General features: G+C 68.2%; 52 protein-coding genes (1 of these 52 cut by a window edge). 42 read left to right on the top strand and 10 right to left on the bottom strand.

Features of this window, described 5'->3' with window-relative positions; genetic code table 11:
- The first annotated feature begins 201 nt into the window (after window positions 1–201).
- From rpmB to ACVOKU_RS06940, 8 genes are all read left to right on the top strand, one after another.
- Window positions 202–438: a 50S ribosomal protein L28 gene (gene rpmB / locus ACVOKU_RS06975; RefSeq protein ID WP_005411638.1), complete on the top strand. Its 237-nt coding sequence runs from the start codon at window positions 202–204 to the stop codon at window positions 436–438.
- 10 nt (window positions 439–448) lie between these two features.
- Window positions 449–616, top strand: coding sequence for a 50S ribosomal protein L33 (gene rpmG / locus ACVOKU_RS06970; protein ID WP_169411268.1), 168 nt, complete (start codon window positions 449–451; stop codon window positions 614–616).
- Between the two features lie 478 nt (window positions 617–1,094).
- Window positions 1,095–1,343: a hypothetical protein gene (locus ACVOKU_RS06965; RefSeq protein WP_481559481.1), complete on the top strand. Its 249-nt coding sequence runs from the start codon at window positions 1,095–1,097 to the stop codon at window positions 1,341–1,343.
- 118 nt (window positions 1,344–1,461) lie between these two features.
- Window positions 1,462–2,880 carry a cardiolipin synthase gene (gene cls / locus ACVOKU_RS06960; RefSeq protein ID WP_197600287.1) on the top strand — a complete coding sequence of 473 codons (1,419 nt, stop codon included), beginning with the start codon at window positions 1,462–1,464 and terminating at the stop codon, window positions 2,878–2,880.
- 69 nt (window positions 2,881–2,949) lie between these two features.
- Window positions 2,950–4,371, top strand: a complete 1,422-nt coding sequence (locus ACVOKU_RS06955) for an FAD/NAD(P)-binding protein (protein WP_481559480.1) — start codon at window positions 2,950–2,952, stop codon at window positions 4,369–4,371.
- Window positions 4,372–4,380: 9 nt separating this feature from the next.
- The gene (gene uvrD, locus ACVOKU_RS06950) at window positions 4,381–6,573 is read left to right on the top strand and encodes a DNA helicase II (RefSeq protein ID WP_053519932.1); all 2,193 of its coding nucleotides are present in this window, start codon (window positions 4,381–4,383) and stop codon (window positions 6,571–6,573) included.
- A 125-nt stretch (window positions 6,574–6,698) separates the two neighbouring features.
- Window positions 6,699–7,253 (top strand): hypothetical protein, encoded by a 555-nt coding sequence (locus ACVOKU_RS06945; protein WP_049433087.1) that lies wholly within the window; start codon window positions 6,699–6,701, stop codon window positions 7,251–7,253.
- 166 nt (window positions 7,254–7,419) lie between these two features.
- Entirely contained in the window at window positions 7,420–7,866 is a 447-nt protein-coding gene (locus tag ACVOKU_RS06940) for a universal stress protein (protein WP_049433086.1), read from the top strand.
- Between the two features lie 127 nt (window positions 7,867–7,993).
- Here ACVOKU_RS06940 and ACVOKU_RS06935 read toward each other — a convergent pair whose 3' ends face one another.
- On the bottom strand, window positions 7,994–8,278 hold the full coding sequence (locus ACVOKU_RS06935) for a DUF2782 domain-containing protein (RefSeq protein ID WP_053519930.1): 285 nt from the start codon (window positions 8,276–8,278) through the stop codon (window positions 7,994–7,996).
- A gap of 99 nt (window positions 8,279–8,377) precedes the next feature.
- Here ACVOKU_RS06935 and polA point away from each other — a divergent pair, with 99 nt between their 5' ends.
- Both polA and ACVOKU_RS06925 read left to right on the top strand, forming a co-directional pair.
- The gene (polA, locus tag ACVOKU_RS06930; RefSeq protein ID WP_481559479.1) at window positions 8,378–11,152 is read left to right on the top strand and encodes a DNA polymerase I; all 2,775 of its coding nucleotides are present in this window, start codon (window positions 8,378–8,380) and stop codon (window positions 11,150–11,152) included.
- A 326-nt stretch (window positions 11,153–11,478) separates the two neighbouring features.
- The gene (locus tag ACVOKU_RS06925) at window positions 11,479–11,961 is read left to right on the top strand and encodes a DUF421 domain-containing protein (RefSeq protein ID WP_053519928.1); all 483 of its coding nucleotides are present in this window, start codon (window positions 11,479–11,481) and stop codon (window positions 11,959–11,961) included.
- A gap of 48 nt (window positions 11,962–12,009) precedes the next feature.
- Here the strand turns inward: ACVOKU_RS06925 and hemF are convergent, their stop codons facing one another.
- The 4 genes from hemF to ACVOKU_RS06905 are packed head-to-tail and all read right to left on the bottom strand — an operon-like array spanning window position 12,010 to window position 16,326.
- On the bottom strand, window positions 12,010–12,906 hold the full coding sequence (gene hemF / locus ACVOKU_RS06920; protein WP_481559478.1) for an oxygen-dependent coproporphyrinogen oxidase: 897 nt from the start codon (window positions 12,904–12,906) through the stop codon (window positions 12,010–12,012).
- Between the two features lie 49 nt (window positions 12,907–12,955).
- The gene (locus ACVOKU_RS06915; protein ID WP_180876463.1) at window positions 12,956–13,516 is read right to left on the bottom strand and encodes a hypothetical protein; all 561 of its coding nucleotides are present in this window, start codon (window positions 13,514–13,516) and stop codon (window positions 12,956–12,958) included.
- A gap of 27 nt (window positions 13,517–13,543) precedes the next feature.
- The gene (locus tag ACVOKU_RS06910) at window positions 13,544–13,963 is read right to left on the bottom strand and encodes an NUDIX hydrolase (protein ID WP_481559477.1); all 420 of its coding nucleotides are present in this window, start codon (window positions 13,961–13,963) and stop codon (window positions 13,544–13,546) included.
- Entirely contained in the window at window positions 13,960–16,326 is a 2,367-nt protein-coding gene (locus ACVOKU_RS06905; RefSeq protein ID WP_481559476.1) for a S9 family peptidase, read from the bottom strand. Before ACVOKU_RS06905 ends, ACVOKU_RS06910 begins: the two co-directional genes overlap by 4 nt.
- Window positions 16,327–16,493: 167 nt before the next feature.
- On the opposite strand from ACVOKU_RS06905, the gene ACVOKU_RS06900 reads away from it, so the two are divergent.
- The 26 genes from ACVOKU_RS06900 (at window position 16,494) to ACVOKU_RS06775 (ending at window position 41,228) form a co-directional block, all read left to right on the top strand.
- A complete protein-coding gene (locus ACVOKU_RS06900) occupies window positions 16,494–16,823 on the top strand; it encodes a hypothetical protein (protein ID WP_053519923.1) in 330 nt (109 codons plus the stop codon).
- 37 nt (window positions 16,824–16,860) lie between these two features.
- A complete protein-coding gene (locus ACVOKU_RS06895) occupies window positions 16,861–17,502 on the top strand; it encodes an RNA polymerase sigma factor (RefSeq protein WP_312555639.1) in 642 nt (213 codons plus the stop codon).
- Window positions 17,499–17,714, top strand: a complete 216-nt coding sequence (locus tag ACVOKU_RS06890; RefSeq protein ID WP_481559475.1) for a hypothetical protein — start codon at window positions 17,499–17,501, stop codon at window positions 17,712–17,714. Before ACVOKU_RS06895 ends, ACVOKU_RS06890 begins: the two co-directional genes overlap by 4 nt.
- Before the next feature lie 256 nt (window positions 17,715–17,970).
- On the top strand, window positions 17,971–19,368 hold the full coding sequence (locus ACVOKU_RS06885; protein WP_053518068.1) for a cytochrome ubiquinol oxidase subunit I: 1,398 nt from the start codon (window positions 17,971–17,973) through the stop codon (window positions 19,366–19,368).
- 1 nt (window position 19,369) lies between these two features.
- Window positions 19,370–20,383, top strand: a complete 1,014-nt coding sequence (gene cydB, locus ACVOKU_RS06880) for a cytochrome d ubiquinol oxidase subunit II (protein WP_065174269.1) — start codon at window positions 19,370–19,372, stop codon at window positions 20,381–20,383.
- 214 nt (window positions 20,384–20,597) lie between these two features.
- Entirely contained in the window at window positions 20,598–21,341 is a 744-nt protein-coding gene (locus ACVOKU_RS06875; RefSeq protein WP_481559474.1) for a beta-ketoacyl synthase chain length factor, read from the top strand.
- On the top strand, window positions 21,334–22,131 hold the full coding sequence (locus ACVOKU_RS06870; protein WP_053518128.1) for a lysophospholipid acyltransferase family protein: 798 nt from the start codon (window positions 21,334–21,336) through the stop codon (window positions 22,129–22,131). The genes ACVOKU_RS06875 and ACVOKU_RS06870 overlap by 8 nt, the downstream gene beginning before the upstream one ends.
- On the top strand, window positions 22,118–22,375 hold the full coding sequence (locus ACVOKU_RS06865; RefSeq protein WP_053518072.1) for a phosphopantetheine-binding protein: 258 nt from the start codon (window positions 22,118–22,120) through the stop codon (window positions 22,373–22,375). Before ACVOKU_RS06870 ends, ACVOKU_RS06865 begins: the two co-directional genes overlap by 14 nt.
- A 17-nt stretch (window positions 22,376–22,392) precedes the next feature.
- Window positions 22,393–22,650, top strand: a complete 258-nt coding sequence (locus ACVOKU_RS06860; RefSeq protein WP_053518073.1) for an acyl carrier protein — start codon at window positions 22,393–22,395, stop codon at window positions 22,648–22,650.
- 22 nt (window positions 22,651–22,672) lie between these two features.
- Window positions 22,673–23,224, top strand: coding sequence for a COG4648 family protein (locus ACVOKU_RS06855; protein ID WP_053518075.1), 552 nt, complete (start codon window positions 22,673–22,675; stop codon window positions 23,222–23,224).
- Window positions 23,217–24,902, top strand: coding sequence for an ApeI family dehydratase (locus tag ACVOKU_RS06850; RefSeq protein ID WP_481559473.1), 1,686 nt, complete (start codon window positions 23,217–23,219; stop codon window positions 24,900–24,902). The genes ACVOKU_RS06855 and ACVOKU_RS06850 overlap by 8 nt, the downstream gene beginning before the upstream one ends.
- Window positions 24,892–25,662: a glycosyltransferase family 2 protein gene (locus ACVOKU_RS06845; RefSeq protein ID WP_481559472.1), complete on the top strand. Its 771-nt coding sequence runs from the start codon at window positions 24,892–24,894 to the stop codon at window positions 25,660–25,662. The genes ACVOKU_RS06850 and ACVOKU_RS06845 overlap by 11 nt, the downstream gene beginning before the upstream one ends.
- A gap of 1 nt (window position 25,663) precedes the next feature.
- Complete coding sequence (locus tag ACVOKU_RS06840) at window positions 25,664–26,605, top strand: LpxL/LpxP family acyltransferase (protein ID WP_053518078.1); 942 nt, start codon at window positions 25,664–25,666, stop codon at window positions 26,603–26,605.
- Window positions 26,595–28,145 carry an HAL/PAL/TAL family ammonia-lyase gene (locus ACVOKU_RS06835; protein ID WP_481559471.1) on the top strand — a complete coding sequence of 517 codons (1,551 nt, stop codon included), beginning with the start codon at window positions 26,595–26,597 and terminating at the stop codon, window positions 28,143–28,145. Before ACVOKU_RS06840 ends, ACVOKU_RS06835 begins: the two co-directional genes overlap by 11 nt.
- Window positions 28,138–28,554 carry an acyl-CoA thioesterase gene (locus ACVOKU_RS06830; protein ID WP_481559470.1) on the top strand — a complete coding sequence of 139 codons (417 nt, stop codon included), beginning with the start codon at window positions 28,138–28,140 and terminating at the stop codon, window positions 28,552–28,554. The genes ACVOKU_RS06835 and ACVOKU_RS06830 overlap by 8 nt, the downstream gene beginning before the upstream one ends.
- Window positions 28,551–29,180: an outer membrane lipoprotein carrier protein LolA gene (locus ACVOKU_RS06825; protein WP_481559469.1), complete on the top strand. Its 630-nt coding sequence runs from the start codon at window positions 28,551–28,553 to the stop codon at window positions 29,178–29,180. Before ACVOKU_RS06830 ends, ACVOKU_RS06825 begins: the two co-directional genes overlap by 4 nt.
- Window positions 29,173–31,527, top strand: a complete 2,355-nt coding sequence (locus ACVOKU_RS06820; protein ID WP_481559468.1) for an MMPL family transporter — start codon at window positions 29,173–29,175, stop codon at window positions 31,525–31,527. Before ACVOKU_RS06825 ends, ACVOKU_RS06820 begins: the two co-directional genes overlap by 8 nt.
- 52 nt (window positions 31,528–31,579) lie before the next feature.
- Entirely contained in the window at window positions 31,580–32,830 is a 1,251-nt protein-coding gene (locus ACVOKU_RS06815; protein WP_065181428.1) for an NAD(P)/FAD-dependent oxidoreductase, read from the top strand.
- Entirely contained in the window at window positions 32,830–33,375 is a 546-nt protein-coding gene (locus tag ACVOKU_RS06810; RefSeq protein ID WP_481559467.1) for a DUF3261 domain-containing protein, read from the top strand. Before ACVOKU_RS06815 ends, ACVOKU_RS06810 begins: the two co-directional genes overlap by 1 nt.
- The gene (locus tag ACVOKU_RS06805; protein ID WP_481559466.1) at window positions 33,372–34,556 is read left to right on the top strand and encodes a beta-ketoacyl-[acyl-carrier-protein] synthase family protein; all 1,185 of its coding nucleotides are present in this window, start codon (window positions 33,372–33,374) and stop codon (window positions 34,554–34,556) included. Before ACVOKU_RS06810 ends, ACVOKU_RS06805 begins: the two co-directional genes overlap by 4 nt.
- Window positions 34,553–35,008, top strand: coding sequence for a hotdog family protein (locus ACVOKU_RS06800; RefSeq protein ID WP_481559465.1), 456 nt, complete (start codon window positions 34,553–34,555; stop codon window positions 35,006–35,008). The genes ACVOKU_RS06805 and ACVOKU_RS06800 overlap by 4 nt, the downstream gene beginning before the upstream one ends.
- Complete coding sequence (locus ACVOKU_RS06795; protein WP_053518094.1) at window positions 35,005–35,736, top strand: 3-ketoacyl-ACP reductase FabG2; 732 nt, start codon at window positions 35,005–35,007, stop codon at window positions 35,734–35,736. Before ACVOKU_RS06800 ends, ACVOKU_RS06795 begins: the two co-directional genes overlap by 4 nt.
- Window positions 35,736–36,974: a beta-ketoacyl-ACP synthase gene (locus ACVOKU_RS06790; protein WP_312555855.1), complete on the top strand. Its 1,239-nt coding sequence runs from the start codon at window positions 35,736–35,738 to the stop codon at window positions 36,972–36,974. The genes ACVOKU_RS06795 and ACVOKU_RS06790 overlap by 1 nt, the downstream gene beginning before the upstream one ends.
- A gap of 55 nt (window positions 36,975–37,029) precedes the next feature.
- Window positions 37,030–37,470: a hypothetical protein gene (locus ACVOKU_RS06785; RefSeq protein WP_053518098.1), complete on the top strand. Its 441-nt coding sequence runs from the start codon at window positions 37,030–37,032 to the stop codon at window positions 37,468–37,470.
- A 160-nt stretch (window positions 37,471–37,630) separates the two neighbouring features.
- Entirely contained in the window at window positions 37,631–37,891 is a 261-nt protein-coding gene (locus tag ACVOKU_RS06780) for a YcgL domain-containing protein (protein WP_053518100.1), read from the top strand.
- A complete protein-coding gene (locus tag ACVOKU_RS06775; protein ID WP_065174279.1) occupies window positions 37,884–41,228 on the top strand; it encodes an ankyrin repeat domain-containing protein in 3,345 nt (1,114 codons plus the stop codon). The genes ACVOKU_RS06780 and ACVOKU_RS06775 overlap by 8 nt, the downstream gene beginning before the upstream one ends.
- A gap of 102 nt (window positions 41,229–41,330) precedes the next feature.
- On the opposite strand, the gene ACVOKU_RS06770 is transcribed toward ACVOKU_RS06775, so the two are convergent.
- Entirely contained in the window at window positions 41,331–43,118 is a 1,788-nt protein-coding gene (locus tag ACVOKU_RS06770; RefSeq protein ID WP_065181433.1) for a monovalent cation:proton antiporter-2 (CPA2) family protein, read from the bottom strand.
- A gap of 317 nt (window positions 43,119–43,435) precedes the next feature.
- On the opposite strand from ACVOKU_RS06770, the gene mgtE reads away from it, so the two are divergent.
- The 3 genes from mgtE to ACVOKU_RS06755 all read left to right on the top strand — a co-directional run bounded on the left by mgtE (window position 43,436) and on the right by ACVOKU_RS06755 (window position 48,502).
- The gene (mgtE, locus tag ACVOKU_RS06765) at window positions 43,436–44,806 is read left to right on the top strand and encodes a magnesium transporter (RefSeq protein ID WP_262219028.1); all 1,371 of its coding nucleotides are present in this window, start codon (window positions 43,436–43,438) and stop codon (window positions 44,804–44,806) included.
- 98 nt (window positions 44,807–44,904) lie between these two features.
- Window positions 44,905–47,631, top strand: coding sequence for a bifunctional acetate--CoA ligase family protein/GNAT family N-acetyltransferase (locus ACVOKU_RS06760; protein WP_481559464.1), 2,727 nt, complete (start codon window positions 44,905–44,907; stop codon window positions 47,629–47,631).
- Window positions 47,632–47,800: 169 nt separating this feature from the next.
- Window positions 47,801–48,502, top strand: a complete 702-nt coding sequence (locus ACVOKU_RS06755; protein WP_481559463.1) for an alpha/beta fold hydrolase — start codon at window positions 47,801–47,803, stop codon at window positions 48,500–48,502.
- A 116-nt stretch (window positions 48,503–48,618) separates the two neighbouring features.
- Here the strand turns inward: ACVOKU_RS06755 and dkgB are convergent, their stop codons facing one another.
- A complete protein-coding gene (gene dkgB / locus ACVOKU_RS06750) occupies window positions 48,619–49,428 on the bottom strand; it encodes a 2,5-didehydrogluconate reductase DkgB (protein WP_053518113.1) in 810 nt (269 codons plus the stop codon).
- A gap of 131 nt (window positions 49,429–49,559) precedes the next feature.
- Window positions 49,560–50,774: an MFS transporter gene (locus ACVOKU_RS06745; RefSeq protein ID WP_481559462.1), complete on the bottom strand. Its 1,215-nt coding sequence runs from the start codon at window positions 50,772–50,774 to the stop codon at window positions 49,560–49,562.
- Window positions 50,775–50,878: 104 nt separating this feature from the next.
- Here ACVOKU_RS06745 and ACVOKU_RS06740 point away from each other — a divergent pair, with 104 nt between their 5' ends.
- Window positions 50,879–51,781 carry a LysR substrate-binding domain-containing protein gene (locus ACVOKU_RS06740; RefSeq protein WP_481559461.1) on the top strand — a complete coding sequence of 301 codons (903 nt, stop codon included), beginning with the start codon at window positions 50,879–50,881 and terminating at the stop codon, window positions 51,779–51,781.
- A gap of 92 nt (window positions 51,782–51,873) precedes the next feature.
- Here ACVOKU_RS06740 and ACVOKU_RS06735 read toward each other — a convergent pair whose 3' ends face one another.
- Window positions 51,874–53,994, bottom strand: a complete 2,121-nt coding sequence (locus ACVOKU_RS06735) for a methyl-accepting chemotaxis protein (protein ID WP_481559460.1) — start codon at window positions 53,992–53,994, stop codon at window positions 51,874–51,876.
- A gap of 184 nt (window positions 53,995–54,178) precedes the next feature.
- Between ACVOKU_RS06735 and ACVOKU_RS06730 the strand changes: the two genes are divergently transcribed.
- A complete protein-coding gene (locus tag ACVOKU_RS06730; protein ID WP_481559459.1) occupies window positions 54,179–54,634 on the top strand; it encodes an Rrf2 family transcriptional regulator in 456 nt (151 codons plus the stop codon).
- The gene (locus ACVOKU_RS06725) at window positions 54,624–55,526 is read left to right on the top strand and encodes an NAD(P)/FAD-dependent oxidoreductase (protein ID WP_481559458.1); all 903 of its coding nucleotides are present in this window, start codon (window positions 54,624–54,626) and stop codon (window positions 55,524–55,526) included. The genes ACVOKU_RS06730 and ACVOKU_RS06725 overlap by 11 nt, the downstream gene beginning before the upstream one ends.
- A gap of 48 nt (window positions 55,527–55,574) precedes the next feature.
- Here the strand turns inward: ACVOKU_RS06725 and ACVOKU_RS06720 are convergent, their stop codons facing one another.
- Window positions 55,575–55,646 carry the final stretch of an RtcB family protein gene (locus ACVOKU_RS06720; protein ID WP_481559457.1) on the bottom strand. Its footprint extends 1,149 nt past the window's final position, so 72 of the gene's 1,221 nt are visible here — the last part of the coding sequence; its start codon lies off the right edge, out of view; the stop codon is at window positions 55,575–55,577.

Genomic DNA, 55,646 nt, shown 5'->3' with positions numbered 1-55,646 from the left:
GTAACTTGCGCAAGGCCTTGATTGCATGCATAATGCGCGGCTCGCTGTGTCCGGTTTCGTGCCGGGCGGCGCCCCCGGGAGCACGTCCCCGGCCGCCCAACGCCAGCGTAACCCTTTGATTCTCTTGACGTGTGGTGGGCAACCACCGAGGCCGCCGTCTCCCGGGCTACGGGCTGACAACAACTACTATCGAGGTGCGCAATGTCCCGCGTATGCCAGGTTTCCGGCAAGCGAGTGCAGACGGGTAACAACGTCTCGCACGCCAACAACAAGACCCGTCGTCGTTTCCTGCCGAATCTGCACGAGCGCCGTTTCTGGGTGGCCAGCGAGAACCGCTGGGTCAAGCTTCGTGTTTCCGCGCATGCACTGCGCACCATCGACAAGAACGGCATCGATTCCGTTCTGGCTGAGCTGCGTGCGCGCGGCGAAAAGGTCTGAGGAGTAAAGCATCATGGCAGGCAAGCGCGATAAGGTCCGTATGATTTCCTCGGCCGGTACCGGCCACTTCTACACCACGGACAAGAACAAGAAGAACACCCCGGGGAAGATGGAATTCCTGAAGTACGATCCGGTCGTGCGCAAGCACGTCCTGTACAAGGAAGGCAAGATCAAGTAATCCGCAAGGATTGCTGGTCCCCGCGAAGAAACCCGCCCTTGTGGCGGGTTTTTTCATGCCTGTCGTCTGGTCTGGTGGGTGCCGGCCCTTGGTCCGGCCCTGCCGTACTCCCTGCGCAGGCTGTCGCCTATGGCGCAGTGCGCGGAATCATGGGCCGAATGCGATAAGTGATTCTTCCTACCGGTTCCGGCACTTCGCGCGATCCAAATCAATTGGAATCACTGGCTTCGCTGTGTCCATGATGGCGAGCCGCTGCAGATGCAGCGGCCGGGCTTGCAATCCCGAGGAATCGAGTAACGGTAAATTCGCCAGCCGCTGCCTCTGCTTTTGCAGCGGCTGGCGACCCGCTCTGCCTTCTGGCGGGCGGTGCGTGGGGGCCGTGTGCCCGCCGGTTTGTTCCCGTTGCTTGTTCCCCGGTATTGCAACCACGCATCGTCCGCCACCTTCACCGGTGGCCAGATCCGTTGAAGGAGGCTGCATGAACACCCCATCACACCGGCAGGACCTGGGACTGGGCTGGCTGCGCCTGCAGCGCATGCTGGAAGGCATCGAGGGCATGGCGCTGCTGCTGTGCGACCACCACCTGGCACTGGCCAACGGCGCACCGCCGACGCTGCCGGAGGCGCAGCTGGAGCGGGCGGCGCAGGCCATTGCCTGCATGGCGCTCAACGGCCGCCGCCACGCCGAATCGGTGCGCCAGCTGTGCGAGGTGCCGGTGCGGCATTGAGGGCCGCCCTCCCTTGTAGAGCCGAGCCCGTGCCCGGCTGCGCTGAGGCAGTCGAGCAAGCTCGACTCTACACACCCCGCTGGGCAGAATGGCCCATCACCTGCCGACGGACGACGCGATGCTGGTTGAGTGGTTGCTGGGATCGTATCTGCTGCTGATCGACTGGCTGATCCGGCTGGTCGCGCTGTGCTGGATTCCGACCCGCACCACGCCGGGCGCGGCCCGCAGCTGGCTGCTGCTGGTCGGTTTCGTGCCGCTGCTGGGCCTGCCGTTGTATCTGCTGTTCGGCCACCCGTGGCTGTCGCGCGAGCGCATCCGCCGCCAGGCCGAGGCCTCGCAGGTCATCCGCGAAGAGCAGGCACTGCAGCGCCGCCTGCGCTGGAAGCCGGAACCGGATACGGCCAGTGCGGAAATCGTGCCGCTGGTGCAGCGCCAGGGCGATTTCATGCCGGTGCACGGCAACGCCGTCGATCTGCTCACCGATTACGACGAATCGCTGCACACGCTCATCGCCGACATCGACCAGGCCGAAGACCGCGTGCACCTGCTGTACTACCTGATGTTCGACGATTCGGTGGGCGAGGCCATCGTCGAGGCGCTGCAGCGTGCCGCCGCCCGTGGCGTGCAGTGCAGGGTGCTGCTGGACGCGGTGGGCGCCAAGCGTGGCCTGCGCGCCTACCGCAAGCGCCTGCAGGCGCGCGATATCGAAGTGCGGGCGATGCTGCCCGGCGGGCTGCGCTGGCGCCGCAGCGGCCGCATGGACCTGCGCAACCATCGCAAGATCGCGGTGATCGACAACGAAGTGGGCTACATCGGTTCGCAGAACCTGGCACGGCCGGAGTTCGTGCCAGGCCATCCCAACCGCGAGCTGGTGGCGCGTGTGCGCGGCCCGGCGGTGGCACACCTGGAAGCGGTGTTCGCCAGCGACTGGTACATCGAGACCGGCCAGCGCCTGGACGTCATTGCCGACGTACCCGAGTGCAGCGACGATGTTGCCACCCAGCTGCTGCCCAGCGGGCCGGCCTATCCGTACAGCAACGCGCGTGATGCCGTCGCCGCGCTGATCCATCTGGCCCGCCGGCGGCTGGTGATGGTCACCCCGTACTTCGTGCCGGACGAAGCAACCCTGAGCGCGCTGCGCATCGCCGCGCTGTCCGGGGTGCAGGTGCAGCTGATCCTGTCGGCCAGCAACAACCAGCGGCTGACCGCCTGGGCGCAGGAGGCCTACTACGACGAGCTGCTGCGCTGTGGCGTGCGCATTGCCCTGTACGAGCCGCAGTTCCTGCACGCCAAGCACATGAGCGTGGATGAAGACATCGCGGTGCTTGGCTCGATCAACATGGATATCCGCTCGTTCGCGCTGAATGCCGAGATCGGCCTGGTCTGCTACGACCGCGCGCTGGTGACGCAGCTGTGCGCCATTGAAGACGATTACCTGCGCCAGTCGCGCCAGCTCGATCTGCAGCAGTGGCGCAAGCGTCCTGCCTGGCGCCGCAGCCGCGAAGGCATCGCACGCCTGGCCGATGCGTTGATGTGAGCCGGTGCGCCGGAGCTCGAGCGGTCTCGATCATTGTGCACGCGGCGGCACTCCGGCCCGTCATGGCCGATGGCCTACAATCGGCACATGACTGATTCACCGTGTAATGGCGAACTGGACCTGGCGATCATCGGTGGTGGTGCGGCCGGGGTGCTGGTGGCGATCCAGGTGCTGCGCCAGGCCCGGTCGCCACTGGCGCTGGCCATCTTCGAACCCGCCTCGCAGCTGGCCCAGGGCATCGCCTATGCCACGCCGTGGCCGGAACACCTGCTGAATGTGCCGGCGGCGAAAATGAGTGCGTTCGCCGAGCAGCCCGGTGACTTCCTCGATTACCTGATGGCCGCCAACGCCTATCCGGGCGAGGCGCGCGAGGTGCTGGGCGAGCGTTATGTCGGCCGCCATCATTTCGCCGCGTACCTGCAGCAGCGTCTGCAGGAGGCGGTTGCGGCCAGCCCGGCGCAGCTGCAGGTGATCGCGCAGCCGGTGCGGGGCCTCACCCCGGATGACTCCGGTTATGGGCTGCAGCTGGGCGATGGCCACACATGGCACGCCGCGCAGGTGGTGCTTGCCACCGGCAACAGCATGCGTCCGCTGCCGGTGGCCGGTGCCGATGGACTGCCTGCCGACACCGTGGTCGAAGCCTGGGACTACGACGGCGTGCGCGCGTTGGCAGGCGCGCACGCGCTGGCCATCGTCGGTTCCGGTCTGAGCATGGCTGATACGGTGCTGGCGCTGGTCGCGGGCGGTCACACCGGCCCGCTGCATGTGATTTCCCGTCATGGCCTGCTGCCGCTGCCGCATGCGCACGCGGGCCTGCCGGATTTCGACCCCGCCCCCCTGCTGCCGATGACGCTGCGGCAGCGCCTGCGCACGCTGCGCCGGCAGGTGCGCCGGGCCGAGGCGGATGGCCTGCCCTGGCAGGGCGTGATGGACCGCCTCCGTCCGCATGGGCAGGCGCTGTGGTGCAGCCTCGACGAGGCCGACCAGCGGCGGTTCCTGCGCCATGGGGTGCGCTACTGGGATGTACATCGCCATCGCATCGCCGAAGAGGTCGATGCACAGTTGCGCGCATTGCAGGCCAGCGGTCAGCTGCGCGTGCATCGCGCACGCCTGGATCGGGTCTGGCGTGAGGGCGATGCGCTGCAGCTGTCGGGCCACGATGCGGCCGGACACCCGCAGCAGTGGACGATCGGTGGTGTGATCAACGCCACCGGTGTGGAGACCCGCGCCACCGCGTTGCGCAATCCGTTGCTGCAGCAGCTTCAGGCCGATGGCCTGGCCCGTCCCGGGCCGCACGGGCTGGGCCTGGACAGCACGGTGCCGGGCGACCGCCTGCGCAGTGCCAGTGGCCAGCCGCAGGCACGGCTGGGCGTGCTCGGCAGCCTGCGCATCGGCAGCCTGTGGGAAAGCCTGGCGGTGCCTGAACTGCGCCAGCAGGCGCAGGCACTGGCCACCCAGGTGGTCGCAGGAGCCGCGACGGCGATGCCGTAAAATGGGGGCATGGATGTCTCCCACCTGCTTGATGGCCTGAACCCGGCCCAGCGCGAAGCCGTCTCCGCTCCCCCCGGCCACCACCTGGTGCTGGCCGGTGCCGGTTCCGGCAAGACCCGCGTACTTACCCACCGCATCGCCTGGCTGCATGAGGTCGAAGGCGTGCCCACCCATGGCATCTTCGCGGTGACCTTCACCAACAAGGCTGCCGGCGAGATGCGCCACCGCATCGACGCACAGCTGCCGCATGGCAGCCGTGGCATGTGGATCGGTACCTTCCACGGCCTGGCCAACCGCCTGCTGCGCCTGCACTGGCAGGACGCAAAGCTGCCCGAAGGCTTCCAGGTGATGGATTCGGACGACCAGCTGCGGCTGGTCAAGCGTGTGGTGCAGGCGCTGGAGATCGACGACGGCAAGCATCCGCCCAAGCAGATCGCGTGGTGGATCAACGAACAGAAGGATGAAGGCCGCCGCCCGCAGCACATCCAGCCCGAGCCGCACGATGCGTGGCTGGAAACCATGCGCCAGGCCTACATCGAGTACCAGGCGCGCTGCGACCGTGCCGGCCTGGTCGACTTCGCCGAACTGCTGCTGCGCGCGCATGAGCTGCTGCGTGACAATCCCGGCCTGCTGGCGCACTACCGCGCCCGCTTCCGCGAGATCCTGGTGGACGAGTTCCAGGACACCAATGCCATCCAGTACGCCTTCGTGCGCGTGCTGGCCGGGGAGTCCGGCCATGTGTTCGTGGTCGGCGACGACGACCAGGCCATCTACGGCTGGCGCGGTGCCAAGGTGGAGAACGTGCAGGGCTTCCTGCGTGATTTCCCGGGCGCGCAGACCATCCGCCTGGAACAGAACTACCGCTCCACGGCCAACATCCTAGGTGCTGCCAACGCGGTGATCGCGCACAACCCCGATCGCATCGGCAAGCAGCTGTGGACCGACAGCGGTGATGGCGAGCCGATCGACCTGTACGCGGCGTACAACGAGATGGACGAGGCCCGCTACATCGTCGAACGTGCCCGCCAGTGGGTGCGCGATGGTGGCAGCTACACCGAAGTGGCCGTGCTCTACCGCAGCAATGCCCAGTCGCGCGCGCTGGAAGAAGCTCTGCTGAGCGAGCAGGTGCCGTACCGCGTGTACGGCGGCATGCGCTTCTTCGAACGTGCCGAGATCAAGGACGCGCTGGCCTACCTGCGCCTGCTCTCCAACCGCAACGACGATGCCGCCTTCGAGCGCGCGGTGAACACGCCGACCCGCGGCATCGGTGAACGCACTCTCGACGAAGTGCGGCGCGAAGCACGAGCGCAGGGCATTTCGCTGTGGGAAGCCACCATGCTGGTCACCCAGGGCAATGCGCTGGCCGCGCGTGCGCGCAACGCACTGGCGGGCTTCCTGGTGCTGGTCAACGAACTGCAGGCGCAGACCCGGGACATGACCCTGGCCGAGCGCGTGGACCACGTGCTCTCGCGCTCGCAGCTGCGTGAGCACTGGAGCAAGGAAAGCCGCAATTCGCTCGACTCCGAATCGCGCACCGACAACCTCGACGAACTGGTCTCGGTCGCCTCGCGCTTCGTGCGGCGTGCCGATGACATCGAGGAAGTGGGCGAGGACATGGACGAGCTGGTGGCGTTCCTGGCCTACGCTGCGCTGGAGGCCGGCGAGGGCCAGGCGCAGGCCGGCGAGGACGGCGTGCAGCTGATGACCCTGCATTCGGCGAAGGGCCTGGAATTCCCCCTGGTGTTCCTGGCCGGCATGGAGGATGGCCTGTTCCCGAGCGCGCGTTCGCTGGAAGAAAGCGGCCGGCTGGAGGAAGAGCGGCGCCTGGCGTATGTGGGCATCACCCGGGCGCGGCAGAAGCTGGTGCTGTGTTACGCCGAATCACGCCGCATCCATGGCCAGGACAACTACAGCCTGCCTTCGCGCTTCCTGCGTGAGATTCCACGCGGGCTGCTGCATGAAGTGCGGCCGAAGGTGCAGGTCTCGCGCCCCGCGTCGCTGGGCAGCAGCCGGGTGATGGGGCATGCCGCCATCGAGCTGCCGCCGATCAAGCTCGGCGCGCTGGTCAGCCATCCCAAGTTCGGCGAAGGCATGGTGACCGATTACGAAGGCAACGGCGCCCACGCCCGCGTGCAGGTCGAGTTCGCCGACGCCGGCAGCAAGTGGCTGGTGATGGCCTACGCCAACCTGACGGTGATCTGATCACCGTCGGGGGGGTGCTGGGATACCTGTAGAGCCGAGCCCATGCCCGGCTGCTTTTCACGGCACAAGCAGCCGAGCATGGGCTCGGCTCTACAATAGGCGGCATCTCTTCCAGGAATGCCCCCATGACCGAGCCCACGCTGCATGTCACCGTGACCTTGAACGCCAGGCTGCAGCCTGAGCATCGCCACGAGCTGTTCGAGGATCCGCTCGATGCGTTGCTGCAGGCCGCCGAAGTGGGCGAAATCACCGGCGGCGGGACCGCCCTCTCCGATGACGGCGAGGTCGAGTACGGCGACATCGAGGTGGCGCTTCATGACGCGGCGGGTGTGCCGAAGTTGATCGATCTGCTGGAGCAGCTGGGCGCGCCGAAGGGATCGAAGGTGCAGGGCGCCGGGGACGGCGACCGCGGTTTCGGCGTCACCGAAGGCCTGGGCATCTATCTGGATGGCCAGAACCTGCCGGACGAGGTCTACGAACAATGCGATTCCAACCATGTGTTCGAACAGCTGTCCGAACGCATCGATGGCCTGGGTGAGATCTGCAGCTGGTGGCAGGGCCCGACCGAGACCGCGCTGTACATGTACGGCCAGTCGTTCGAGGCGATGCGTGATGCGATCGCCGGGTTCGTGGCCAGCTACCCGCTGTGCCAGAACGCACGCGTGGTGCAGATCGCCTGAGAGGGCCACCTGTAGAGCCGAGCCCACGCTCGGCTCATCCGTCCGGAGCCGAGCATGGGCTCGGCTCTACAGGCGCCGGCCGGATTGATCCTGCTCAAAGCGCCACGTGCACATCGGGTGTGCAATGGTGGCGTTCCCATCCGGCGGATTGCCACGGAGCCCCACCATGTACACGCGCATCCTGATCGCCACCGACGGGTCCGAGCTGGCCGACAAGGGCCTGGCCAAGGGCCTGGAGCTGGCGAAGGACCTCAATGCAGAGGTCGACATCGTCACCGTTTCCGAGCCGTGGGCTGTCGGCATGTACGACGCCATGGGCTGGAGCGTGGGCTACATGAACAGCCCCGAGTACAAGGCCGATCGCGAGGAAGGCGCGCAGAAGGTACTGCAGCCTGCACTGGCCAAAGCCGCCGAGCAGGGCATCCAGGCCAACCCGGTGCATGTGCTGGACCGCTACGCGGCCGACGGCATCATCGAGACCGCTGCCGAGCGCAACAGCGACCTGATCGTGATGACCTCGCATGGCCGTCGTGGCGTGACCCGCGTACTGCTGGGCAGCCAGACCGCCGAAGTGCTGGCACGCAGCACGCTTCCGGTGCTGGTCATCCGCTGAGGCACGTGTTCCCGGGGAGGGGACACCGACGCCGGCCGCAGGATGCGCGCCGGCGTCATCTTTTGTGCAGCCGGGCTCGCCGGGGTCGGATCCCTTTTTTGCGGAAACGGATCCGACCCCTGTCACATCACCAGCTGTAGAGCTTCCAGTACACCGGCGAGACGCCGTCCTTGTCGGTGTCCATGCGGCCGTCGCCGTTCTTGTCGTACATGTAGAACGGGGCACCCCGCGACGGCGTCACCTTGACCATGCGCAGCTGCCCGGCCACGCGGTACTCCTCGATGGTGTCGCCGTTGCTCATGGTGCGGCTGGAGACCTCGGCGCCCTTGACGTCGACCGGGGGCGCCCCGGCGCCACCCATGCTGGCGCAGCCGGCAAGCAGGAGCAGGGAGGCCAGCATCAGAGTCTTCATGGGCGGTGGTCCTTTGCCTGGAAAGAGATTCGATTATGCCCCATCGTCGGGCATGCGCCGTGTCGCCGCTGTGCAGGGACAGGCGCGTAGAATCGCTGCATGAGCAGATTAGTCCTGATCGACGGGTCCAGTTACCTGTACCGCGCGTTCCACGCGCTGCCGCCCCTGTCCAATGCACAGGGCGAGCCCACCGGCGCGCTGTTCGGCGTGGTCAACATGCTGCGCTCGACGCTGAAGGAGCGGCCGGCCTACGTCGCGTTCGTCGTCGATGCGCCCGGCAAGACCTTCCGTGATGACCTGTACGACCAGTACAAGGCCAACCGTCCCCCGATGCCCGACGAGCTGCGCAGCCAGGTCGAGCCGATGTGCCGCATCGTCGAAGCGCTGGGCATCAGCATCCTGCGCGTTCCGGGCGTGGAAGCCGACGATGTGATCGGCACGCTGGCCCTGCAGGGCCAGGCGCAGGACCTGAAGGTGACGATTTCCACCGGCGACAAGGACTTCGCCCAGCTGGTGCGGCCGGGCATCGAACTGGTCAACACCATGACCGGCAGCCGCATGGATTCGGACGCGGCGGTGATGGAGAAGTTCGGTGTGCGCGCCGACCAGATCGTCGACCTGCTGGCGCTGATGGGCGACAGCGTCGACAACGTGCCGGGCGTGGAGAAATGCGGGCCGAAAACCGCCGCCAAGTGGCTGGCCGAGTACCAGCACCTGGACGGGGTGATGGCGGCCGCGCCGACCATGAAGGGCAAGATCGGCGAAAACCTGCGTGCGGCGCTGGAGCGCCTGCCGCTGAACCGCGAGCTGGTGACGATCCGCACCGACGTCGCGCTGGAGGCCACCCCGACCACGCTGGCGCTGCGCGAACAGGACGTGCCGGCGCTGACCGAGCTGTACGCGCGCTACGGTTTCACCCAGGCGCTGAAGGAACTGGGGGCGCCGCTGCCGGCACCGGCCGTGGCCAGCGAGGCGGCACCGAGCCTGCGTGGCACGGCGGCCGGCTTCGCCCGTGGCAGTGCGGAGGCACCGGCCGAGGGCACGCTGGATCCGGCACTGGCCGCGCCAGGTGAATACGAGACCGTGCTTGCCAGCGAACAGCTGCAGGCCTGGGTCGAGCGGCTGCAGCAGGCCGACCTGATCAGCTTCGATACCGAGACCGACGCGCTGGATGCGATGCGCGCGCGCCTGGTCGGTGTCAGCCTGGCGGTCGAGCCGGGCAGGGCGGCCTACATCCCGGTGGGCCATGACTACCCCGGCGCACCGGCGCAGCTGCCGCTGCAGCAGGTGCTGGACGCGTTGCGCCCGGTACTGCAGGACCCGGCAAGGAAGAAGCTGGGCCAGCACGGCAAGTACGACCTGCATGTGCTGCGGCGCCACGGTATCGAGGTGCAGGGTTACCACGACGACACCATGCTTGAGAGCTTCGTGCTCAATTCCACCGCCACCCGCCACGACATGGATTCGCTGGCCCTGCGTTACCTGGGCTACACCACCATCAAGTTCGAGGACGTGGCCGGCAAGGGCGCCAAGCAGATTCCGTTCTCGCAGGTGGGCATCGACGAGGCCAGCCGCTATGCGGCCGAGGACGCCGACATCACCCTGCGCCTGCACCGCGCGCTGCAACCGCAGCTGCTGGCCGAACCGGCCCTGGACAGCGTGTACCGCGACATCGAGATGCCCCTGGTGCCGGTACTGGCCAGCATCGAGGCCAACGGTGTACGCATCGATGCCGACGAGCTGCGCCGGCAGAGCCAGGACCTGTCTTCGCGCATGCTGGCCGCGCAGCAGAAGGCCACCGAGCTGGCCGGGCGCAGTTTCAACCTGGATTCGCCGAAGCAGCTGCAGGCCGTGCTGTTCGACGAGCTGAAGCTGCCGGCGGTGGTGAAGACCCCGAAGGGCCAGCCCAGCACCAATGAAGAGGCGCTGGAGGCGATCGCCGACCAGCATGAGCTGCCGCGGGTGATCCTCGATTACCGTGGCCTGGCCAAGCTGCGCAGCACCTATACCGACAAGCTGCCGGAGATGGTCAACCCGGATACCGGCAGGGTGCACACCAGCTACCACCAGTCCGGCGCTGCCACCGGCCGCCTGTCCTCCTCGGACCCGAACCTGCAGAACATCCCGATCCGCACCGAAGATGGCCGCCGCATCCGCCGCGCCTTCGTCGCACCGGAAGGCTGCCAGCTGCTGGCCGCCGACTATTCACAGATCGAACTGCGGATCATGGCCCACCTGTCCGAAGACCCGGGCCTGGTGCGCGCCTTCGAGCAGGGCGCCGACGTGCACCGCGCCACCGCCGCAGAAGTGTTCGGCCGCACCCTGGACGAGGTGACGCCGAACGAGCGCCGCGCGGCCAAGGCGATCAATTTCGGCCTGATGTACGGCATGAGCGCCTTCGGCCTGGCCCGCAACCTCGGCATCGACCGGGGCCAGGCGCAGGATTATGTGGCGTTGTACTTCAGCCGTTACCCGGGCGTGCGTGACTTCATGGAGCGGATGCGCCAACAGGCCCGTGACCAGGGCTATGTGGAGACGCTGTTCGGCCGCCGCCTGTATCTGAACGATATCCATGCACGCAACCAGGGCCTGCGTGCCGGTGCTGAACGCGCCGCGATCAACGCGCCGATGCAGGGCACCGCTGCCGACATCATCAAGCGCGCGATGGTGGATGTTGACCGCTGGCTGCGCGACAGCGGGGCCCCGGCGCGGATGATCCTGCAGGTGCACGATGAACTGGTGTTCGAAACCGAGACTGCGTTTGTCGAGGAGCTGCGGGAAAATGTGGTGCAGCGCATGTCGCAATCGGCACAGTTGCGCGTTCCTTTGGTGGTCGACACCGGCGTAGGTAAGAACTGGGACGAGGCACACTGAGTCGCTTTCGGTCGTGAAACGACGTGAATTTGTTCATCTGGCCACAGTTTCTGACTCAGCCATGAATACTCGCCCCATTGCGGTTCATTAAATTGGCTCCCTTCACGAACCGTTAGTGTTCGGAGTGGTTCTATAGCTCTCGACAGGCGCAATGCCTGTTGTGGATCTCTCCCATCCCCTGGAGCAGATCTCGGAACGGGGACTCCTCCCCAAGTGCCCGTTCCCCGGCCCCGTTGACCTCCCCCTGGTCAGCGGGGCTTTTTATTTGCGCCGCCGGCAGGCTGCCGGCTGCTAGGCTGGGCCACCGCCCAGCAGGGGAGCCCGCAATGCACGATCTGTTCGCACTGGCGATGCCGTGGTGGGAGTTCATCCTGCGCGCGGTGGTGGTCTACACCGTTGTGCTGGGCCTGGTGCGCCTCAGCGGCAAGCGCGCGCTGGGGCAGATCACCCCGTTCGACGTGCTGCTGATCGTGCTGCTGGGCAACGCGGTGCAGAACGCGCTGCTGGGCCAGGACACGTCCCTGGGCGGTGGCCTGCTGCTCGCCGCGACCCTGATCCTGCTCAACTACGGCGTGGGCTGGGTGACCACCCGCAACCGCCGCCTGGAGCGCCTGATCGAGGGGGAACCGGTGGTGATTGCCCGTGACGGCACCCTGTTGCGGGATGTTCTGCGCCGCGAGCTGATCAGCCGGGCCGACTTCGATGCCGCCATGCGCCAGCAGGGCTGCCTGCGCATCGATGATGTGCAGGTGGCGCTGCTGGAAACCACCGGCCACATCACGATCATCGCCCGGCACACGGACGCGTAGGGCCGGCGGCGTCCGTGCGGGGACGGCCACGCCGCCCCGCGAGATGCCCTAGAGCCAGTCGCGCGGGACCAGGTAATCGGCCAGCCGGGCTTCCGGACTGCCCGCCTCGGGGGTGAAGCCGTATTCCCAGCGCACCCGCGGCGGCAGGCTCATCAGGATGCTTTCGCTGCGGCCGCCGCTCTGCAGGCCGAACAGCGTGCCGCGGTCGTAGACCAGGTTGAATTCCACATAGCGGCCCCGCCGGTACAGCTGGAATTCGCGCTCGCGCTCGCCATGGGCGATGTCCTTGCGCTGCTGCAGGATCGGCAGATAGGCGTCGAGGAAGCCGTCACCGACCGCCCGCAGGTAGTCGAAGTCGCGTTCGAAATCGCCGTGCAGATCGTCGAAGAACAGGCCGCCGATGCCGCGCGTTTCGTTGCGGTGGCGCAGGAAGAAGTACTCGTCGCACCAGCGCTTGTGCGCGCTGTAGCGCTCTTCACCAAACGGCGCGCACAGGTCGTGGGCGACCTGGTGCCAATGGCGCACGTCCTCGTCGAAGGGATAGAAGGGGGTCAGATCGAAACCACCCCCGAACCAGCTGGCCACCACTTCGCCGTCGCGCTGCGCCTGGAAGAAGCGCACGTTGGCATGGGTGGTGGGCACATAGGGGTTGAGCGGGTGGAACACCAGCGATACGCCGGTGGCGCGCCAGGATGCACCGGCCAGCTCTGGGCGGTTGGCCGAGGCCGACGGCGGCAGGCGGCTGCCGGAGACATCCGAGAAGCCGATTCCGGCCTGTTCTAACACCGCGCCGTCGCGCAGCACGCGGGTACGGCCACCCCCGCCTTCAGCGCGCTGCCACAGGTCTTCCTGGAAGCGGGCCTGGCCGTCGGCCGCTTCGATCGCCGCACAGATGCGGTCCTGCAGGTCGGTCAGGTAGGCGCGCACGCGCTCGAATTCGTTCATGACGCGTACTTTACCGCAGGGCCTGCCGCACGCCGAGGGCGAGGGCAGGTCAGTGGAAGCAGGAGCGGATATCCGGCCGCAGCAGGCGCCAGGCCAGCCAGCCCTGCGCGACGAGCAGGGCGAAGGCGCCGCCGAACAAGGTCAGCGACATGAGGATGTGCTGGGTTCGCGCTTCGCGCAGTGTGTCTGGATCGACGATACGCCCGATGACGTCGGCGAGGATGCTGTCCAGCCACCCGGCGACGGCGAAGTTTGCCAGGGCCGAGAGCCACAGCAATGCCACGTAGCTCCAGAGGCCCCAGCGACGTCGCCGGGCGAATCCCCAGCTGGAAAGCACGGCGGGGATCGCTGACAGCATCAGCCACAGGGTAGCGTCCACTGGTTTGCGCAGTATCCACAGCAGGCTTGGCGGGAACTGCTGTTCAGTGGCCGACAGCAGCATCCACCGCCAGAACGGGCCGCCGGACAGCTGCCAGACCACCAGCGCCTGAATCGCCATGGCCACCACGAACGCTGCGCAGATCAGCAGCGACGCCAGGCCGAGCGGCCGCACGAAATCCTCCGGGTTGAGCGGCGTAGCAGGGCGGTGCCGGGGCGGTTGAAGCGACATCCGATGTCCTTGGCTGCAGTGGTGTCTTCAGCGGGTCGCCACCCGGGTGGCAACGGCCGGCAGGATATGGTGTTCGCTCAAGGGTGCCAAGCGCAGGCCATGGGGCGGGCGCAGCGGCACCCACGCCAGCTCGGCGATTTCCGCGCGTGCCTGCGGCGCGCCCTGTACCTGCACCCACCAGGCCTCGGCCTGTACGCGATGACCAGGCTCGTTCACCGCCCAGTCCTGGAAATGGCCCAGCGCCACGATCGGGTCGGCGAGCAGGCGCACACCCAGCTCCTCGTCCAGTTCGCGGGCGAGCGTCTGCAGTGGCGTTTCGCCCGGTTCGGGCTTGCCTCCGGGCTGGATGAAGCGGTCGGCGCCGTGCTTGCGTACCACCAGCGCCCGGCCGTGGTCGTCGACGATGACCGCGGCCACGATGTGGATCGTGGCCGCGGCACTGCTCACTTCAGGTTCTGCTCGAACAGCTTGAGGATGCGCTTGTACTGGTCCAGCCAGGAGTCGGCGCGGACGTAGCCGTGGCGTTCCAGCGGGTACGGGGCGATCGACCAGTTGTCCTTGTGCAGCTCGATCAGGCGCTGGGTCAGGTTCACCGAGTCCTGGAAGAACACGTTGTCATCCATCATGCCGTGCGCGATCAGCAGGTTGTCCTGCAGGTTCTGCGCGTACTCGATCGGCGAGGACACACGGTACGCCTCCGGATCGATGTCCGGCGTGTTGAGGATGTTGCTGGTATAGGCGTGGTTGTAGTTGTGCCAGTCCACCACCGGGCGCAGCGCGGCACCGGCCTTGAAGGTGCCCGGTGCGCGGAACAGCGCCATGAAGGTCATGAAGCCGCCGTAGGAGCCACCGTAGATGCCGGCGTGGTCACGGTCGCCCTGCTGGGTGTCCACCAGCCAGTCCAGGCCGTCCTTGTAGTCTTCCAGTTCCGGGTGGCCCATGTTGCGGTAGACGGCCGTGCGCCAGTCGCGGCCGTAGCCCTCGCTGCCGCGGTAGTCCATGTCCAGCACGATGTAGCCCTTCTGCACCAGCAGGTTGTGGAACATCTGCTCGCGGAAGTAGGCCGGGTAGCGCTGGTGCACGTTCTGCAGGTAGCCGGCACCGTGCACGAACATCACGATCGGGTACTTCCTGCCCGGTTCCTTGTGCTCGGGTTCGTAGTACTTGGCCCAGACCACGCCGGCGCCATGCCTGGACGGTACCGCCACCAGCTTCGGCTGGATCCACTGGCGCGCCTTGAAGTCGGCGCTGCGGGTATCGGTCAGCACGCGGGCCTGGCCGCCCGCGCTGGGCAGCACCGCCAGCTGCGGTGGCAGGTAGGCACCGGAGTAGCGCACCAGCAGCTGCTGGCCATCCGGCGACAGCGAGAAGTCTTCCACGCCGTTGAGGCTGGTCAGCTCGCGGACCTGACGGCTGCCGGTGTCGACCGCGCAGACTTCGTAATCGTGCGGGGCCTGCGGGTTGCACAGGAAGTAGAAGCCCTTGCCGTCGGCCGACAGCACGGGCGCGGAGGTCTCCCACTTGCCGCTGGTCAGCGCCTGCGGCCGGGCAGTGCCGGCCTGGGTGTACAGGTGCGAGAAGCCCGATTCCTCGGACAGCAGCCACAGCGTGCGGCCATCGGCCATCCAGCCGAAATCGTTGAAGCCCCAGTTGATCCACGCGTTGTCGGTCAGCCGGTGGCGGTTCTGCACGCGGCCGTCGCTGCCGATGCTGACGATCCAGCGGTCCTTGTTGTCGTTGGCGCGCAGCATCACCGCCGCCTGCTGGCCATCGGCGCTCCAGCGCATGCCGCCGCCCATGAAGTCGCTCATCACCTGCACGCTGCGTTCGCCCTTCAGCGCCTCCTTGCCGGCCTTGCGACGCAGGTCGGCCAGCGGGTCGGTGGCGATGCCCGGCAGGCCGGACAGCGACAGCTTCTGCGCCTTGCCGCTGCGCACGTCCACGTACCACAGGGTGTGCGGCTCGTTGCCGTTGCGACCGACGCGGGTGCGGGTGTCCTCGGTTTCCTCGTAACCGGATTCGGTCACGTACAGCGGCATCTTGCTGGTGCGGCCCTCGTCGAAGTCCTTCGGCGTGGTCACCACGATCAGGTGGCCCAGGTCCGGCGACAGCACGCTGTCGGCGATCTCCACGTCGGCGCCCAGGTATACCGGGCCCGGCGCGCGGGTCGGGTCGGCCTGGCGCCAGCGCTGGTCCTGGTCCTTCAATGCCTCGCGCTGCTCGCGGTCGCGACGCAGGGTTTCCAGGGTACGCAGCTGCTGGTCGCGCAGCAGGTCGTCCTTGGGCGCGCTGCTGGGGTCCTTGTCGGCCTTCAGGCTGGCAACCTGCTGCACGCCGCCGGCAGCGGTCCAGTGGAACCAGTTCTGGCCCACCCGCCAGATCACGCCGTTGTCGGCAGCGAAGTTGACCCCGCTGGCACGCTCGTTGCTGCGCGTGAGCTGGGTGAGCACGCCGCTGCGCAGGTCGCGCACGAACACGTCGCCGTTGCGGACGAAGGCGCTGCGGGTGCGGGTGCGGTCGTAGACCGGATCGGCCACGTCCAGGGTGCCGCGCTGGTCGTCAGCCACCTGGGCCGCAACACCACCGGCCACGGGCTGGCGGAAGGTGTCGCGCACCGGGCTGCCGTTGCGCTTGAGCTGGTACTCGACCTGCTGGCTGTTCCACGACCACCAGGCCTTCTCGACCGGCGGACCGATCCAGTCCGGATCCGCCATGGCCTGTTCGATGGTGATCGGCGTCGGCGCGGCATGGGCGGCCGGTGCGGCCAGCACGGCCGACAGCAGGAGGGACAGGGGCAGCACTCGGGACATGGGCGGACGGCACCAGAAAAGGAAACCGGGCAAGGGTAGCAGCCGTTCGCGCCGCAGGAGGGGGCCACAGGTCATGGCAGCGGGATCGGCAAAGCGGTGCAACCGGTGCCCCCCATCGCGCATCCATTCTCCTGAACCCGCATCATTCACCGCACAGGAGCACGACCATGCAGGAACTCATCCCGATCACCCTCTTCATCTGCATCGCCTACGCCATCCACGCCATCGCCGATGCGCGCGCGCGCAGCAAGCTGGTCGCACCGCACGTGCCCGAGGAGGTGATCCGCTCCCTGGCCGTGCTGGAGGAAGAGCGCCGCCGCCAGGGCGCGCTGCGCTGGGGCATCAGCCTGGTGTGCCTGGCTCTGGCCATGGGCCTGCTGGAAGTCCTGGGCGCCCGCGACCTCACCTTTGGCGCCGCCGCCGCTCTGGTGGGCAGTGCTGGTCTGGGCCAGCTGCTGGCCTGGCACTTCACCCGCCCCGCCGTGCGCAAGAGCTGAGCGCCGGCATGCCACACGCCCCGGGGGAGCGGTGCGCATGAGCCTGCTGGGCGAAGCCCTGTCCGCCCTGCGCGGCCGCCGCCGGCAGGACGCCGCGGCGGCCGCGGTCATCGACGATGATGCGGCGCTGGTGCGGGCCATCATCGATGGCTCGCAACCGGCGTTCGCGCAGCTGGTGCAGGCCCATCAGCGCACGTGCGCGCATGTGATCGGGCGCATGGTGGGTGACCGCGATCAGGTCGCTGACCTGCTGCAGGAGACCTTCCTGGCGGTGTTCCGGCAACTGCACCGGTTCCGCTTCGAATCCTCGCTGCGGACCTGGATCTCACGGGTGGCCTACACCACCGCATTGCAGCACCTGCGTCGCCGGCGCCTGGAAGCGCAGTGGATGGTGGCGGTGGAGGTACCGGAGGATCTGGGCATCGGTGACGAGGGACCGGGCCCGGCCGAACTCAGCCAGGCGCTGCAGGCCGGCCGCCAGCTGGGTGCGGCGCTGGAGCGGTTGAGCCCGCCGCAGCGCCTGATCGTCGGCCTGCACTACCTGGAGGATTTCGACCTGGCAGAGATCGAGCAGGTGACCGGTCTTGCGCGCGGTACCATCAAAAGCCACCTGCACCGCGCGCGTCTGCTCCTGAAGCAGGAACTGACGCGGCATGCCACCGCCGGAGAACTGCTGTGAACCCACCGACCGATCCCCGCGATGCCGACGAGCGCGTGCTGGCGCAGGCGTTGCGTGAACAGGCACGGCAGGAACAGACCCCGGACGTGAGCGAGGCGTTGCAGACCCGTATTGCCAGTGAGTCGCGCGACAGTGGCGTGGGCTATGTGGTGGTGCAGGTGCTGCTGGTGGGTGCGCTGCTGGCGGCCGGTGCCTGGTACTTCTGGCATTGAGGCTGTCGCCGGGCATGGCCCGGCGCTACCTGGGGATCAATGGATAGCGCCGGGCCATGCCCGTCGGATCGGCGGATCAATAGGTAGCGCCGGGCCATGCCCGGCGGATCGGCGCCCGCAGGTCATGGGGCGCGGCCATGCCCGGCGGCTTCCCCTGCGACAGAGTGAAGCAGCGCGTCACCCGGTCGCATCCCGTCTTAACGAAATCCTCCTAAAGTGGTCCGGTATCCCACCGGTCGCAGGCAGGAGGCGTCCCTTGGACGCGTTGTTGTTGTCCCGGATCCAGTTCGGATTCGTCATCAGTTTCCATGTGCTGTTCCCGGCCTTCACCATTGGCACGGCCAGTTGGCTGGCCTTCGTCGAATGGCGCTGGCTGCGTACCCGTCTCCCGGTCTGGCGGGAGCTGTATTTCTTCTGGCAGAAGATCTTCGCCGTATCGTTCGGCATGGGCGTGGTCAGCGGCATCGTCATGGCCTTCCAGTTCGGCACCCACTGGCCACGGCTGAGCGAGGTGGCCGGTACCGTCATCGGCCCGCTGCTGACCTACGAGGTACTGACCGCGTTCTTCCTGGAAGCCAGCTTCCTGGGCGTGATGATGTTCGGCTGGGGCCGGGTCTCGCCGCGCCTGCATTTCCTGTCCACCTGCATGGTGGCGCTGGGCACGCTGTTCTCCACGTTCTGGATCCTGTCGTCCAACAGCTGGCTGCACACCCCGGCCGGCTACGAGATGGTCAATGGCATCGTGCATCCGGTGGACTGGTGGCAGGTGGTGTTCAACCCGTCGTTCCCGTACCGGCTGGCGCACATGGCGCTGGGCTCGTTCATCACCACCTGCTTCGTGATCGGCGGTGTGGGTGCGTGGTACCTGCGCAGGGGAACGCATGTGGAGGCGGGCCGGCGCATGCTGATCGCGGCCGTGGCGTTCGCGGCGCTGACCGTGCCGGTGCAGATCTTCGTCGGCGACATGCATGGCCTGAACACCCTCAAGCACCAGCCGATGAAGATCGCGGCGGTGGAAGCGCACTGGCATGAATCCGGCGAAGGCGAGGGCGTGCCGCTGGTGGTATTCGCGCTGCCCAACGAAAAGGAAGAGCGCAACGACTTCGAAGTCGCCATTCCGAAGCTGGGCAGCGTGATCCTGACCCATTCGCTGGACGGCACCTTCGATCCGCTGACTTCGGTACCGGCCAGCGAACGGCCTCCGGTGACGCCGGTGTTCTTCGCCTTCCGCATCATGGTCGGACTGGGCACGCTGATGCTGCTGCTGGCATGGGTGTCGGCGTTCCAGCTGTGGCGGAGGAAGCTGCTGGATTCGCCGTGGCTGCTGCGCGGCTGGAACTGGATGCTGCCGAGCGGCTTCATCGCGCTGCTCTCCGGCTGGTTCGTCACCGAGATGGGGCGGCAGCCGTGGGTGGTCTACGGCGTGCTGCGCACTGCCGATGCGGTCGGCCCGCAGAGCGCATGGATGACCGCGCTGTCGCTGGGGGTCTATGTGGTCGGTTACGCCTTCGTCTTCGGCTGGGGCATCTGGTACCTGGTGAAGATCCTGCGGCATGGCCCGCAGCCCCACGATCAGGGGCCCTCGCTGGACCACGGCAGCCACACCCCGGCACGTCCGCTGTCCGCCGCCGACGAACCGCTGGAGGAGCGCTGACATGGACCTGGTGACCTGGCTGCCGGTGGCGTGGTTCGCGGTGATCGGCTTCGGCGTACTGATGTACGTGGTGCTGGACGGGTTCGTGCTGGGCATCGGCATCCTTGCGCCGTTCGCCGAGGACGAGGAGCAGCTCGACCTGATGATGAACACGGCTGCGCCCATCTGGGACGGCAACGAGACCTGGCTGGTGCTGGGCGGTGCTGGCCTGCTGGCGGCGTTCCCCAAGGCCTATGCGGTGCTGTTGTCGGCACTGTATCTGCCGGTGCTGCTGCTGGTGGTGGCACTGGTGTTCCGCGGCGTGGCCTTCGAATTCCGTTTCAAGGCGCATCGCTCGCGGCGGCTGTGGAGCGTGGCGTTCGCGCTTGGCTCGCTGCTGGCCACGTTCGCCCAGGGTGTGATCCTGGGCGCGCTGGTGCAGGGGCTGCCCCTGGTGGACGGGGTCTACCACGGCGGTGCGTTTGCCTGGTTCAGCCCGTTTGCGATGCTCACCGGCGCGGCGCTGGTCGCCGGTTACGCATTGCTGGGCAGCACCTGGCTGATCCTGAAGACCGAAGGGCGCGTGCAGGCGCTGGCGCGGCAGCTGACACGGCCGCTGGTGGTGGCGGTGATCGCAGCGATGGGCCTGGTCAGCAGCTGGCTGCCGTTCCTGGACTCGCGGCTGATGGCGCGGTGGTTCAGCGACGGCAACTTCTGGTGGCTGTCACCCGTGCCGTTGCTGACCCTGGCGGTGGCCGCTGCGTTGTGGCGAAGCGCCACGCATCCACGCCGCGACCTGCCGCCGTTCCTGCTCAGCCTGGCGCTGTTCATTCTCGGCTTCCTGGGCCTGGTGCTGGGCATGTGGCCGTACCTGCTGCCGCCCTCGATGACGTTGTGGCAGGCCGCCGCACCGGCGTCCTCGCTCGGCTTCACCCTGGTCGGGCTGGTCATTCTGCTGCCGGTCATCCTCGGCTATACGGCGTGGTCCTACCGGGTATTCCGCGGCAAAGTGCAGGCCGGAGCCGGTTACCACTGAGAAATGGTGTGCGGGGCCCTTGGTGCTGGCCCCGTGTTGTGCAATGTGAAACCTGCACACCCTGCGCAGGACGTGCTAGCGTGCGCTCCTTTCCGGCCGCCAGGGGGGCAGCCGGCGACGTCCTGGACGGACGCACGGCTGCAGGGACGGGGGGCCGCCGCGCGTCGCCGTAATGGCTCGTGCCATCGTTCTCCTGATGAAGCACCATCGCTAGATGATCGAATTCTCCATCGTCGACTGGGCTGCCTGGGCACCTGGCCTGAGCGAGCGCAGCCAGTGGCTGGGCTGGGCTGACGCGCCCTTCCTGCCACAGGGCGAGGGCGCGCCGGCGCTGTCCGAAGTGCCCGCGATGCAGCGCCGCCGCATCGAGCGGCTGGGGCGGATGGCGATCCAGACGGCCTGCTGGTGCGAGGATGGCCACGGGGCCGACAGCCAGGTACCGCTGGTGTTCGCCAGCCGTCATGGTGATGTGGCGCGCTCGATGGAGCTGCTCGGGGCGCTGGTGAACGAGCAGCCCCTGTCGCCCACCGGATTCGGCCTGTCGGTCCATAACGCGATCGCTGCGCTGTACTCGATCGCTCGTGGCCATCGTGGCAACTATCTGGCGCTGGCTGCCGGCCAGGCCACGGTGGAGGCCGCCTGCCTGGAGGCCGCCGGTCTGCTGGCCGATGGTGCCCGCGAAGTGCGGGTGGTGGTCTACGAGTCGCCGTTGCCCGAAGTTTACGCGGCGTTCGCCGACGAACCCGACCCGTTCTTCGCTTGGTGCTGGCGTGTAGTGGCGCCGACACAGGCGCTGCCGACGCTGTCGCTGCAGTGGGATGGCGCGCCGGCCCAGGCCACCGCCGTGCCCGGCCTGTTGCCGCACGCGTTGGACCTGCACCGTTTCCTGCTCGCGGGCGCGCCGGCGCTGGAACACGTTGCCAATGGCCAGCGCTGGCGCTGGAGCCGCCGTGGCTGAGGCGCTGCGCCGCCTCGATCTTGCCTGGCGGGTGGTGGGCACCGGCCTGAGTTTTGCTGCGTTCGGCATCGGCGGCCTGCTGCTGGGCGCCGTGGTGATGCCGGTCCTGCTGCTGATGCGTGATCCGGTGGCCCGCCGCCGTCGCGCCCGCCGCGTGGTGCAGGTGGCGTTCGCCAGCCACCTGCGGCTGATGCGCGGGCTCGGGGTGATGACCTATGAGATCGAAGGGCGCGAGCGCCTGCAGCGCGACGGCCTGCTGGTCCTGGCCAACCACCCCACCCTGATCGACGTGGTCTGCCTGGTCTCGCTGCTGCCCAATGCCGACTGCGTGGTCAAACGGGCGGTGGCCCGCAACCCGTTCATGCGGGGCCCGGTCCGGGCCGCCGGCTACATTTCCAATGACGACGGGGCCGGCCTGGTCGATGACTGCGTGGCCGCGGTACGGGCCGGCGGCAGCCTGGTCATCTTCCCGGAAGGGACCCGCAGCGTACCGGGCCAGTCGCCGAGGCTTCAGCGTGGGGCCGCCAATATCGCCGTCCGCGGCCGGCTGGACATCACGCCGGTGCGGATCACCTGTACCCCGCCAACCCTGAGCAAAGGGCAGAAATGGTATCGTGTGCCCTCACGTCGCTTTCACGTTCGGCTGCAGATCGGCGAAGATATCCCGATCGCGCCATTCCTGGCCGAAGACGACGCGCCAAGGGGGGATGCCTTGGCAGCACGCCGCGTCACCGAGCACCTTTCTCGTTATTTCGACCTGTCTGGAGATTCGACCCGTGCAAGCACTTGAGCACGAGATCAAGGAATTGATCATTTCCTCGCTTTCACTGGAGGACATCACGCCGGAGGACATCGATCCGACCGCGCCGCTGTTCGTCGAGGGCCTGGGCCTGGATTCGATCGACGCCCTGGAACTGGGCCTGGCGCTGCAGAAGAAGTACGGTGTGAGCCTGTCGTCCGACTCGGAAGAGACCCGGCGCCATTTCTCCAGCGTGCGCGCGCTCGGCGAGTTCGTCGCCGCCCGCCAGTCGTAACGGCGCCAGGAGCTGCCATGACCAAGAATGAACTGTTCGAACGCATCGTCAACATCCTGACCGACAGCTTCGAGATCGAACCGGCCCGGATCACCCCCGAGGCCCGTCTCTATGACGACCTGGACATCGACAGCATCGATGCGGTCGACCTGATCGTGCAGCTCAAGCCGCTGCTCGGCCGCAACCTGCAGCCGGAAGCGTTCAAGGCCGTGCGCACCGTGCAGGACATCGTGGATGTCGTGCACCGGCTGCTGCCGGACCAGGCAGCAGCCTGACCGCAGCGCGGGCGGCTCCGCCTTGGCACGCGCGCGTACGGTCGTGGTGGCGGCGATTTCGCTGGCCTACCCGCTGCTCGTCTACCTGGCGATGGGCCGCTTCGAGCCGCGCTGGCTGGCACTGCTGCTGTTCACCCTGGCGTTGCTGCGTGCCCTGAGCACGCGCCAGCCGCTGTGGTGGGCTGCCGCAGCCGGTACCGGACTGCTGGCGGTGCTGGCCACCGTGCTCAACCAGGCGCTGCCGCTGAAGCTGTACCCGGCGCTGGTGAACGTGGTGATGCTGTGCGTGTTCGCCATCAGCCTGCGGTTCGGGCCGCCCCTGGTGGAGCGCCTGGCGCGGCTGCAGGAGCCGGACCTGCCACCGTTCGCGGTGGCCTATACCCGCCGCGTCACCCAGGTGTGGTGCGGCTTCTTCGTTCTCAACGGCAGTCTGGCCCTGCTCACCGCGCTGTACGCATCGGATCGGGTCTGGATGCTCTACAACGGATTGTTGGCGTACGTGATGATGGGCGTATTGTTCGCAGGCGAATGGCTGGTGCGGCGACGGGTGAAGGCGGCGCACGCCCATGGCTGAGTGGATTGCCCTGGACCGGCTGCTGCGGGATGCGCGGCCGCAGCGTGCTGTCGGCATCCGCGATGGCGAAGTGGTCGACCATCAGCAATTCCGTCAGCGCGTACTGGCCTGGCGTACGGCATTTGCCGCCACTGGCGGCCGTGACTGGGCGCTGTACTTCGATGATGCCGTGTCGTTCGCCGAGGCGCTGTTCGGTGCCTGGCACGCCGGCAAGCGGGTGTTCCTGGCCGCCGACAACCTGCCCGCCACGCTGCAGGCCCTGCAGCCGCAGGTGAGCGGTTTTGCCGGTGACGTTTCCCGTGATTACCGGCCACTGATGATGGCGGCCGCCGGTGCGCAGGTCGAGCTGGATGCGTTGGACGAGCATGCCTGCGAGCTGTGCGTGTTCACGTCGGGCAGCACCGGCGAACCCACTGCGATCGACAAGCGCCTGGACCAGCTGGCGCGCGAGGTCGATGCGTTGCAGGCCGCGTTCGGCGCACAGCTGGAAGGCGCGCAGGTGCATGGCACGGTGTCGCACCAGCACATCTACGGCCTGCTGTTCCGCGTGCTGTGGCCGCTGGCCGCCGGTCGCCTGATCCATCCGCGGCGGTTCTTCCATGAGGATCTGGTCGCTGCGCTGGCGGGCACGCAGACAGTGCTGGTGGCGACCCCGGCGCACCTCAAGCGCCTGCCTGCGCAGCTGGATTGGGCCAGCCTGCAGGGCCACCTGCGCGCTGTGTTCTCCTCTGGCGGCCCGCTGCCGGAAGAGGCAGCGCGGCAGGTGCGGCAATGGATGGCCGTCGCACCGACCGAGGTCTACGGCAGCAGCGAGACCGGCGGCATCGCCTGGCGTCGCTGGGATACCGATCTTCCGCCCTGGCAGCCGCTTCCGGGGGTGCAGTGGAGAATCGAGGGAGGCTGCCTGGCGGTGGCTTCACCCCATCTGCAGAGCCGCGACTGGTGGTGCACGCAGGATCGGGTGGAAGCGCTGGCCGAGGGGTGCTTCCGCCTGCTCGGCCGCGCCGACCGCATCGTCAAGATCGAAGAGCGCCGCGTTTCGCTCGATGCGCTGGAACGTGCGTTGCGCGACGACGCGGACGTCGATGACGTGCGCGTGCTGGTGCTGCCTGGCCAGCGCGAGCAGCTGGCGGCCGTGGTGGTGCCGGCCGATGCGGCACTGCTCGATGCCGATGATGCCGCGCGCCGCGCGCTGGGCCAGCGGCTGGGCGCGCGCCTGGCACAGAGCCATGACGCCGTGACCCGTCCGCGCCGCTGGCGGCTGGTACCCACGCTGCCGGTGAACGCGCAGGGCAAGGTGACCCAGGCCGCGCTGGTGGCCTTGTTCCAGCCGTCGATGCCGGTGCCGGTATGGGATCGGCGCGAGGCGGCCAGCGCTACCCTGCGCATGACCCTGGACCCGGCGCTGCGCCCGTTCCAGGGACATTTCCCGCAGGCCGCGATCCTGCCCGGCGTGGCCCAGGTGGACTGGGCGGTGCGCTTTGCCCGGCAGGCCTTTGCGATGCCGGAGGGGTTCGTGCGCATGGATGCGGTGAAGTTCCAGCATGTGGCGCGTCCGGGCGACGAGCTGACGCTGCATCTGGACTGGGATACCGCGCGCAACGTGCTGGTCTTCCGCTATGCCTCCGTGCATGGCGTACACGCCAGTGGCAGGATGGTCTTCGCCGATGCGCAGTGATCCGGCCGATGCCGGTGCCGCGTTCGCGCCACTGGTGGTGATTCCCGTCTACGATCACGAACATGCTGTCGCCGCGGTGGTCGATGGCGTGCAGCGCGCTGGCCTGCCCTGCCTGCTTGTGGACGATGGCTCGCACGCATCATGTGCTTCGGTGCTGCAGGCGCTGGCACAGCGTGAAGGGGTCGATCTGCTGCGTCTGCAGGTCAACCAGGGCAAGGGTGGGGCGATGCTGGCGGGCTTCGCCGAGGCCGCAAGGCGGGGCTGCAGCCACGTGCTGCAGATCGATGCCGACGGCCAGCATGACACCGGCGACCTGCCGCGCTTCATCGCGGCCGCGCGTGCGCGGCAGGACGCGGTGATCTGCGGCATTCCCGCCTACGACGCCAGTGTGCCCAGGGCCCGCCTGTACGGTCGCTACGTAACGCATGTCTGGGTCTGGATCAACACGCTGTCGCTGCATCTGCGCGACACCATGTGTGGTTTCCGTGTCTATCCACTGCCTCCGGTGCTGAGCCTGATGGGCGAAGAGACCATCGGCCGGCGCATGGATTTCGATACCGAAGTGATGGTGCGGCTGTACTGGCGGCAGGTGCCGGTGGAACATCTGGCGACGCGGGTGACCTATCCGGCAGACGGTGTCTCGCATTTCGATGTGTGGCGCGACAACGTACGCATCAGCCGCATGCACGCGCGCCTGTTCTTCGGCATGCTCCGGCGCGCACCGCGCCTGCTCTGGCGCCGCCTGCAGGGGCAGCGCTGAGATGGCCGCCCCCCAAGGTGCGCCGCACTGGGCCGACATCGGTGAATCCACATCGGTGGCCGGCGTGTTGTTCCTGTGCTGGGTGCATCGGTGGTTCGGGCGCTGGCCGTTCCGCCTGTGCGTGTGGCCGGTGGTGCTCTGCCACTGGCTGGGCAACCGCGTGGCCCGGCAGGCATCGCTGCAGTATCTGCAGCGGTTGCAGGCACACAGTGGCGCGCTGGGCCGCGAGCCGACGCGGCGCGACAGCCTGCGCCATTTCTTCGCGTTCGCCGACACTCTGCTCGACAAGATCCTCGGCCTGGGCGGGCGGTATCCGCCCGAGCGCATCCAGCTGCGGCGCGATCTGGTGCTGGACAGGATCGCGCGCCGCGAAGGCGGGCTGATCCTGACCGCCCACATCGGCTGCCTGGAGTTGTGCCAGGTGCTGGCCGAACAGGTGCCGGGGTTCCGCATCACCGTGCTGGTGCACACCGCGCACGCGCAGCGCTTCAATCGCCTGCTGCAGCGGCTGGACCCGCTGGCAACGGTGGAGCTGGTGCAGGTCACCGCGATGGGGCCGGCCACGGCGATGATGCTGTCCGAGCGCGTGGCTGCCGGTGGCTTCGTGGCCATCGTCGGTGACCGCACGCCGGTGCAGGGTGGACGCAGCGTCACCGCGGATTTTCTCGGCCACCGTGCCCCGTTCCCCATCGGTGCCTACGTGCTGGCGGCGGCACTGGGCTGCCCGGTGTACACCATGGCCTGCCTGCATGAAGGCCAGGGGTACCGGGTCGCCTTCGAGCAGTTCGCCGATCGCATCGTGCTGCCGCGTGGCTCGCGGGATGCGGCACTGGCGGGGCAGGCACAGCGTTTCGCGCAGTGGCTCGAACTGCAGGTCATCCAGTCCCCGCTGGACTGGTTCAATTTTTTCCCCTTCTGGGATCAGGCTCCGCATGACGACTGACGCCGTACCCGTGTGCCGCTTTGGCGATGCACCGTTGACCATCGAAGACGTGGTGGCGCTGGCCCATCGCCAGTGCGAGGCCGCGCTGAGCGACGCCCCGGCCTTCCGTGCCCACATCCAGCATGGTGCCGATTTTCTCGACCGCCTGCTGCGCGAGGACGGGGTGATCTACGGCGTGACGACCGGCTACGGCGATTCGTGCACGGTGAACATCCCGCCGGCGCTGGTAGCCGAGTTGCCGCACCACCTGTACACCTACCATGGCTGCGGACTGGGCCGTTACCTGGACCCGGCCGAGACCCGCGCAGTGCTGGCTGCCCGTTTGGCCTCGCTGGTACGTGGCATGTCCGGTGTCAGCGTGGCCCTGCTGGAAGGCCTGGCCACGCTGTTGCGGCATGACGTGCTGCCGATGATCCCGGCGGAGGGATCGGTCGGCGCCAGCGGTGACCTGACGCCGCTGTCATACGTGGCGGCGGTGCTGTGCGGCGAGCGCGAGGTCCTGCACGATGGCCGCGTGCAACCGGCTGCCGGAGTACTGGCGAGCATCGGCATGGTCCCGCTGAAGCTGCGGCCGAAGGAAGGCCTGGCGATCATGAACGGCACTGCGGTGATGACCGGCCTGGCCTGCCTGGCCTGGCAGCGTGCCGACTACCTGGCGCGCCTGGCCACCCGCCTGACCGCATTCAACGTGCTGGCCAGCGACGGCAACGCGCACCATTTCGACGAAACCCTGTTCGCGGCCAAGCCGCATCCGGGCCAGGCCCGCATCGCCGCACGGCTGCGCCGCGACCTGCACAGCGAACGGCCGCCGCGCAACGAACAGCGCCTGCAGGATCGTTACTCGCTGCGCTGCGCCCCGCACGTGATCGGCGTGCTGGAAGACAGCCTGCCCTTCCTGCGGCAGCTGATCGAAACCGAGCTGAACAGCGCCAACGACAACCCGCTGATCGATGCCGACGGCGAGCGCATCCTGCACGGCGGCCACTTCTACGGCGGCCATATCGCACTGGCAATGGACACGCTGAAGAACACCGTGGCCAACCTTGCCGACCTGCTCGACCGGCAGCTGGCGCTGGTGGTGGATGCACGCTACAACCACGGCCTGCCCGCCAATCTGTCGGCGGCTACCGGCCCGCGGGCAGCAATCAACCACGGGCTGAAGGCGCTGCAGATCAGCGTCTCGGCGTGGACCGCCGAAGCGTTGAAGCAGACCCTTCCGGCCAGTGTGTTCTCGCGCTCGACCGAATGCCACAACCAGGACAAGGTCAGCATGGGCACCATCGCCGCGCGCGACTGCCTGCGTGTGATCGAACTGACTGAACAGGTGGTGGCCGCGATGCTGATTGCCGCCCGCCAGGGCCTGGCACTGCGCGAGCGCGTTGGCCTGAACGCGCAGCTGCATGGCAGTCTGGCTGACATGTATGTGGACCTGGGGCAGCGCATCGCGCTGGTCGAGGAAGACCGCGCGCTGGATCGCGAACTGCGGGAACTGCTGGTGGAGATCCGCGCGCAACGTTGGGAACTGTATTCCGGTGAATGACCTGGTCTGTGAAATCGAGCTGCGCCCCGCCTTCCACGACTGCGATCCGATGAACGTGGTCTGGCACGGCAACTACTTCAAGTATCTGGAGATTGCCCGGTGTGCGCTGCTGCAGCGCCACGACTACGACTACCCGCAGATGCTCGCATCGGGCTACCTGTGGCCGGTGGTCGACGCGCGCGTGAAATACGTGCGACCGCTGCTGTTCAACCAGCGGCTGCGGGTGCGTGCGCGCATTGTCGAATGGGAGAACCGGCTGAAGATCGACTACGAGATCCTGGATGCGGAAAGCGGCCAGGTGGCCACCCGGGCCATGACCATCCAGGTCGCGGTGGATGCCGCCAGCAAGGAGATGCTGTACCAATGCCCGCCGGTACTGTGGGAACGTCTGGGAGTGCCCGCGCCATGAACATGGTCGCCCGTCTTCCAGGCGTGCTGCTGTGCGCGCTGCTGCTGGTGGCCGCACCGCGTGTACAGGCGGCCGATCCTGCCGTCGACGCGATCACCCAGGCGGTGGCGCGTCCGGAGGTGCTGCGTGGCCAGTTCAGCCAGGAAAAGCAGGTCAGTGGCTTCAGGAATCCGCTGCGCTCGCACGGCCGGTTCGTGGTCGCGCGCCAGCACGGCGTGATCTGGACCACGCTCACGCCGTTCCCCTCCGAGGTGGTGGTCACCGCCGACCGCATCCTCAGCCGCCAGCGCGATGGCAGCGCCCGCGTCGAACTCGATGCACGGCAGCAGCCGGCGATGCGCTCGGTGAATGCGATCATGTTCGCGCTGATGAGTGGCGACGTGCAGGCACTCTCCGGCCAGTTCAACGTGGCGGCCAGCCGTGAAGGGCAGGGCTGGCGCCTGCGATTGACACCGAAGTCGGCGATGCTGGCCAAGGCCTTCGAGTCGCTGACGCTGCAGGGTGACCGCTACGTGCGCCAGGTCGAGATCGTCGAGGCGAACAAGGACCGCACGCAGATCCAGTTCAGCGCGTTGAGTGAAGCCCCCGCCACGCTGAACCCCGACGAGGCGCGCCGCTTTGAGTGACGCCGTGGCGTTGAACGCACCGGACCGGTTGCGGCGTTGGTGGCATTGGCTGGGCATCGCCTGGCTGGTGTTGCTGCTGGTACTGGGCGTGCAGCAGTGGCGCCTGTGGAGCCAGGAGTCGCGGATCGATACCGACATCCTCGCGCTGCTGCCGCAGGATGCGCATGACCGCCTGTTGAGCGATGTCACCCGGCGCATCGCCGATGGCAGTTCGCGGCAGGTGGTGGTGCTGCTCGGCAGCCAGGATGGCGCCGCCGCCAAGCGGGCGCAGGCCGCGTTCGCTGCGGCCATGGCTGAAGATGCCGAGAGCGCTTTGCTGGTGCCCAGTGGGTCCATTGAAGGCTGGTTCGACGAGGCGCGTGCGTTCTACGCGCCGTATCGCGACCGCCTGCTGACCCCGGCCCAGCGTGACCAGCTGCAGAGCACGGAAACCGGTGCGCTGGCCGAACAGGCACTCGCCGCGCTGTACGGGCCGATGGGTGCTCCGCGGCTCACCGAATGGCGGCAGGATCCGCTGTCGTTGTGGCCGCAGTGGTGGCAGCAGCAGGCGCAGGGTTCGGGCTTGCGGCTGGGTGATGATGGCCTGCTTGAAGCCGAGGGCAAGCATTGGGCGGCGCTGCAGTTCGATACGCCGGGTTCGGCGTTCCAGCTCGATGGCGAGCGCCATCTTGATGGCCTGCTGGAGCGGGCCGGGAAGGCGGCCAGGGCCGCAGCGCCTGAGCTGGAGATCCTGCATGCCGGCGTGCCACTGCACGCCGAAGCCGCTGCGGTGCAGGCCAACCGCGAGATCAACACCATCGGTTGGGGCTCACTGGCCGCGGTACTGCTGCTGGTGTGGCTGGCGTTCCGTTCGCTGCGGCCGATCCTGCTGGTGGCCGCGTCGCTGCTGATCGGTTGCGGCGTGGCGCTGGCGGTGACCGTGCTGGTGTTCGGCAAAGTGCATGTGCTGACCCTGGTGTTCGGTGCATCGCTGGTGGGTGTAGCGGAGGACTACGGCATCCACTGGTTTGCGTCGCGCCAGGCCGAACCGGCCGACCGTCGCTGGAAGCTGCTGCGGCATCTGCTGCCCGGCCTGTGGCTGGCGCTGTTGACCAGTGCGCTGGCCTACCTCGCGTTGGGCCTGGCCCCGTTCCCGGGCCTTCGCCAGATGGCGCTGTTCTCGGTGGTGGGCCTGGCAGCAGCGTTCCTCACGGTGATCTTCTGGTTCCCGTGGCTCGACGGTGGCGAGATCCGCCAGACCCGCTTCTCGCAGTGGCTGGGCAATACGCTGGAACGTTTCCCGCGCCTGCACGGCCGGCGCCCGGTGGCGATCTTCGTGATGGCCGCGCTGGCGCTGTCCGCGGTGGGCATCGCGCGCCTGCACAGCAACGACGACCTGCGCAGCCTGCAGTCGTCTCCACCGGCGCTGATGGCCCAGCAGATCCGCCTGAGCCAGCTGCTGGGCATGCCCAGCCCGGCACAGTTCTACCTGGTGCAGGGCAGCGATGCCGCCCAGCTGTTGCAGCGCGAAGAGGCGTTGACCGAACGCTTGCGTGTACTGGCCGATGACAAGCGCATTGGTGGCTACCGCGCGATCAGTGACTGGCTGCCATCACCGGCCCGGCAGCAGGCCGATGCTGCGCTGACCGCGAAGGTGGAGCCCGGCGTGCTGTCGGCTGTGTCCGAAGCCGTGGGCGAGCCGCTGCAGCGACCGCAGTTTGCCGCAGCGCCGCTCACCGCCGACGCCTTCCTGGCCTCGCCGGCCTCGCAGCCGTTCCGCCACCTGTGGGTGGGTAAGGTCGGTGGCCAGATGATCAGCGTGGTGATGGTCGATGACCTGTCGCGTGCCGATGCTCTGGCCACGCTGGAACGTGCCGCCGAAGGTCTGCCCGGCGTGCGCTGGGTAGACCGCACCTCCGATTTCTCCACGCTGCTGGGCCACTACCGCAAGCTGATGGGCGGGCTGCTGCTGGTCGGCATCGCACTGGTGTTCGGCGCGCTGTGGCTGCGCTATCGCCGCCAGGCCTGGCGCGTGTTCGCCCCGACCCTGATCGCCGGTGCGCTGACCCTGGGCCTGCTGGGCCTGTTCGGCCAGCCGCTGCAGCTGTTCAACGTGCTGGCGCTGATGCTGCTGCTGGGCATGGGCATCGATTACGGCATCTTCCTGATCGAGCATCGTGGCGACGCCAGTGCATGGCTGGCGGTGTGCGTGGGTGCGGCCAGTACCTGGCTGTCGTTCGGCCTGCTGGGGCTGTCGCAGACCCCGGCGCTGCGCGCGTTCGGCCTGACCCTGCTGTTCGGTATCGGGCTGGTCTGGCTGATCTCGCCGCTGTTCCGGCCGCCGCCGCATGATCTGCCGGCGGCCTGAGTCCACCTTCGGCTTTTCTTCTCTCCCTCTATCGAGCAACAAGGACGCCCCGATGAGTACTGCTGTGGATGCTGTGGAACGCACCGAAATCCTGATCATCGGCGCCGGCCCGGCCGGTTCCGTGGCTGCTGCGATGCTGCGCCGGCAGGGTCGCCAGGTGCTGATGATCGAACGCCAGCAGTTCCCGCGTTTCTCGATCGGTGAAAGCCTGCTGCCGCAGAGCATGGAGTACATCGAAGCGGCAGGGCTGTTGCAGGATGTGGTCGAAGCCGGCTTCCAGCACAAGAATGGCGCGGCCTTCGTGCATGGCCAGGCGCGTACCGCATTCGACTTCAGGAAGAAGTTCTCGCCCGGCTGGGGCACCACCTACCAGGTGCAGCGCGCCGACTTCGACAACGTGCTGGCGCGGGGCGCCGAGCGGATGGGTACCACGCTGCGTTTCGGCGACGAGGTGCTGTCGGTCGAGCCGGGCGAGCAGCCTGCCGTCAACGTGCGCCGTCCCGATGGCAGTGAGTACCGCATCGAGGCCGATTTCATCCTCGACGCCTCCGGCTTCGCGCGGTTGCTGCCGCGCCTGCTGGATCTGGAGTCACCCTCCAACTTCCCGGTGCGTGGCGCGATCTTCTGCCACGTGCGTGACAACATTCCGGCCGAAGCGGACTTCGACCGCAACAAGATCCTCATCACGACCCACCCCGAGCACATCGACGTCTGGTACTGGACGATCCCGTTCTCCAACGGCTGCTGCTCGCTGGGCGTGGTGGCCGAACCCTCGTTCTTCGATCGCTACGAAGGCGACGACCTGCAGAAGCTGCAGGCCATCGTCGGCGAGGATCCGAACCTGACCCGCCTGCTGGCCAATGCCGAATGGGCGGTGCTGCCGGTACGCCGCATCACGGGCTATTCGGCCAATGTCCGTTCGCTGTGGGGCCCGGGCTATGCGCTGCTTGGCAACGCTGGCGAGTTCCTCGACCCGGTGTTCTCCTCGGGCGTGACCATTGCCTTCAAATCGGCGCAGCTGGCCAGTGAGTGCCTGGCGCGCCGTTATGCCGGGCAGGCCGTGGACTGGGAGGCCGAGTTCTCCGTTCCGCTGCGTGCCGGCGTGAAAACCTTCCGCCGTTTCGTCGAAAGCTGGTACCAGGGCGGCTTCCAGAAGATCATCTACCACCCCGACCCGCAGCCGGACGTGCGCGACATGATCAGTTCCATCCTGGCCGGATACGCCTGGGACACCAACAACCCCTACGTGGCCGACCCCAGCGGCCGTCGCATGCGCGTGCTGGAGGAACTGTGCGGCGCCTGATGGCCCTTTCCGCTGCAGTGCTGCTGTGCCTGCTGCTGGTCGCCTGTGCCGGGCGCATGCCACGCCCGCAGGTGCAGCTGCCACCGCTGCGGCTGTCGCCGGCCAGCCTGCCAGCGCCGCTGGCACTGCAGCAGCAGCTGCATTTCCGGTTCGGCAGCCATGAGCGCGATCTCGATGCGCTGCTCGAAGCCGACGCACAGCAGGTGCGGCTGGCGGTGCAGGCCATGGGCCAGACCGGCGTGCGCCTGCAGTGGGATGGCCGGCAACTGACCCAGCAGCGTGCGCCGTGGCTGCCGCCGCAGGTGCGTGCCGAACGCGTACTGGATGACCTGCAGTTCGCGTTGTGGCCGACCGCAGCGATCGCTGCGGCATTGCCGGCGGGCTGGGAGGTCAGCGATGACGGTCGCCAGCGCAGCCTGTCCCGCAGCGGTACGGTCTGGCTGCAGCTGCGGCGCCTGGACGATGGCAGCGTCCAGCTGGAGAACCGTGCCGAGGGTTACGCCCTGCGCATCGAATCGATCGACATGGCCGGGCAGGAGCGATGAATACACCGATCTACCTGAACGACCTCGGCCTGGTCTGCGCGCTGGGCGAAGGCCGCGGCGCCGTGGCATCGGCGCTGTTCGCCGATGCTCCGGGCGGCCTGAGCGACAACGACCGCCTGCTGCCGGGGCGTACCCTGGCGCTGGGTGAAGTGCGCACGCCATTGCCGACGCTGGAAGACCTGCCGGTGTCCCTGCGCGGGCGCAACAATGCATTGCTGGAGGTCGCGCTGGCGCAGATCGCGCCTGCGGTCGGCGCGGCCATTGCACGCCATGGCGCCGATCGGGTGGCGGTGGTGCTGGGCACCAGCACCTCCGGCATCGGCGAATCGGAGCAGGCACTGCGGACCCATGCGGAGCAGGGCTGCTGGCCTGAAGGTTTCGATTACGCACAGCAGGAGATGGGCACCACCGCGCAGTTCGTGCGTCAGCGCAGCGGCGCGCAGGGCCCGGCGTGGACCCTGTCCACTGCCTGTTCGTCCAGTGCCAAGGCGCTGATGTCGGCCGCGCGAATGCTGCGTGCCGGCACCGTCGATGCGGTCATCGCCGGGGGTGCCGACTCGCTGTGCCGCTTCACCGTGGCAGGCTTCAATGCGCTCGAATCGGTCTCGGCCGTGCGCTGCAATCCCTTCTCGCAGCATCGTGCCGGCATCAACATCGGCGAGGGCGCTGCGCTGTTCCTGCTGACCCGCGAACCTGGCCCGGTATGCCTGGCCGGATGGGGCGAGTCCGCCGATGCGCATCACATGTCGGCGCCGGATCCGCAGGCCCTTGGCGCCATCGACGCCCTGCAGCAGGCGCTGCATCGTGCCGGCTGGTCGCCCGCCGATGTCGACTACGTGAACCTGCACGGCACTGCCACCGGCCACAACGATGCGATGGAAAGCCTGGCGGTGGCGCAGGTACTGGGCAATGACGTGCCCTGCAGTTCCACCAAGCCACTCACTGGCCACACCCTGGGTGCATCGGGGGCGATCGAGGCGGCGCTGTGCTGGATCGTGCTTGCCGAGAACGGCCGGCAGCAGCTGCCACCGCACTGGTGGGATGGCATCGCCGATCCGGCTCTGCCGCCGCTGCCGCTGGTGGCGCCGGCCACCTGCCTGGCGCAGCCGCCCCGGCGCGTGCTGAGCAACTCGTTCGCCTTCGGCGGCAGCAACGCCGTGCTGGCACTGGAGTGCGGATGAATACGGTGTATGCCATTGAAGACGTGGTGCCCCACCGGCAGGACATGTGCCTGCTGGAGCGCATCATGCACTGGGACGAGGACGGCATCGAGGCCGAGCTGGTCGTGCCGGCGAGCGGGCTGTTCGTCGAGGATGGGCAGGTGCCGGCCTGGATCGGCATCGAATACATGGCGCAGGCCATCGCGGCCTGGGCCGGCTGCCGTGCACGCGCTGCCGGCAACCGGCCGCAGCTCGGATTCCTGCTGGGCAGTCGTCGTTATGGCAGCCACCGCAGCGGTTTTCCGGTGGGCAGCCGCCTTCGCGTACAGGCGCGCTGCGAGCTGTTGGGCGACAATGGACTGGGGATGTTCGCCTGCCGGATCCTGGCAGGCGACGAAGAATGGGCGACCGCCAACGTGTCGGTGTACGAACCTGCCGACGCGATGGCCTATCTGGAGAGTGGACAGGCATGACAGGGAATCGGAGCGTGCTGGTCACCGGCGCCAGTCGGGGCATCGGCCGGGCCATCGCGCTGCGCGTCGCGCGCGATGGGTTCGACGTAGCCGTGCACTGCCGCAGCCGCGTGGACGAGGCGCAGGCAGTGGTGGACGAAATCCAGGCACTGGGCCGGCAGGCCCGCGTGCTGGCGTTCGATGTGGCCGACCGGGATGCCGCACGCGGCGCATTGGAGGCCGATGTCGAGGCGCACGGCGCGTACTACGGCGTGGTGTGCAATGCCGGTATCGCCCGCGACGGCGCATTTCCTGCGTTGTCGTCCGAAGACTGGGACCAGGTCATCCACACCAACCTGGACGGCTTCTACAACGTGCTGCATCCGCTCATCATGCCGATGGTGCGGCGGCGCCGGCCCGGTCGCATCGTCACCCTGTCGTCGGTGTCCGGGCTGGCCGGCAACCGCGGCCAGGTCAACTACAGCGCGGCCAAGGCCGGCATCATCGGTGCCACCAAGGCGCTGGCGCTGGAGCTGGCGAGCCGCCAGATCACCGTCAACTGCGTGGCCCCGGGCCTGATCGAGACCGAAATGCTCAACGATGAAGTGGTCGAACACGCCCTGAAGCTGATTCCGGCCGGCCGCGTCGGGCATCCCGATGAGGTGGCCGCAACGGTCGCGTTCCTGCTGTCCGAGCCGGCCGGCTACATCACCCGGCAGGTGATCTCGGTCAACGGGGGCATGCTCTGATGGCCGCTGATCGTCGCGTCGTGGTGACCGGTGCCGCTGCCATCAGCCCGCTTGGCCACGACTGGCCCACCATCCACGCGCACCTGCGCAGCTGCCGCAACGCAGTGCGCACCATGCCGGAATGGGATGTCTACGCGGGCCTGAACACCAAGCTGGCCGCGCCCGCGCAGGACTTCGCGCTGCCGCCGAACTACAACCGCAAGACCACCCGCTCGATGGGCAAGGTCGCGATCATGTCGGTGCGCGCCACCGAGATGGCCCTGCGCGAGGCCGGCCTGCATGAGCATCCGGTGCTGCGCAGCGGCCGCACCGGTGTGGCCTACGGTTCGTCCTCCGGCAGCCACGAAGCGACCGGCGAGTTCGGGCGCATGCTCAACGAGTTCACCACCGATGGCATCAGCGCCACCACGTACCTGAAAATGATGAGCCATACCGCGCCGGTCAACATCGGCGTGTTCTTCGGCCTGTCAGGGCGTGTCTACACCACCTCCAGCGCCTGCACGTCGGGCAGCCAGGGCGTCGGAGCGGCGTATGAAGCCATCCGCAGCGGCAAGCAGACGGTGATGGTGGCCGGCGGTGCCGAGCAGCTCGACGCCACCGCTGCAGCGGTGTTCGACACCCTGTTCGCCACCAGCGTGCGCAACGATGCGCCGCAGTCGACGCCGCGGCCCTTCGATGCAGGCCGCGACGGCCTGGTACTGGGCGAGGGCGCCTGCACGCTGATCCTGGAGGACATGGAGCACGCCCTCGCACGCGGTGCGTCCATCCTTGCCGAGGTGGTCGGCTACGGAACCAACAGCGACGGCCAGCACGTCACCCAGCCCAGCGCCGACACCATGGCCCAGGCCATGCGCCTGGCCCTGGAGGACGCCGGGCTCGACGCGGCGCGGATCGACTACGTCAACGCCCACGGCACCGCCACCGATCACGGCGACATCGCCGAGACACAGGCCACCGCGCAGGTGTTCGGCAGCCGCGTACCGATCAGCTCGCTGAAGAGCTACGTCGGGCACATGCTCGGCGCGTGCGGAGCGTTCGAAGCCTGGCTGAGCATCGAGATGATGCGTGCCGGCTGGTTCGCGCCGACCCTCAACCTGGCCGAGGTCGATCCGCGCTGCGGCCAGCTGGATTTCATCACCGGGCACGGCCGCGATCTGCAGGCCGAGTACGTGATGAGCAACAACTTCGCCTTCGGCGGCATCAATACCTCGCTGGTATTCCGCCGCTGGAGCGAATGACCCCCGCACCCCATCCGCACCACCCCCAACGCACCCCGGACAAGGAGATGTTTCGATGCGCCGCACCCTGATGATCGCCAGTGCCACCCTTCTGCTGGCTGTGACCGCCACGGCTTCCGCCCGTGACACCCGAGTCGAGCAGTCCCTGCAGGAACTTGTCAGCTCGCAGGCCGCCCGCGATGCCGGCATCGATGGCAGCGTGCGGTTCTATCTGGCCGGTCAGCCGGTCAGCGTGCAGCAGCGTCTGGGTGAAGACGTCACCAACCGGAAGACCAACGCCGCCAACAAGAGCGATGCCGAAGCCTGCCGCTGGGTGGCGCTGTCGGCGCTGCGCGCACTGCAGGACGGCGCCCGCTCGCGTGGCGCCAATGCGGTGGTCGACATCGTCAGCTACTACAAGAAGAACGAGTTCAGGAGCGCCAGCAACTATGAGTGCTGGGCGGGCACGTTCGTGGCCGGCGTCGCCCTGAAGGGCACCTACGCCAAGGTCAAGTAAGCATCCGTGTGGCGGCGGCCGAGGCTGAACGCCGCCGCCACATTGCTGAACCCCGCCGGGGAAACGCCGTCGATCCTGCCGGCATCGTCGGCCGACGGCTTTCCCCGGTGTCGGCTTTCCGACACAATCAGGGCTCTTCCCGGGTTATCGTCCCGTGGACATGCACGCCTACGTCTATAAAAGCCAACTCAAGCCGGACACCTTCGTCTACGTTCCCCGACGCGATGACTTCAGCGCGCTGCCTGCGCCGCTGGTGGCGTCGCTGGGCACGCTCACCTTCGTCCTGGACGTGGCCCTGGAGCCGCAGCGCCGCCTCGCCCAGGCCGATCCGGCCAAGGTGCGCAGCGAAATGAGCGAACGCGGGTTCTACCTGCAGGTGCCGCCGTCGGTGACCAGCATGATGCCGCGCCACAATGACTGAGCTTTCCCGTCCGCGCGCCCTGTCGATCGCCTTCGTCCTGGGTGCCCTGCTGGCGCTGGGTGCCGCCGTCGGCGGCCTGCCGGGGGCGGTGCTTGCTGCGCTGGCGCAGCCGGCGTATGCCCTGGGCATTTCGTGGTGGCGGCGCAGCCGTGCGGTACTGCCGCCGAAGTTGATCGCGCAGCAGGACCTGCCGGCCCTGCTGGCGCTGTGGACGGCCGCGCCGGTACTGCTGGCCCTGCTGCTGGCCTGGCCGCTGGCGGCACTGCGCGACAGCGGCAGCCTGGCGGCGGTGCTCGGGCTGAGCGTGCTGGTCAGTGCCGGTTTGCTGGCGGCCTGGCGTACGTGGCCGCTGTGGAATGATGTCGAGCGGCTGGATGGCAGCCTGGCGCAGCACTGGCAGGCGTTGGCCGGTCGTGACCTCACCGCCTGGCGTGGCCTTGTCGTGGCCGCGCTGGTGATCGCGCTGGCCGCACTGGTGGTGTTGCCGGCATGGCCAGGGCTGCTGCCGGAAAGCGCGCGCTGGCCCGCCACGTTGACCGTGCTGCTTGGGTCGCCGTTGCTGCATCTGCTGCTGCAGCGGGTCGCACCGGCGCCACTGGTGTCGCTGCGCGTGAACCCGGGCCCGCTGGCCGATGCCGGTGCGGCACACGCGCCGCTGTTCCCCGCTGCCAGCGAGACCACGCCGCTGGAGGCGATGGCCCCGCAGGAACTGACGCCTGCGCTGCATGAAGCGGCGCGCCACGGTCGCATCGACCGGGCGCTGCAGCTGCTGCAGGCCGGCGCGGACCCGCACGCGTTGCCGGACCCGAACTGGCGTGATCAGCGCAGCCTGGCGGTGCTGGCGGCGGTGTTGCCGGACCTGCGCCTGCTGCGTGAACTGATTGCCCGCGGGGTCGATGTGAACGCGCCGCACCGGGGCATGACGCCGCTGCTGGCGGCCACCCGCGACAGCTGGCATGGTCGCCCCGAAGCCGTGATGACCCTGCTGGCCAATGGCGCCGATTCTCGCGCTACCGACAGCGAGGGCAACACGCCGCTGCACCACGCGGCTCGAAGCTCCGACCCCGGCGTTGCCGCGCTGCTGCGCGATGCCGCGGCCGAAGTGGATGCACTCAACCACGAGGGCTGGTCCCCGCTGGCCGTAGCCTGCCAGGTAGGCAACTGGCGCCTGGCCCGCTTCCTGCTCGAACGCGGTGCCCGCACCGAGCCGGCGGACGGCACGCCGGTCCTGCTCGCCGCAGCCGCCACCGAAGACGATGATCCGGCCGGCGTGCAGCTGCTGCTCAAGCACAAGGCGCGTGCGGATGCGCGCGACCGCCAGCGTCGCAGCGCACTGCACGAAGCGGCCCTGGCCGGCCACGTTGAAATCATCGGCGTGCTGCTCGCTGCCGGTGCAAACCTGGAAGCACGCGACGCGCTCGGTCGCACGCCGTGGCTGGAGGCCGCGCGTGCCGGTCGCGCCGCCGTCATCGAACACCTCCTGCCGCACAAGCCTGACCTGGTGGCTGTCGATGGCGAGGGCCGCAACGCGGTGCAGCTGGCGGCCATGGCCGATACGGTTTCGCCCCTGCTGGTCAAGCGCCTGGTCGAACTGGGCATCACCGCCGATGCGGCCGATCCGGTCGGTCGGCGTGCGGTCGACTACGCGGCCGAAGCCGGTCGCTGGGCCATCGTCGCGCTGCTTGATCCGTCCTATCCGCTGCCTGCGGCGGTCAGCGATGGCCTGGCCGAGCGCGGTGAGGCCGCCAGCGCCAGTGGCCTGCTGCCTGATCGACCGCCGCTGACCCTGCTGCGCGAAGCACTGGGCTTCGGCAACACCGACGGCATGGCCGCCCTGGCCAGGCTGTGCCAGCCGCAGGAGCTGGGCAGCCTGCTGCTGGATCCGGAGCTGGCGCTGGAGCCGCGTGCCGTGGATTGGCTGCTGGCCCATGGTGCCGACCCCTATGTGCGTGATGCCTGTGCCGACACGCCGATGTTCGCGCTGCTGTCGCGCGGCGTCGATGCGGTGCCGGCGCTGCAGGTCATGCTGCAGCATGGCCTGTCGCCGGCCGGCCGCGGCGGCCTGGCCCGTTTCCTGGCCGCCTGCGCGCAGCACGATCAGGCGGCCCGCGGACTGGAACAGCTGGCGCTGGAACTGCTGGAGCGGGGTGCTGATCCGTTCGCCGCATCGCCGGCAGGCGATCCGCCGCTGTCGTTGGCGGTGCGCCTGGGCTGGCTGCGCCTGCAGCAGGCCCTGCTCAAGACCGGTGTCGACCGTGAGGCGCGCGACAGCCATGGCATGACCGCCCTGCACCTGGCGACCGCGCTGGCCCGGGAAGGTGCGCTGAAGCTGCTGGTACAGCACGGCGCCTCGCCGGAGGCACGCGCCGCCGATGGCCAGACTCCCCTGGGTGTGGCGCTGTCGAGTGGTCGTCGTGATCTGGCCGACTGGCTGGACTGGCGGGTGTGGCCACTGCCACGCCGTACCCTGCGCGATGCCGACCTGCCCTCTGCTGCGATGGCCGGCGATGTCGATGCGGTGCGTCGCCTGATCGATCTGGGGTTCGCCGTTGACGCCGTGGATGCGCAGGGCTGCACGGCGCTGCTGCGTGCCGCCGGCGGCGGCCACCTGGCGGTGACCGACCTGCTGCTGGCACGCGGCGCCGATCCGCAGCACGCAGCGGCCAGCGGCGCAACGCCGTTGTCGGCCGCGGTCAGCATGCGCCAGGTCGAGATCGTGTCGGCCCTGCTCGATGCCGGTGCCAAGCTCGAACACCGGCTGCCGGGGGGAGTGACCGTGCTGATGCTGGCCTCCGCGCTGGGCCTGCCGGACATCGTCGCGCGCCTGCTGACCGCGGGTGCCGACGTACACGCCGGAGACGCGCAGCAACTGGGCCCGCTGCACTGCGCGGCCCTGTACGGCTTCAGCGCACGCGACCGCCCGCGGTTGCTGGCGTTGCTGGACACGCTGCTGCTGGCCGGTGCCGAACCGGACCAGGCCGCCGCCGGTTCGGTCACACCGCTGCTGCTGCTGCTGGGAGCGCGCGCCGAGCCAGGGACGGCCTGCGACGAGCAGGTGGTGATGGCCGCGGTGGAGCGCCTGCTGGAAGAGGATGTCAGCCTGGACGTGCGCGATCCGCGTGGTTTCGGCCCGCTGCACCTGGCGGCGCTGCACGGCCTGCCGCTGCTGGTACAACGCCTGCTGCGTGCCGGCGCCGACCCAGACGTGCGGGACAGCCTGAACCGCAGTCCGCGCGAGATCGCCGTGATGCGTGGCTTCATCGACGTTGCCGGCGAGTTCGAGCCGCGCGTACCGGGCGTGTCCTCGATGGCCCGGTTCCTGCGCGACAACGGCTGAGAATCGGGGGTCAGAACCCTTTCTGTTGGAAAGGGCGCTGACCCCGATCCTGCGGCTCCTGCCGCTGGTGAATGCCGAGCGATGCTGGGCCCCCTTGCGCCGTCAGCGCTGCGTGTCGCCGTCGCTTTCCGCGTCGGCCTCGAACAGATGCATCAGGTCGTTGCGGGCATCGCGCGAGGTCTGGATCACGGCCGCCTCGTCGTCGTACACCAGGTACTGATCGCGCAGCAGCTGTTCGTCGTGTTCGCGGAAGCGCTGCACATGGCGTTGGGCAACATCGGGTGCCACCCCCAGCGCGGTCAGCACGCGACCGCTCATTTCCAGGCTGGTAGCGAACACTTCGCGGAACGGCTCGGCCGACATGTCCATCAGTCGCCATGCATGCTGGCGGTTGCGCGCACGTGCCAGCACCTTCGCCTCCGGATACAGGCGCCGCACCATCCGTACCGCACGCAGATTGGTCTCCGGGTCGTCCACGGTGATCACGAACACATCGATATGTTCACCACCGGCGGCGCGCAGCATCTCCGGGCGCGTCGGATCGCCATAGTAGAGCTGGTTGCCGAAGCGACGCAGGTCGGCCACCGTGTCCGGGTTCGCTTCCAGTGCCACGAACGGCACCTTCTGTGCGGTCAGCAGGCGCGCGATCACCTGGCCGACGCGGCCCATGCCGGCAATCAGGACTTTCGGCCGGTTGTCCGGCGCGACCTTGTCGGCGTCGGCCGCGGCGCGCGGGGCTACCTTCTCCTGCCCGAGCAGCCGCATCAGGGCGATCATCAGCAGCGGCGTGATCGCCATCGACAGGCCGACAATGGCCACCAGCCGGTCGTGGTTGGCGTTGCCCAGCAGATGCGCGCGCTGCGCCTCGTTGAACACCACGAAGGCGAACTCGCCGCCCAGCCACAGCACGCTGCCCAGCAGCAGCGATTGCCGCGAACCCAGCCGGGCGATGCGGCCGATGGCATACAGCAGACTGAACTTGACCACCAGCAGGATGGCCACGCCGGCGGCGATCAGCCACGGCTCGGCGGCGATGCGGTCGAGATCGATGCCCATGCCGACGGCGATGAAGAACAGGCCCAGCAGCAGCCCCTTGAACGGCTCAATCTGCGCTTCCAGCTCGTGCCGGAACTCGGAATCGGACAGCAGCACGCCGGCCAGGAACGCCCCCAGGCTGGGGCTCAGGCCGGCCTCCTGCATGAACCACGCCGTGCCCAGCACCACCAGCAGGGCGGTGGCGGTGAATACCTCCGGGCTGCGGGTACGGGCGATGACACCGAACAGCCGGCGCAGGACCGGCCGCCCGCACAGGATCACCACGGCCAGCGCGCCCAGCGCCACTGCGGCATCCTCCCAACGCAGCGTCTGGTTCTTGACGCCGCCCAGCAGCGGGATGGCCGCCAGCAGCGGGATCGCGATCAGGTCCTGGAACAGCAGGATGGCAAAGCCGAGCCGGCCGTGGTCGCTGTTGATCGCCTTGTGCTCGGACAGCAGCTGCAGGCCCACGGCGGTGGAGGACAGCGCCAGCGCCACGCCCACCACCAGCGCGCTCTTCCACTGGAAGTGATCGAGCAGCAGCAGGCCGCCCAGTACCAGGCCGGACAGCGCCACCTGCGCGGCACCGGCGCCGAACACCGAGCGCCGCATCACCTTCAGGCGGGCCGGCGACAGTTCCAGCCCGATCACGAACAGCAGCATCACCACGCCGATCTCGGCCGCACCGAGGATGCGGTCGGCGTCCTGCACGAAGCCCAGCCCATCCGGCCCCAGCACCACCCCCGCGGCCAGGTAGCCCAGTACCGCGCCGAAGCCGAAGCGCTTGAACACCGGCACCGCGATGACGGCCGCCAGCAGCAGGACCAGGGCCAGTTCCAGACCGCCGCTATGCATGGGAGTACCTGGTCATCGCAGAGGCCTGCCGTACGTGGGTCCGGGGAGGAAAGGGGCGGCGGACGCCGCTGCGACATTATGCGCGCCGCATCGTGCACGCGCGGCAATGGCCGCTGCGGGTTGACCTGCGCGGCCGGCAGGTCCAGACTGCCCGCCGCTGGCGGCCTGCCGCCGGCACACGCATCCCGGAGTTCCCAACCCATGTCCAGCGACAGTAGAAGTCGACCTCGTTCGACGCCAGCGATGGCCACCGCCTGACATCGGGACGGTTCGCCTGCGTTGGCGTTGCGCGAGGTCGCACCCCACAAGGCAAACCGATGAACCAGAAGCAATTGCTGCGTCCAGTGGCCGATGCCGCTGCATTGGCGGCACCGCTGGCGGACTACAACACCGCCGACGCGGTGGAGTTCCTCAACACGCTGGAGCTGCAGCGCGCTGCCGACACGCTGGCGGCGCTGCCGCTGCCGCGTGCTGTGAAGATGCTGGAAGCCCCCGAACTGCATCGCAGCGGCGAGCTGGTGGCCGCGCTGCCACCGGCGCGGGCCGCTGCGCTGCTCGGGCTGATGGCCGACGACCGCGCCACCGACATCGTTCACGAACTGGATGAGGACGAGCGCGCGCGGCTGATCCCGTTGCTGGGCGCCGATGCCCGCCAGGCCATCCAGACGCTGCTCGGCTACCCGCCAAACACGGCCGGTGCGCTGATGACCACCGAGTACGTCGCCGTGCCGGCCAGCTGGACGGTGGCGCAGACGCTGCAGCACATCCGCCAGGTCGAGCGCACGCGCGAGACGGTGTACGCGATCTACGTCCTGGACCCGGCCAGCCAGCGTCTGCAGCAGGTGGTGACCATGCGCCGCCTGATCACCGGCCTGCCCGAGGAGTCGATCCTCGAGGTGGCCCAGGTCAATCCGCCGGTAACTGTGGACGCGTTGATGGACCAGGAAGAGGTGGCGCGACTGATCCGTCGCCACGACCTGCTGGCCATTCCGGTGGTCGATGCCGGCCAGCGGATGCTGGGCATCGTCACCGTGGACGACGTGCTTGATGCGCTGATCGAGGAATCCACCGAAGACGCGCACAAGTTCGGCGGCATGGAAGCGCTGGACAAGCCGTACATGCAGATCGGCTTCCTGGAGATGCTGCGCAAGCGCGCCGGCTGGCTGAGCGTGCTGTTCCTGGGCGAGATGCTGACGGCCAGCGCCATGCAGCACTACGAGGACGAACTGGCACGCGCGGTGGTGCTGACGTTGTTCATCCCGTTGATCATGAGTTCCGGCGGCAATTCCGGCTCGCAGGCCACCTCGCTGCTGATCCGCAGCCTGGCGCTGCGCGAGCTGCGCCTGCGCGACTGGTGGAAGGTGGCCCTGCGCGAGATTCCGACCGGCATGGTGCTGGGTGCCATTCTCGGTGCCCTGGCGATCGTCCGCATCGTCATCTGGCAGCTGGGTGGCCTGCACGACTACGGCGAGCACTGGGTGCTGCTGGCGATCACGATCGGTGCGGCACTGGTGGGCATCGTCACCTTCGGGTCATTGTCGGGTTCGATGCTGCCGTTCGTGCTCAAGCGGCTGGGATTCGACCCGGCCAGCGCATCCGCCCCGTTCGTGGCCACGCTGGTCGACGTGACCGGGCTGGTGATCTATTTCAGCATCGCCGCGATGATCCTGCGCGGCACGCTGCTGTAGGGCCCTGTCGCCCCACATGCGGCGGGGCGCCGCATCCCCCGCCTGCTTTGTTGCGCTGGATCATGCGCCTGTTGCGCGGGTGCGTGTACCGTAGGCGCATGAGTACCTACCACCTGCAGTCAGTGTTCCGCCCGCAGTCGGTCGCCGTGATCGGCGGCAGTCCGCGCGAGCGCTCGGCCGGCCGCGCGGTGATGCGCAACCTGCGCGGTACGGGCTTCCCCGGCAAGGTGGCGTGGATCAACCCGCGCCACACCGAAATCGATGGCATCCGCACGGTGAAGCGGCTGAAGGATCTGGACTGGGTGCCGGATCTCGTGGTGATCACCGCGCCGGCCGCCATCGTGCCGCAGGTGGTGCGTACCGCGGCCGAGCGGGGTGTGCAGGCGGCGATCATCCTCACCGCGCATCTGGGGGACGGCCCGGGTTCACTGTCGGCGCAGGTGGAGGCCGTGGCCCGCCGGCACGGCCTGCGCATCCTGGGCCCGCATTGCCTGGGTGTGATCGCGCCGCATGCGCGGCTCAACGCCAGCATCGCCGCACACTTCCCGCAGGCTGGCGATCTTGCGTTGATCTCCGAATCCTCGGCGATCGCCGCGGCGCTGGTGGAATGGGGCGTGGCGCGTTCGGTGGGATTCTCCGCCGTGGTCTCGCTGGGCGACACGCTGGACGTCGACTTCGGCGATCTGCTGGATTATTTCGCCACCGATTACCGCACGCGCGCCATCCTGCTCTACGTCGAACAGATCAAGGACGCGCGCAAATTCATGTCGGCGGCGCGTGCGGCCGCGCGCGCCAAGCCCGTGGTGGTGGTGAAGTCCGGCCGCAGCGAGCGCGTGCAGCCTGGCAGCCGCGATACCCATGTGCAGGCGCTTGCACGAGCCGACGATGTCTACGGCGCCGCGTTCAACCGCGCCGGCCTGCTGCGCGTGGGTGCCCTGGACGAGCTGTTCACCGCCGCAGAGACCCTGGGCCGGCTGGGTACCTTCCCGGGCCGTCGGCTGGCCATCCTCAGCAATGGGGGCGGCGTCGGCCGGCTGGCCGTGGACCAGCTGGTCGCGCTGCGCGGAACCCTGGCGAACCTGTCCGACAGCACCGTCGAAAAGCTCGATGCGGTGCTGCCGCAGGGCTGGTCGCGCAGCAATCCGGTGGACATCGTGGTGGATGCCGATGGCGAGCGCTATGCCGCGGCCATCGAGGCCCTGCTGGCCGACAACGAGAACGATGCGGTGATGGTGGTCAACGTACCGACGGCGTTCACCTCGTCGGCCGACGCCGCGCAGGCGCTGACCCGCACGCTCGGCCTGCGCCCGCGCCACCATCGCGACAAGCCGGTGTTCGCCGTGTGGCTGGGCAACGATGACCAGGCCACCGCCACGCTCAATGCGGCGCGCGTGCCGACCTATCCCACCGAAGCCGAAGCGGTACGTGGCTTCCAGCATCTGGTGCGCTATCGGGAAGCGCAGAACGCACTGATGGAAACCCCGCCGAGCCTGCCGCAGGACTTCAGCGTGGATGCGGCCGCGGCGCGCATGCTGGTCGAGGCCGCGCTGGCCAACGGCCAGCAGTGGCTGGACCCGTTGGCCACGCACGAGCTGCTGAAGGCCTATGGCATTCCCTCCGCGCCGGTGATGCATGCGCGCGACGCGCATGAGGCCATGGATCTGGCGCAGCCGCTGCTGGAGCGGGGTGCGACCGTCGCCTTGAAGATCCTCTCACCGGACATCCCGCACAAGTCCGAAGTGGACGGCGTGCGCCTGAACCTGTCGACGCTGCCGGCGGTGCAGGCTGCGGCCAAGGCGATCCTGTCGCGTGCACGCCAGCTGCGCCCGGATGCACGCATCGACGGTCTGCTGGTGCAGCCGACCATCGTCCGCCCGAAAGCGCGCGAACTGATCGTGGGCATCGCCGATGACGCGACCTTCGGCCCGGTGATCGTGGTCGGTCGCGGCGGCACGGCGGTGGAGGTGATCAACGACAAGGCACTGGCGTTGCCGCCGCTGGATCTGCGCCTGGCCCACGAGCTGATCGGCCGTACCCGTGCGTCGCGGATTCTCAAGGCCTATGGCGATGTTCCCGCTGCCGATGAACGCGCGCTGGCCCTGGCGCTGGTGAAACTGGCGCAGCTGGCCGCCGACATTCCGGAAGTGCGCACGCTGGACATCAATCCGCTGCTGGTCGATGGCAAGGGCATCCTCGCTCTCGATGCACGGATCGCCATCGCGCCTTCGCGCATCCTGCACAAGGGGCGCGGCCATCCGCGCTTCTCGGTGTTCCCGTATCCGAAGGAGTGGGAGCGCACCATCGCGCTGTCCGATGGCGGTCACGCCTTCGTGCGCCCGGTGCGCCCCGAGGACGACGCGCTGTTCCGCGCGTTCTTCGCCCGGGTCAGCGACGAGGATCTGCGCCTGCGCTTCTTCCAGTCGGTGAAGCACTTCAGCCACGAGTTCATCGCCCGCCTGACCCAGCTCGACTATGCGCGCTCGATCGCGCTGGTGGCCATCGAACCGCGCAGCGGCGAGATGCTCGGCGCCGTGCGCCTGCACGCGGATGCGGATTATCACCGCGGCGAGTACGGCATCCTGATCCGCTCCGACCTGAAGGGCCATGGCATCGGCTGGCGCCTGATGGCGATCATGATCGAGTATGCGAAGTGGCTGGGGCTGCACGTGGTCGAGGGACAGGTGCTGCGCGAGAACAGCACCATGCTGGCGATGTGCCAGAGCCTGGGCTTCAAGACCCGTCTGGACCCGGACGACCCGACGGTGATGATGGTGACCCTGCCGGTGCAGCAGGTGGACGTTCCCGAGGTGCCGCCGGTGGCGTGAGGGTTCCTCATCGGTAGCGCCGGGCCGTGCCCGGCGGTCCCCATCGCAATCGCTCCACCACCGCCGTGCGGTAGCACAGCACTCCGGTCACGCCGGTCATTCCACCGGCGGCGTCGTAACGCAGCGGTGATCGTGGCATACCGTCCGTGCGGTTGCGACAATGCGGGCCATGACTGACCGCATCCCCTTGCTGCTGCTCCCCGGCCTGCTCAACGATGCCGAGCTGTGGCGCGCGCAGCTGGCCGAACTGGCCGATATCGCCGAGTGCAGCGTGGGCGACCAGACCCGCGGCGCGACCCTGCAGGCGGTGGCCGAGGATGTGCTGGCGCAGGCACCTGCGCGCTTCGCGCTGGCCGGGTTCTCGCTGGGAGGCTTCGTTGCCCAGCAGATCCTGCGCGTCGCACCGGAGCGGGTGCTGCGGCTGGCGCTGATCGACACCTCGATCCACGCCGATTCGCCGGAGCGCGCCGAGCAGCGTCGCAGCCAGCGCGCCAGCGTGCGCCTGCCCGGGAAGTTCCATGGATTCGGTGACGCCCTGATGCGCAGCTACATCGATGCCTCGCGGCTGGACGACTATGTACTGGTGCAGCGCGTGCGCGACATGACGGCGCGTCTTGGCGCGGAGGTGTTCCTGCGACAGAGCGCGCTGGAACGTCGTGACGGCCACGATGTGCTGGCCGGATATCGCGATCCGCTGCTGATCGTGTGCGGTGCCAACGACCGCATCACGCCATTGGCGGTGAGCGAGGAGATGCACGCGCTGGTACCGCACTCGCAGTTGGTGGTGGTGCCCGACTGCGGGCACCTGGCGCCGATGGAGAAGCCGGATGAGGTCAGTGCGGCGATGCGCGGGTGGCTGCTGCAGGACTGAAGGGCCCGCCGGGCATGGCCCGGCGCTACCTGTGGCAATCCGGTAGCGCCGGAGCGCGCCCGGCGGCCCCCATCGTCATCGTCCGGTAGCGCCGGGCCGTGCCCGGCGGCTTCGGCTCAGTCCCAGGCCGGCGCGATGCCTTCCGGATTGGCCAGCCGATGCCCGCGGTCGAGCCTGGCAATCTGTGCCATGTCCTCCTCGGTCAAACGGATGGCCGCCGCTTCCAGATTGGAGGCCAGATTTTCGCGCCGGGTCGAGGACGGAATCACCGCAAAGCCCTGCTGCAGTGCCCATGCCAGTGCGATCTGTGCCGGCGTGGCCTGGTGGCGGCCGGCGATGGCCTGGATCACCGGGTCCTTGATGACTTCGCCATAGGCCAGGCTCATGTAGGCGGTGACAGGGATGCCGTTTTCCTGCAGAAACTTCACCAGCAGGCGATTCTGCAGGTAGGGATGGATCTCGACCTGATTGGTGGCGATGGCGTCGGCGCCGAGGATGCCGATTGCCTTGCGCGTCTGCGCGATGGTGAAGTTGGAGATGCCGATCTCCCTTGTGAGGCCCTGCGCCCTGGCTTCGGCCAGCGCCGGCAGGTACTCCTCCATCGGCACGTCGACCTTGTCGTTCGGTGAGGGCCAGTGGATCAGCGCCAGGTCGACATGGTCGGTGCGCAGCTTCTTCAGGCTGTCGTGCAGGCTGGCCAGCAGCGCATCGCGCTTGAACGCGGTGATCCAGACCTTGGTGGTCAGGTAGATCTCGTCACGCGGCACGCCGGATTCGGCGATGGCCTGGCCGACCTCGGCCTCGTTGTCGTAGATCTGCGCGGTATCGATGGCGCGGTAACCGACGTCCAGTGCGTTGCGTACCGAGTCGATCACAGTCTGGCCTTTCAGGCGGAAGGTGCCGAGACCGAAAGCGGGGACAGTCATGGGGGGAACTCCAGCTAATGGGGGGAAGGGCGCGATAGATCCGCACAAGGGTAGGGCAGGGCCTGCATGCATGCCGGCAACGGTGCATTGCGCAGGCGTGGAGATGCGCGTCGGTGGTGAGCGGCGTCGTTTCAGTGTGCGGTGATCGCGGTGCCCTCGGCGCGGTCGTCGATGCCGTCCCGACGGTCCAGGCGGCCGCTGAGCACGGTCAATGCATAGGCACCCACCACCACCAGCGCGCCCAGCCACGGCGTATGCATCAGGCCGGCGTTCTCCACCACCAGACCGCCCAGCGATGCGCCCAGGGCGATGCCGATGTTGAATGCAGCGATGTTCAGTCCGGATGCCACGTCGGTGGCCTGCGGGGCATAGCGCTGCGCCTGCTTGACCACATAGACCTGCAGTCCGGGCACGTTGCCGAAGGCCACCGCACCCAGGGCCAGCACCGTCAGCAACATCAACACCGTGTTGTACGCGGTGAAGGTGAGCGCCAACAGGACCATGGCCAGCAGGGCGAAGATGCGCCTGAGCGCCGGAACCGGACCCATGCGGTCGGCCATGCGGCCGCCCCACAGATTGCCGATCGCCACCGACACGCCATACACCAGCAGCACCAGGCTGACCGCGTTGGCCGAGAAGCCGGTGACGTCCTGCAGGATGGGCGCCAGGTAGGTGAAGGCCAGGAACGTGCCGCCGTAGCCCAGTGCCGTCATCGCGTAGACCAGCAGCAGGCGCGGCTGGGCCAGCACGGCCAGCTGCTGGCGGAAGCGGGCGGGCGCGCTCTGCGGCACAGTGCGCGGCACGAACAGCGCCGCGCCGACCAGGGCGATCACACCCAGGCCGGCCACGGCCAGGAAGGTCGCGCGCCAGCCCAGGTGCTGGCCTATGAAAGTGCCCAGCGGCACGCCGGTCACCAGTGCGACGGTCAGCCCGGTGAACATGATCGCGATCGCGCTGGCGGCCTTTTCTTTCGGCACCACCGCCGTGGCGATGATCGAGCCGATCGAGAAGAACACGCCATGGGCGAGGCCGGTCAGGATGCGGGCGACAATCAGCGAGGCGTAGCCCGGTGCCATCCAGGCGATGACGTTGCCCAGCGTGAACAGCGCCATCAGTGCCACCAGCAGGGTCTTGCGCGGCACGCGGCCGGTCAGCGCGGTCAGCGCCGGCGCGCCGATGGCGACGCCCAGGGCGTACAGCGAGACCAGCAGGCCGGCCGAAGGCAGGCTGACCTGCAGGTCGGCGGCGATGGTCGGAATCAGGCCGACGATGACGAATTCGGTGGTGCCGATGGCGAAGGCGCCCAGCGTCAGCGCCAGCAGGGCGAGAGGAATGCCGCGGATCATGGCGGGCTCCGGAGGAAGGAAGGCGCGCAGTGTGCGCGGCCCACCTTTGCCGAAAAACCGGTCTTCACGCCAATCACTCTTGCCTGGTGGTCAATAATGGCGCCATGAAGACCACCCTCGATGAAATGCAGGCCTTTCTGGCCGTGATCGACAGCGGTTCGATCAGTGCCGCCGCCGAGCATCTGGGTCAGACCCCTTCCGGGGTGAGCCGGGCGCTGGGGCGGCTGGAGGACAAGCTGGGCACCACCCTGCTGACCCGTACCACGCGCCGGCTGCACCTGACCGCCGAAGGCGAGGCCTACCTGCGCCATGCACGGGCGATCATCGACGCGGTGGAGTCGGCCGAAGAGCAGATGGCGGCGCGCCGCGAGCGCCCGGCTGGACGCCTGCGGGTGGATGCGGCCATGCCGTTCGTGCTGCACGTGATCGTCCCCCTGGTGGCGGGCTACCGCGCGCGATACCCGGAGGTGCAGCTGGAGTTGAACAGTTCCGAACGCTACATCGACCTGCTGGAACGACGCACCGACGTGGCCATCCGCATCGGCCCACTGGCCGACTCAACGCTGCACGCGCGCTCGCTGGGCCGCTGCCGGCTGCAGCTGCTGGCCAGCCCGGGCTACCTGGCCGAGCACGGTGAACCGGCCAGCGTGGCGGCGCTGGGTCAGCACACGCTGCTGGGATTCAATGAACCCGAATCGCTGAACCGCTGGCCCGTGCCGGGCGACGCCGACGGCCAGCTGCTGGTACGGCCGGACATCGCCGTATCCAGCGGCGAGACCCTGCGCCGGTTGGCTGTGGAAGGGGTGGGCATCACCTGCCTGTCGGACTTCGTCACCGAACGCGACCGTGCTGCCGGCACGCTGGTGCCGGTACTGGCTGCACAGACGCAGGATGTCTACCAGCCGATCCACGCCGTGTACTACCGCAACACGGCGGTCTCGGCGCGGATCAGCTCGTTCCTGGACCATCTCGGTGACGCGATGGTGCAGTCGGATTACCTGCGCTGAGGCATGCCGCGCTCGCCGGGCATGGCCCGGCGTTACCTGCGCGTTCCGCAGAGCCGGACCCATGCCCGGCTGCACAGGGTCCATGCAGTCCTTCAGGCCGCGCGCGCCAGCGCATCGCCGCTCGCCGCGGGGGGCGACAGATCGAACACATCCACCGCGTCCATCAACCGGTCCGCCTGCTGCTCCAGGCTGCGCGCGGCGGCGCTGGCCTCTTCCACCAGCGCCGCGTTCTGCTGGGTCGCGCCGTCCATCTGCACCACGGTCTGGTTGACCTGTTCGATGCCTGCACTCTGTTCCTGCGACGCGGCGGAGATCTCGGCCATGATGTCGGTCACGCGCTGCACCGAGGCGACGATCTCGGCCATGGTCATGCCCGCCTGGTGCACGCGTTGTGCGCCATCGGCCACCTGGTCCACCGAGGTATCGATCAGCGTCTTGATCTCCTTGGCCGCATTGGCTGAACGCTGCGCCAGCGTACGCACCTCACTGGCCACCACGGCGAAGCCCCGGCCCTGCTCACCGGCACGTGCAGCCTCCACCGCCGCGTTCAACGCCAGGATGTTGGTCTGGAAGGCGATGCCATCGATCACGCTGATGATGTCGGCGATCTGCCGCGAAGAGGCTTCGATCGCCCCCATCGTCGCCACCACCTGCGCGACCACCTCGCCCCCCTGCGAGGCAACCTCGTGCGCACCGATTGCAAGCTGGTTGGCCTGGCGTGCGTGCTCGGCGTTCTGGCGCACGGTGGAGGTCAGTTCCTCCATCGACGCTGCCGTCTCCTCCAGGTTGGCGGCCTGCTGCTCGGTGCGGCGCGATAGGTCGTTGTTGCCGGCGGCGATCTCGGCGGCCGCGGCATGGATGCTGCCCGAAGTGTGCTTGATGTCGGTGACGATGGTGGCCAGCTGCGCCGCCGTCGTGTTGGCATCGCCAGCGATGCGGGCGAACACGCCCTGGAAGCTGCCGTGCATGCGCGCGCCAAGCCGGCCATCGGCAATCGCGCGCAGCATCGTTGAGACCTCGCCGAGATTCTGCTCGGTGGTCTGCATGAGCTGGTTCAGGCCATCCACCATCGCGCGGAAGTCATGCTCGAAGCGCGCGCTGTCACCGCGCTGGCTGAAATCGCCGGCCGCAGCGGCGGCGGCAAGGCGGCGGATCTCGCCGTTGATGGTGCCAAGGTTGGCCTTGGCAGTATCCAGCGCTTCGGTGATGACGGCCTTCTCGCCTGGCAGGCGCTCCATGTCCTCGCTGAGATCGCCCACCGCATAGCGGCCCATGATCGTGATCGCGCGCATCTTCACCCGGATGTGCGCGTCGACCAGCGCGTTGCTGTCGGCCACCATGGTTCCGAATGCGCCAGGGAAGGCGCTGGCATCCATGCGATAGCTGATCGCGCCGGCGTCATGCGCCTTCGCCATTGCCGCCTGCGCCTCGAGCACGCCGCCCACCGTGGCCTGCACGGCCTGCATGGCCTGCGCCAGCCGGCCCACTTCATCGCGGCTGCGAACCTGCACGACGTGCTGCAGGTCGCCAGCGGCCACGGCGCGCGCAGCCGCCTCCACCGCCAGCACCGGTTGCACCACCGCGCGGCGCAGCCACCAGGCCAGGCCCATCAGCAGCAGCGCAGCGGCGACCACGGTCAGCACCGCGCACAGCAGCAGCATCTGCCTTGCCTGCTGCGCGCGCGTGGCCACCGCGGCCTCGGCCACCCGGGTGGCCTGCGTGCTCAGCGCGTCCAGCGATGCGGCCACCGCGCGGTCCTTGCCCCGCACCAGGGTATCGCCGGCAGTGGCATCGTAGCCGGCAGCAGCAAACGCCTGCAGTGCAGCGTGATAGTCCTTCTGCAGCTGCGCGTGCAGGCCAGCGAAGGCGAGGGCGAGCTCGCGCGTACGCGAGTCGGGGCTGCCGGCCAGCCCGCGTGCCAGTCCATCGACGATTCTGCCTTCGCTGTCGAATGCATCCAGATGACGCTGACGCAGGACCGGATCGTGGCCCCGCAGCAGCACGTTCTTCCATTCCTGCACCTGGCCACGGAACTCGCGCTGCAGGCGTTCGGCATCGCGGCCATGGGCGACTTCGGCAGGCACCTCGGCAGACAGCTTCAGCCAGGCCGACGCCAGGCCGGCCAAGGCACACAGCAGGATGACGGCGAGGCCAAGGGATACGGCGCCGAGCAGCTTCGTCTGCAGTCGCGGCGCATGGGGAGAGGCATTCATGGGGCGAGATCTCGGAAGGGGGGCGATGCGGTATCGACCTGATCTCGCACGCTCTGAAGTGCGATGAGGATCACATTATCGTTTCGTTCAACGAGGTGAAGGAAATGTTTCATAGGACAGATGTGTCCATATGGAACGAAACAGGACGCTCGACAGGGGATATAAATGTAACTATGGTTGTTACATGAAATCCTCGAACCCGCTTTCCGACGCGCTGCACGTGATGGCCCATCTGGTGGGCCAGCAGGGGCCGCGCACCTCCGAACAGCTGGCCATGTGCCTGCCGACCCATCCGGTGGTGATCCGCCGGCTGCTGGCACAGATGCACAAGGCCGGGTTGGTGCGCAGCACACGCGGGCACGGCGGTGGCAGCCAGCTGGCGCGCGATGCCACCCGCATCACGCTGCACGACATCTACCTGGCGGTCGGCGCACCGCCGCTGGTGCAGATCGGCACACGCGACGCAGGTCGTGGCTGCCCGATCCAGCAACTGGTCGATTCAGCGCTGCTTGACGGTGCCCGCCAAGCGCAGCGATTGCTGGAACACCGCCTGCAGTCCACCACGCTCGACCAGCTCGGCTCGGAGTTCGCGCGCCACCTCGCCCATCACCGCTCCCTGGAAGGACACCATGAATCCTGAAGTGATCATCGTCGGCGGCAGTTACGCCGGCATCTCTGCGGGCCTGATCCTGGCCCGCGCACGCCGCGCGGTCACCGTCATCGACGCCGGCCTGCCCCGCAACCGTGCGGCCAGCCATTCGCATGGCGTCCTCGGCCTGGACGGCATCAGTGGTGCCGAACTGTTGAAGACGGCGCGCCAGCAGCTGCTGGACTATCCCAGCGTCCGCTGGATCCATGCCGAGGCCGCGCACGCCACCGCCAGCCCCGACGGTGTCGAGGTCCGCACCGCGGATGGCCAGGTGCTGGCCGCACGCAAGCTGCTGCTGGCCAGTGGCATCAGTGACCAGCTGCCGGACCTGCCCGGCCTGGCCGAGCGCTGGGGCAGCACCGTGCTGCATTGTCCCTACTGCCATGGCTACGAAGTCGGCGGCGGAGCGATCGGCGTACTCGGCGGCCATCCGATGTCGGCCGGCAAGGCACCGCTGTTCGCCGACTGGGGCAATGTCACCTTCTTCAGCCAGGCGGGGGAGATCAGTGAAGAGGAACGCGCGGCCATGCAGCAGCGTGGCGTGCAGATCGAGATGTCGCCGGTGATTGCCGTGCAGGGCGACCAGCCGACCTGGCTGGAAGTGGAACTGGCCGATGGCCGCCGCATCGCCCAGCGCGCGCTGTTCGTTCCGGCTACCCAGGCGATGGCCACGCCACTGGTGCAGCAGCTGGGCTGCGCGCTGGTCGAAAGCCCGCTCGGCGTGCTGATCGAAGTGGACGCGATGAAGCAGACGTCGGTGCCGAACGTGTACGCCGCAGGCGACGCGACCACGGTCGGCAACATCACCCTGGCCGCCGCCGAAGGGGTGCGTGCCGGGATCGGCGTGCATCACGCGCTGGTCAGCGAAGACAGCATCGGGTGATGGAAAGGGCCGGATTCCGCTCCCCTGAACGACATCCGGCCCGCCCCATCAGCCTTTGACGCACAGCACCTGGCGCAGTGTGTGGACCACGTCCACCAGGTCGAGCTGGGCGGCCATCAC

Source organism: Stenotrophomonas sp. STEN147 (genome assembly GCF_056757995.1).
This window is presented reverse-complemented; position numbering and strand designations above follow the sequence as displayed.

What these genes read in the sequence shown, in the direction of transcription:
- ACVOKU_RS06935 (WP_053519930.1), bottom strand. Translation starts at nt 8,278, where the DNA reads ATGAAGACTCTGATGCTGGCCTCCCTGCTCCTGCTTGCCGGCTGCGCC.
- ACVOKU_RS06860 (WP_053518073.1), top strand. Translation starts at nt 22,393, where the DNA reads ATGACCAAGAATGAACTGTTCGAACGCATCGTCAACATCCTGACCGAC.
- ACVOKU_RS06745 (WP_481559462.1), bottom strand. Translation starts at nt 50,774, where the DNA reads ATGATCCGCGGCATTCCTCTCGCCCTGCTGGCGCTGACGCTGGGCGCC.
- hemF (WP_481559478.1), bottom strand. Translation starts at nt 12,906, where the DNA reads ATGAACGAATTCGAGCGCGTGCGCGCCTACCTGACCGACCTGCAGGAC.
- ACVOKU_RS06735 (WP_481559460.1), bottom strand. Translation starts at nt 53,994, where the DNA reads ATGAATGCCTCTCCCCATGCGCCGCGACTGCAGACGAAGCTGCTCGGC.
- ACVOKU_RS06895 (WP_312555639.1), top strand. Translation starts at nt 16,861, where the DNA reads ATGAGCCTGCTGGGCGAAGCCCTGTCCGCCCTGCGCGGCCGCCGCCGG.
- dkgB (WP_053518113.1), bottom strand. Translation starts at nt 49,428, where the DNA reads ATGACTGTCCCCGCTTTCGGTCTCGGCACCTTCCGCCTGAAAGGCCAG.
- ACVOKU_RS06915 (WP_180876463.1), bottom strand. Translation starts at nt 13,516, where the DNA reads ATGTCGCTTCAACCGCCCCGGCACCGCCCTGCTACGCCGCTCAACCCG.
- ACVOKU_RS06780 (WP_053518100.1), top strand. Translation starts at nt 37,631, where the DNA reads ATGCACGCCTACGTCTATAAAAGCCAACTCAAGCCGGACACCTTCGTC.
- ACVOKU_RS06940 (WP_049433086.1), top strand. Translation starts at nt 7,420, where the DNA reads ATGTACACGCGCATCCTGATCGCCACCGACGGGTCCGAGCTGGCCGAC.
- ACVOKU_RS06850 (WP_481559473.1), top strand. Translation starts at nt 23,217, where the DNA reads ATGGCTGAGTGGATTGCCCTGGACCGGCTGCTGCGGGATGCGCGGCCG.
- ACVOKU_RS06790 (WP_312555855.1), top strand. Translation starts at nt 35,736, where the DNA reads ATGGCCGCTGATCGTCGCGTCGTGGTGACCGGTGCCGCTGCCATCAGC.
- ACVOKU_RS06755 (WP_481559463.1), top strand. Translation starts at nt 47,801, where the DNA reads ATGACTGACCGCATCCCCTTGCTGCTGCTCCCCGGCCTGCTCAACGAT.
- ACVOKU_RS06945 (WP_049433087.1), top strand. Translation starts at nt 6,699, where the DNA reads ATGACCGAGCCCACGCTGCATGTCACCGTGACCTTGAACGCCAGGCTG.
- ACVOKU_RS06760 (WP_481559464.1), top strand. Translation starts at nt 44,905, where the DNA reads ATGAGTACCTACCACCTGCAGTCAGTGTTCCGCCCGCAGTCGGTCGCC.
- ACVOKU_RS06795 (WP_053518094.1), top strand. Translation starts at nt 35,005, where the DNA reads ATGACAGGGAATCGGAGCGTGCTGGTCACCGGCGCCAGTCGGGGCATC.
- ACVOKU_RS06825 (WP_481559469.1), top strand. Translation starts at nt 28,551, where the DNA reads ATGAACATGGTCGCCCGTCTTCCAGGCGTGCTGCTGTGCGCGCTGCTG.
- uvrD (WP_053519932.1), top strand. Translation starts at nt 4,381, where the DNA reads ATGGATGTCTCCCACCTGCTTGATGGCCTGAACCCGGCCCAGCGCGAA.
- ACVOKU_RS06900 (WP_053519923.1), top strand. Translation starts at nt 16,494, where the DNA reads ATGCAGGAACTCATCCCGATCACCCTCTTCATCTGCATCGCCTACGCC.
- ACVOKU_RS06955 (WP_481559480.1), top strand. Translation starts at nt 2,950, where the DNA reads ATGGCCTACAATCGGCACATGACTGATTCACCGTGTAATGGCGAACTG.
- ACVOKU_RS06775 (WP_065174279.1), top strand. Translation starts at nt 37,884, where the DNA reads ATGACTGAGCTTTCCCGTCCGCGCGCCCTGTCGATCGCCTTCGTCCTG.
- ACVOKU_RS06740 (WP_481559461.1), top strand. Translation starts at nt 50,879, where the DNA reads ATGAAGACCACCCTCGATGAAATGCAGGCCTTTCTGGCCGTGATCGAC.
- cls (WP_197600287.1), top strand. Translation starts at nt 1,462, where the DNA reads ATGCTGGTTGAGTGGTTGCTGGGATCGTATCTGCTGCTGATCGACTGG.
- cydB (WP_065174269.1), top strand. Translation starts at nt 19,370, where the DNA reads ATGGACCTGGTGACCTGGCTGCCGGTGGCGTGGTTCGCGGTGATCGGC.
- ACVOKU_RS06805 (WP_481559466.1), top strand. Translation starts at nt 33,372, where the DNA reads ATGAATACACCGATCTACCTGAACGACCTCGGCCTGGTCTGCGCGCTG.
- ACVOKU_RS06785 (WP_053518098.1), top strand. Translation starts at nt 37,030, where the DNA reads ATGCGCCGCACCCTGATGATCGCCAGTGCCACCCTTCTGCTGGCTGTG.
- ACVOKU_RS06835 (WP_481559471.1), top strand. Translation starts at nt 26,595, where the DNA reads ATGACGACTGACGCCGTACCCGTGTGCCGCTTTGGCGATGCACCGTTG.
- ACVOKU_RS06725 (WP_481559458.1), top strand. Translation starts at nt 54,624, where the DNA reads ATGAATCCTGAAGTGATCATCGTCGGCGGCAGTTACGCCGGCATCTCT.
- ACVOKU_RS06800 (WP_481559465.1), top strand. Translation starts at nt 34,553, where the DNA reads ATGAATACGGTGTATGCCATTGAAGACGTGGTGCCCCACCGGCAGGAC.
- ACVOKU_RS06770 (WP_065181433.1), bottom strand. Translation starts at nt 43,118, where the DNA reads ATGCATAGCGGCGGTCTGGAACTGGCCCTGGTCCTGCTGCTGGCGGCC.
- polA (WP_481559479.1), top strand. Translation starts at nt 8,378, where the DNA reads ATGAGCAGATTAGTCCTGATCGACGGGTCCAGTTACCTGTACCGCGCG.
- ACVOKU_RS06925 (WP_053519928.1), top strand. Translation starts at nt 11,479, where the DNA reads ATGCACGATCTGTTCGCACTGGCGATGCCGTGGTGGGAGTTCATCCTG.
- ACVOKU_RS06730 (WP_481559459.1), top strand. Translation starts at nt 54,179, where the DNA reads ATGAAATCCTCGAACCCGCTTTCCGACGCGCTGCACGTGATGGCCCAT.
- ACVOKU_RS06840 (WP_053518078.1), top strand. Translation starts at nt 25,664, where the DNA reads ATGGCCGCCCCCCAAGGTGCGCCGCACTGGGCCGACATCGGTGAATCC.
- rpmB (WP_005411638.1), top strand. Translation starts at nt 202, where the DNA reads ATGTCCCGCGTATGCCAGGTTTCCGGCAAGCGAGTGCAGACGGGTAAC.
- ACVOKU_RS06810 (WP_481559467.1), top strand. Translation starts at nt 32,830, where the DNA reads ATGGCCCTTTCCGCTGCAGTGCTGCTGTGCCTGCTGCTGGTCGCCTGT.
- mgtE (WP_262219028.1), top strand. Translation starts at nt 43,436, where the DNA reads ATGAACCAGAAGCAATTGCTGCGTCCAGTGGCCGATGCCGCTGCATTG.
- ACVOKU_RS06845 (WP_481559472.1), top strand. Translation starts at nt 24,892, where the DNA reads ATGCGCAGTGATCCGGCCGATGCCGGTGCCGCGTTCGCGCCACTGGTG.
- ACVOKU_RS06875 (WP_481559474.1), top strand. Translation starts at nt 20,598, where the DNA reads ATGATCGAATTCTCCATCGTCGACTGGGCTGCCTGGGCACCTGGCCTG.
- ACVOKU_RS06815 (WP_065181428.1), top strand. Translation starts at nt 31,580, where the DNA reads ATGAGTACTGCTGTGGATGCTGTGGAACGCACCGAAATCCTGATCATC.
- ACVOKU_RS06965 (WP_481559481.1), top strand. Translation starts at nt 1,095, where the DNA reads ATGAACACCCCATCACACCGGCAGGACCTGGGACTGGGCTGGCTGCGC.
- ACVOKU_RS06905 (WP_481559476.1), bottom strand. Translation starts at nt 16,326, where the DNA reads ATGTCCCGAGTGCTGCCCCTGTCCCTCCTGCTGTCGGCCGTGCTGGCC.